The sequence below is a fragment of the Serratia sp. ASV30 genome, from assembly GCF_016428815.1.
Classification (GTDB): domain Bacteria; phylum Pseudomonadota; class Gammaproteobacteria; order Enterobacterales; family Enterobacteriaceae; genus Chania; species Chania fonticola_C.
This window is the reverse complement of sequence record NZ_JAELTL010000002.1, coordinates 1-57,671: the sequence shown is the minus strand read 5'-3', so window position 1 is coordinate 57,671 and position 57,671 is coordinate 1. Positions and strand designations below refer to the sequence as shown.

General features: G+C 54.9%; 51 protein-coding genes (1 of these 51 running past the window's edge). 27 read left to right on the top strand and 24 right to left on the bottom strand.

Annotation, left to right across the window (positions count from 1 at the left end; translation table 11 throughout):
* A protein-coding gene (gene proY / locus JHD74_RS01075; protein WP_024528662.1) for a proline-specific permease ProY crosses the window boundary here: on the top strand, nt 1–564 show its 3' end. Its footprint begins 834 nt before the window's first position; only the last 564 of its 1,398 coding nucleotides appear in the window; its start codon lies beyond the left edge, outside the window; it ends in the stop codon at nt 562–564.
* A 188-nt stretch (nt 565–752) separates the two neighbouring features.
* Here the strand turns inward: proY and JHD74_RS01070 are convergent, their stop codons facing one another.
* Nucleotides 753–1,028, bottom strand: a complete 276-nt coding sequence (locus JHD74_RS01070) for a hypothetical protein (RefSeq protein ID WP_024528661.1) — start codon at nt 1,026–1,028, stop codon at nt 753–755.
* Nucleotides 1,029–1,161: 133 nt separating this feature from the next.
* Complete coding sequence (locus tag JHD74_RS01065; RefSeq protein ID WP_199061325.1) at nt 1,162–2,427, bottom strand: mechanosensitive ion channel family protein; 1,266 nt, start codon at nt 2,425–2,427, stop codon at nt 1,162–1,164.
* A 238-nt stretch (nt 2,428–2,665) separates the two neighbouring features.
* Between JHD74_RS01065 and malZ the strand changes: the two genes are divergently transcribed.
* Entirely contained in the window at nt 2,666–4,489 is a 1,824-nt protein-coding gene (malZ, locus tag JHD74_RS01060; protein ID WP_199061323.1) for a maltodextrin glucosidase, read from the top strand.
* Between the two features lie 46 nt (nt 4,490–4,535).
* Here the strand turns inward: malZ and ggt are convergent, their stop codons facing one another.
* The 3 genes from ggt to JHD74_RS01045 form a co-directional block, all read right to left on the bottom strand.
* Entirely contained in the window at nt 4,536–6,299 is a 1,764-nt protein-coding gene (gene ggt, locus JHD74_RS01055) for a gamma-glutamyltransferase (protein WP_199061321.1), read from the bottom strand.
* Between the two features lie 227 nt (nt 6,300–6,526).
* Nucleotides 6,527–7,129, bottom strand: a complete 603-nt coding sequence (locus JHD74_RS01050; protein ID WP_024483916.1) for a peroxiredoxin C — start codon at nt 7,127–7,129, stop codon at nt 6,527–6,529.
* 230 nt (nt 7,130–7,359) lie between these two features.
* Entirely contained in the window at nt 7,360–7,941 is a 582-nt protein-coding gene (locus tag JHD74_RS01045; protein ID WP_024528658.1) for an ACP phosphodiesterase, read from the bottom strand.
* Between the two features lie 117 nt (nt 7,942–8,058).
* Between JHD74_RS01045 and queA the strand changes: the two genes are divergently transcribed.
* From queA to secF, 5 genes are all read left to right on the top strand, one after another.
* Nucleotides 8,059–9,129: a tRNA preQ1(34) S-adenosylmethionine ribosyltransferase-isomerase QueA gene (gene queA, locus JHD74_RS01040; RefSeq protein ID WP_199061319.1), complete on the top strand. Its 1,071-nt coding sequence runs from the start codon at nt 8,059–8,061 to the stop codon at nt 9,127–9,129.
* Nucleotides 9,130–9,201: 72 nt separating this feature from the next.
* Entirely contained in the window at nt 9,202–10,326 is a 1,125-nt protein-coding gene (gene tgt / locus JHD74_RS01035; protein ID WP_021805505.1) for a tRNA guanosine(34) transglycosylase Tgt, read from the top strand.
* A gap of 33 nt (nt 10,327–10,359) precedes the next feature.
* Nucleotides 10,360–10,692, top strand: coding sequence for a preprotein translocase subunit YajC (gene yajC, locus JHD74_RS01030; protein WP_021180200.1), 333 nt, complete (start codon nt 10,360–10,362; stop codon nt 10,690–10,692).
* Between the two features lie 25 nt (nt 10,693–10,717).
* Nucleotides 10,718–12,565, top strand: a complete 1,848-nt coding sequence (gene secD / locus JHD74_RS01025) for a protein translocase subunit SecD (protein WP_024528656.1) — start codon at nt 10,718–10,720, stop codon at nt 12,563–12,565.
* Nucleotides 12,566–12,575: 10 nt separating this feature from the next.
* Nucleotides 12,576–13,544 (top strand): protein translocase subunit SecF, encoded by a 969-nt coding sequence (gene secF / locus JHD74_RS01020; protein WP_024528655.1) that lies wholly within the window; start codon nt 12,576–12,578, stop codon nt 13,542–13,544.
* A gap of 56 nt (nt 13,545–13,600) precedes the next feature.
* Here the strand turns inward: secF and ttrR are convergent, their stop codons facing one another.
* Both ttrR and ttrS read right to left on the bottom strand, forming a co-directional pair.
* On the bottom strand, nt 13,601–14,215 hold the full coding sequence (ttrR, locus tag JHD74_RS01015) for a tetrathionate respiration response regulator TtrR (protein WP_074030761.1): 615 nt from the start codon (nt 14,213–14,215) through the stop codon (nt 13,601–13,603).
* Nucleotides 14,190–15,929 (bottom strand): tetrathionate respiration histidine kinase TtrS, encoded by a 1,740-nt coding sequence (ttrS, locus tag JHD74_RS01010; protein WP_233169402.1) that lies wholly within the window; start codon nt 15,927–15,929, stop codon nt 14,190–14,192. The genes ttrR and ttrS overlap by 26 nt, the downstream gene beginning before the upstream one ends.
* A 171-nt stretch (nt 15,930–16,100) precedes the next feature.
* On the opposite strand from ttrS, the gene ttrB reads away from it, so the two are divergent.
* From ttrB to ttrA, 3 genes are read left to right on the top strand one after another with little or no spacing between them, the layout of a single operon-like run.
* Nucleotides 16,101–16,835 carry a tetrathionate reductase subunit TtrB gene (gene ttrB, locus JHD74_RS01005; RefSeq protein WP_199061315.1) on the top strand — a complete coding sequence of 245 codons (735 nt, stop codon included), beginning with the start codon at nt 16,101–16,103 and terminating at the stop codon, nt 16,833–16,835.
* Complete coding sequence (gene ttrC / locus JHD74_RS01000) at nt 16,832–17,890, top strand: tetrathionate reductase subunit TtrC (RefSeq protein ID WP_199061313.1); 1,059 nt, start codon at nt 16,832–16,834, stop codon at nt 17,888–17,890. The genes ttrB and ttrC overlap by 4 nt, the downstream gene beginning before the upstream one ends.
* Nucleotides 17,883–20,966 carry a tetrathionate reductase subunit TtrA gene (gene ttrA / locus JHD74_RS00995; RefSeq protein ID WP_199061311.1) on the top strand — a complete coding sequence of 1,028 codons (3,084 nt, stop codon included), beginning with the start codon at nt 17,883–17,885 and terminating at the stop codon, nt 20,964–20,966. The genes ttrC and ttrA overlap by 8 nt, the downstream gene beginning before the upstream one ends.
* A gap of 124 nt (nt 20,967–21,090) precedes the next feature.
* Here the strand turns inward: ttrA and JHD74_RS00990 are convergent, their stop codons facing one another.
* Nucleotides 21,091–21,633, bottom strand: coding sequence for a DUF3251 domain-containing protein (locus JHD74_RS00990; RefSeq protein ID WP_024528649.1), 543 nt, complete (start codon nt 21,631–21,633; stop codon nt 21,091–21,093).
* A gap of 196 nt (nt 21,634–21,829) precedes the next feature.
* Here JHD74_RS00990 and nrdR point away from each other — a divergent pair, with 196 nt between their 5' ends.
* From nrdR to thiL, 5 genes are all read left to right on the top strand, one after another.
* Nucleotides 21,830–22,279 (top strand): transcriptional regulator NrdR, encoded by a 450-nt coding sequence (gene nrdR / locus JHD74_RS00985; protein WP_021180191.1) that lies wholly within the window; start codon nt 21,830–21,832, stop codon nt 22,277–22,279.
* A 10-nt stretch (nt 22,280–22,289) separates the two neighbouring features.
* Nucleotides 22,290–23,396 carry a bifunctional diaminohydroxyphosphoribosylaminopyrimidine deaminase/5-amino-6-(5-phosphoribosylamino)uracil reductase RibD gene (gene ribD / locus JHD74_RS00980; RefSeq protein WP_024528648.1) on the top strand — a complete coding sequence of 369 codons (1,107 nt, stop codon included), beginning with the start codon at nt 22,290–22,292 and terminating at the stop codon, nt 23,394–23,396.
* Between the two features lie 120 nt (nt 23,397–23,516).
* On the top strand, nt 23,517–23,987 hold the full coding sequence (gene ribE, locus JHD74_RS00975; RefSeq protein WP_021805495.1) for a 6,7-dimethyl-8-ribityllumazine synthase: 471 nt from the start codon (nt 23,517–23,519) through the stop codon (nt 23,985–23,987).
* A gap of 21 nt (nt 23,988–24,008) precedes the next feature.
* Nucleotides 24,009–24,425: a transcription antitermination factor NusB gene (gene nusB, locus JHD74_RS00970; RefSeq protein ID WP_021180188.1), complete on the top strand. Its 417-nt coding sequence runs from the start codon at nt 24,009–24,011 to the stop codon at nt 24,423–24,425.
* A 45-nt stretch (nt 24,426–24,470) separates the two neighbouring features.
* The gene (gene thiL, locus JHD74_RS00965; protein WP_024528647.1) at nt 24,471–25,451 is read left to right on the top strand and encodes a thiamine-phosphate kinase; all 981 of its coding nucleotides are present in this window, start codon (nt 24,471–24,473) and stop codon (nt 25,449–25,451) included.
* A 145-nt stretch (nt 25,452–25,596) separates the two neighbouring features.
* On the opposite strand, the gene JHD74_RS00960 is transcribed toward thiL, so the two are convergent.
* From JHD74_RS00960 to xseB, 4 genes are all read right to left on the bottom strand, one after another.
* Nucleotides 25,597–26,571, bottom strand: a complete 975-nt coding sequence (locus JHD74_RS00960; RefSeq protein ID WP_199061308.1) for an aldo/keto reductase — start codon at nt 26,569–26,571, stop codon at nt 25,597–25,599.
* Between the two features lie 118 nt (nt 26,572–26,689).
* Nucleotides 26,690–28,552 carry a 1-deoxy-D-xylulose-5-phosphate synthase gene (dxs, locus tag JHD74_RS00955; protein WP_024528645.1) on the bottom strand — a complete coding sequence of 621 codons (1,863 nt, stop codon included), beginning with the start codon at nt 28,550–28,552 and terminating at the stop codon, nt 26,690–26,692.
* Nucleotides 28,553–28,573: 21 nt separating this feature from the next.
* Nucleotides 28,574–29,476, bottom strand: coding sequence for a (2E,6E)-farnesyl diphosphate synthase (gene ispA / locus JHD74_RS00950; RefSeq protein ID WP_024528644.1), 903 nt, complete (start codon nt 29,474–29,476; stop codon nt 28,574–28,576).
* Between the two features lie 5 nt (nt 29,477–29,481).
* On the bottom strand, nt 29,482–29,745 hold the full coding sequence (xseB, locus tag JHD74_RS00945) for an exodeoxyribonuclease VII small subunit (protein WP_024528643.1): 264 nt from the start codon (nt 29,743–29,745) through the stop codon (nt 29,482–29,484).
* 284 nt (nt 29,746–30,029) lie between these two features.
* On the opposite strand from xseB, the gene thiI reads away from it, so the two are divergent.
* Together thiI and JHD74_RS00935 are read left to right on the top strand one after the other, a co-directional pair.
* The gene (gene thiI / locus JHD74_RS00940; protein ID WP_024528642.1) at nt 30,030–31,478 is read left to right on the top strand and encodes a tRNA uracil 4-sulfurtransferase ThiI; all 1,449 of its coding nucleotides are present in this window, start codon (nt 30,030–30,032) and stop codon (nt 31,476–31,478) included.
* Nucleotides 31,479–31,655: 177 nt separating this feature from the next.
* The gene (locus JHD74_RS00935) at nt 31,656–32,447 is read left to right on the top strand and encodes a DUF4198 domain-containing protein (RefSeq protein WP_024528641.1); all 792 of its coding nucleotides are present in this window, start codon (nt 31,656–31,658) and stop codon (nt 32,445–32,447) included.
* Nucleotides 32,448–32,487: 40 nt separating this feature from the next.
* Here the strand turns inward: JHD74_RS00935 and yajL are convergent, their stop codons facing one another.
* A complete protein-coding gene (gene yajL, locus JHD74_RS00930; protein ID WP_024483935.1) occupies nt 32,488–33,078 on the bottom strand; it encodes a protein deglycase YajL in 591 nt (196 codons plus the stop codon).
* Nucleotides 33,041–33,952, bottom strand: coding sequence for a 2-dehydropantoate 2-reductase (panE, locus tag JHD74_RS00925; RefSeq protein WP_024528640.1), 912 nt, complete (start codon nt 33,950–33,952; stop codon nt 33,041–33,043). The genes yajL and panE overlap by 38 nt, the downstream gene beginning before the upstream one ends.
* A 169-nt stretch (nt 33,953–34,121) precedes the next feature.
* Here panE and JHD74_RS00920 point away from each other — a divergent pair, with 169 nt between their 5' ends.
* Nucleotides 34,122–34,613, top strand: a complete 492-nt coding sequence (locus JHD74_RS00920) for a YajQ family cyclic di-GMP-binding protein (RefSeq protein ID WP_024483937.1) — start codon at nt 34,122–34,124, stop codon at nt 34,611–34,613.
* A gap of 240 nt (nt 34,614–34,853) precedes the next feature.
* On the opposite strand, the gene JHD74_RS00915 is transcribed toward JHD74_RS00920, so the two are convergent.
* From JHD74_RS00915 to JHD74_RS00880, 8 genes are all read right to left on the bottom strand, one after another.
* A complete protein-coding gene (locus JHD74_RS00915) occupies nt 34,854–36,218 on the bottom strand; it encodes an MFS transporter (RefSeq protein WP_024483938.1) in 1,365 nt (454 codons plus the stop codon).
* Nucleotides 36,219–36,545: 327 nt separating this feature from the next.
* A complete protein-coding gene (gene cyoE, locus JHD74_RS00910) occupies nt 36,546–37,436 on the bottom strand; it encodes a heme o synthase (RefSeq protein WP_074030765.1) in 891 nt (296 codons plus the stop codon).
* Nucleotides 37,437–37,453: 17 nt separating this feature from the next.
* A complete protein-coding gene (locus JHD74_RS00905; RefSeq protein WP_024483939.1) occupies nt 37,454–37,792 on the bottom strand; it encodes a cytochrome o ubiquinol oxidase subunit IV in 339 nt (112 codons plus the stop codon).
* Complete coding sequence (locus JHD74_RS00900; RefSeq protein ID WP_024528376.1) at nt 37,793–38,407, bottom strand: cytochrome o ubiquinol oxidase subunit III; 615 nt, start codon at nt 38,405–38,407, stop codon at nt 37,793–37,795.
* Nucleotides 38,397–40,388 carry a cytochrome o ubiquinol oxidase subunit I gene (gene cyoB, locus JHD74_RS00895; RefSeq protein ID WP_021180174.1) on the bottom strand — a complete coding sequence of 664 codons (1,992 nt, stop codon included), beginning with the start codon at nt 40,386–40,388 and terminating at the stop codon, nt 38,397–38,399. The genes JHD74_RS00900 and cyoB overlap by 11 nt, the downstream gene beginning before the upstream one ends.
* Nucleotides 40,389–40,392: 4 nt before the next feature.
* Complete coding sequence (gene cyoA / locus JHD74_RS00890; protein ID WP_065683925.1) at nt 40,393–41,349, bottom strand: cytochrome o ubiquinol oxidase subunit II; 957 nt, start codon at nt 41,347–41,349, stop codon at nt 40,393–40,395.
* A 445-nt stretch (nt 41,350–41,794) separates the two neighbouring features.
* Complete coding sequence (gene ampG, locus JHD74_RS00885) at nt 41,795–43,273, bottom strand: muropeptide MFS transporter AmpG (protein WP_024483942.1); 1,479 nt, start codon at nt 43,271–43,273, stop codon at nt 41,795–41,797.
* 53 nt (nt 43,274–43,326) lie between these two features.
* Nucleotides 43,327–43,905: a lipoprotein gene (locus JHD74_RS00880; protein ID WP_021180171.1), complete on the bottom strand. Its 579-nt coding sequence runs from the start codon at nt 43,903–43,905 to the stop codon at nt 43,327–43,329.
* A gap of 353 nt (nt 43,906–44,258) precedes the next feature.
* Here JHD74_RS00880 and bolA point away from each other — a divergent pair, with 353 nt between their 5' ends.
* From bolA to JHD74_RS00835, 9 genes are all read left to right on the top strand, one after another.
* Nucleotides 44,259–44,573 (top strand): transcriptional regulator BolA, encoded by a 315-nt coding sequence (gene bolA / locus JHD74_RS00875; protein ID WP_021805484.1) that lies wholly within the window; start codon nt 44,259–44,261, stop codon nt 44,571–44,573.
* A gap of 364 nt (nt 44,574–44,937) precedes the next feature.
* The gene (gene tig, locus JHD74_RS00870) at nt 44,938–46,242 is read left to right on the top strand and encodes a trigger factor (protein WP_024528379.1); all 1,305 of its coding nucleotides are present in this window, start codon (nt 44,938–44,940) and stop codon (nt 46,240–46,242) included.
* A gap of 421 nt (nt 46,243–46,663) precedes the next feature.
* Nucleotides 46,664–47,287, top strand: coding sequence for an ATP-dependent Clp endopeptidase proteolytic subunit ClpP (gene clpP / locus JHD74_RS00865; protein WP_021180167.1), 624 nt, complete (start codon nt 46,664–46,666; stop codon nt 47,285–47,287).
* 207 nt (nt 47,288–47,494) lie between these two features.
* On the top strand, nt 47,495–48,766 hold the full coding sequence (clpX, locus tag JHD74_RS00860) for an ATP-dependent protease ATP-binding subunit ClpX (protein WP_021180166.1): 1,272 nt from the start codon (nt 47,495–47,497) through the stop codon (nt 48,764–48,766).
* 193 nt (nt 48,767–48,959) lie between these two features.
* The gene (gene lon, locus JHD74_RS00855) at nt 48,960–51,314 is read left to right on the top strand and encodes an endopeptidase La (protein WP_021805482.1); all 2,355 of its coding nucleotides are present in this window, start codon (nt 48,960–48,962) and stop codon (nt 51,312–51,314) included.
* Between the two features lie 217 nt (nt 51,315–51,531).
* Nucleotides 51,532–51,804, top strand: a complete 273-nt coding sequence (hupB, locus tag JHD74_RS00850; RefSeq protein WP_004954599.1) for a nucleoid-associated protein HU-beta — start codon at nt 51,532–51,534, stop codon at nt 51,802–51,804.
* Between the two features lie 170 nt (nt 51,805–51,974).
* Entirely contained in the window at nt 51,975–53,855 is a 1,881-nt protein-coding gene (gene ppiD / locus JHD74_RS00845) for a peptidylprolyl isomerase (RefSeq protein WP_161739667.1), read from the top strand.
* Between the two features lie 269 nt (nt 53,856–54,124).
* Complete coding sequence (locus JHD74_RS00840) at nt 54,125–54,502, top strand: ComEA family DNA-binding protein (protein ID WP_199061306.1); 378 nt, start codon at nt 54,125–54,127, stop codon at nt 54,500–54,502.
* A gap of 197 nt (nt 54,503–54,699) precedes the next feature.
* Nucleotides 54,700–55,113, top strand: a complete 414-nt coding sequence (locus tag JHD74_RS00835; RefSeq protein WP_024528382.1) for a thioesterase family protein — start codon at nt 54,700–54,702, stop codon at nt 55,111–55,113.
* Between the two features lie 524 nt (nt 55,114–55,637).
* Here JHD74_RS00835 and queC read toward each other — a convergent pair.
* Nucleotides 55,638–56,336, bottom strand: coding sequence for a 7-cyano-7-deazaguanine synthase QueC (queC, locus tag JHD74_RS00830; protein WP_024528383.1), 699 nt, complete (start codon nt 56,334–56,336; stop codon nt 55,638–55,640).
* Nucleotides 56,337–56,500: 164 nt separating this feature from the next.
* Nucleotides 56,501–57,671, bottom strand: a 1,171-nt coding sequence (locus tag JHD74_RS00825) for an ABC transporter substrate-binding protein (protein WP_199061305.1), incomplete at its 5' end; no start/stop codon positions are given.

The following is a 57,671-nucleotide window of genomic DNA, read 5'->3' as shown; positions in this document are numbered from 1 at the left end:
CTGACCTTCCAGCATATGGGGATCACCATTGCGGCAGGTATCCTTAACTTTGTAGTGATCACCGCGTCATTGTCGGCGATTAACAGCGACGTGTTCGGCGTTGGCCGTATGATGCATGGCCTGGCAGAGCAGGGGCACGCCCCGCAGGTATTCAGCAAAATTTCCAAACGCGGTATTCCGTGGGTGACGGTGGTAGTGATGATGGCGGCCATGCTGATCGCCGTGTATCTCAACTACATCATGCCGGAAAGCGTGTTCCTGGTGATTGCTTCACTGGCGACCTTTGCCACCGTGTGGGTGTGGATCATGATCCTGTTCTCTCAGATCGCTTTCCGCCGCAGCTTGAGCAAGGATCAGGTCAGCAAGCTGGCGTTTCCACTGCGCGGTGGGGTATTCACTTCAGTGGTTGCCATCATCTTCCTGGTGTTTATCATCGGCCTGATCGGTTACTTCCCAACGACGCGTATTTCCCTGTATGCCGGGCTGGTGTGGGTCGCAGTGCTGTTACTGGGCTACTACATCAAGGTGAACCGCCAGAAAAAGCGAGCCGTATTGACGCAGTAAGATTGTCCCTCACCCCAACCCTCTCCCACAGGGAGAGGGAGCTGTCCTGAGCGCGTAGTTAGCCCGTGCGGTTTCGGAAAGCAGAGGGTAAGAACAAGAAAGGCAAGATATTACGCAAAGCAATCAACTAGCTCTATCGGTTCCATTGGGAGAGGGTGAGAGGAGTAGACTGAAGACAACGCTCCTCACTACCGTATTAATATGTTTTCCTCTTCCGTATCGCCATCACCGGCCGCTCTGGCCTCCATCACCAAACTGCTTTCGCATAACCGTTCTTCCCTCCCTTCTCCAGAGCAGCGTGCCAGTACTTCGCGAATATCCATCATACTGCTGCTCAAGGCGCTGAGCGCTGGTTGCAATGTGCGGCTCATCTGGCTTTCGTCCAGGGTGGCGCTGTGCAGGTAGCCAGCAAACATCAGCGTGGCCAATAAGGTGATCAGACGGTGTTTTGACGATGTTAACAAGATGCCTGCTCCGAACAGTAAAATGGCGTGTGCGTATTAATAGCCATTCGGCGGCAGAAAGAAAGTCAGAGGAGATATCTGTTGGCAATCGGTTGAAGATAATTACCAACAGAAATAATTTCGTCAGGTTACGTCAGGGGGTATTGGGCGCGGGTTGCAGGTTTGCCAGCATGCTGCGCATGTCGTTGCCGCTTGGCGTCTGGTGAATGCGCAAATCGAATTCGCCGATCACCGCCAGCAGATGATCGAAGATATCCGATTGAATCCCTTCGTATTCTGCCCACACCGTCGTGTTGGTAAAGGCGTAAATCTCCAGCGGTAACCCTTCCGGCGTTGGGGCCAGTTGGCGCACCATCAGCGTCATATTCTGGTGGATACCCGGGTGCGAACGTAAATAAGCCACCAGATAGGCGCGCAGGGTACCGACGTTGGTCAGGCGGCGGCCGTTAAGCGGCGAACTGAGGTCCACCTCGCTCTGCTGATTGTACTTACCCAGTTCCTGGGTTTTATCGTTCAGATAGCGTTGCAACAGGGGGTTGCGGTTGAGGCGTTCCCGCTCCTCTGACGTCAGGAAGTGCACGCTGGTGGTGTCGATATTGATGCTGCGCTTGATGCGGCGGCCACCGGATTCAGACATCGAACGCCAGTTCTTGAACGAATCAGAGATCAGTGCGTAGGTGGGAATGGTGGTGACGGTGTTGTCCCAGTTTCTAACCTTGACCGTGGTCAGGCCGATATCGGTGACCGCGCCGTCGGCACCGTATTTGGGCATCTCCAGCCAATCGCCGATTTTCAACATATCGTTGGCGGAAAGTTGGATCCCGGCGACCAGGCCAAGAATGGGATCTTTAAACACCAACATCAAGACGGCCGTCATGGCCCCTAAACCGCTGAGTAACAGTAGCGGTGAACGGCCCATCAGCAGTGAGATGATCATGATGCCGATAAAAATGGCGGCGACCAGTTTCACACCCTGAAAGATGCCACGCAGCGGGAGCTGATTGGCAAGCGGGCTTTGGCGCATCAGAGCCAACAGCGTGTCGAGCAGTGAGAACAACGTCAGCAGGGAGAATAACAGGATCCACACCTGCGCCGCAGTGACGATAATTGCCTGAGTCTGGCTGCCATTATGCAGCCACAGCACCGCCTGCACATTGATGATCACCCCTTGCAGCAGTAGGGCGGCACGCTGGAAGAGTTTATGTTGGGTGATGGCCTGCTGCCAGAGATGTTGTGAATGTTGGCCACGGCGCTGGATAGCGGTCAGCACCACGCGGTGCAGCACCAGATGGATCACCACGGAAATCAGTGCGATCAGCCCAAGCACCATCGCCAGCGACACCATGTCGGTGAATTCCAGCCCAATGCTTTCCAGCCATTGTCTTATTTGTTGTTGCATACCCGCTCCCTCCAAACTACGTAAAAAACATCCAATAAAGCTAAAACCCGTTAGCCTAAAGCTTATCGGGCATGATATGTGTCTGTTTACCCACTTTTACATTGTAAATCAGCATCTCCACCCCTCGGCTCATCCCCGAGTTTATGACTGAAAGAGGAGGGAGAAAGGTGCTCAACGTGGCATGGTGCGTGGCATTGCATTCGTCGTCGATTGGGTTTGCTACAACAGGAGAAAATTCATGCTAAATGCCTGGCATCAGCCGGTTCCACCCTTTGTGGTGAATAAGGGGCAGCGTCTGGAGATCGCTTTGTGGTTACAAAGTGATGAGTTGCCTGAACAGGTTTTTTTACGCGTCGAGCCAGACAATGAAGAGTGGTTGCTGATCATGAAGCCTAAGGCGGTAGAGGGGCTCTGGCGCTACCAGGCCAGCCTGACGCTGCACGAAGGGGAACCGGTACGGCGCTACTGTTTTAAACTGCTGTGGGCCGATCGTCAGCAGTGGTTTGGCCCGCAGGGCTGGTCGCTGACCCCTCCGGGGCAGCTGGCACAGTTTGCCGTAGATGAACCAGATAGCAGCCCAGGTTGGGTGGCCGATCAGGTGTTTTATCAGATTTTCCCCGATCGCTTTGCCAGCAGCGGCGGGGATCATGGCATCCAGAGTGGCAGTTATCACCATCATGCCGCCGGAAGTGATGTGATACGTCGTGACTGGCAACATCCGCTTGAGGATGAGCACGCTGCTTCGACTTTCTATGGTGGCGATCTGGATGGCATCAGCGAGAAGCTGCCCTACTTGCAGCGGCTTGGTGTCACCGCCCTGTATCTGAACCCGATTTTCACCTCACCCAGCGTCCATAAGTACGATACCGAAGATTACTATCAGGTCGACCCCTATTTTGGCGGTAATGACGCCTTGCTGCGTTTGCGAGTAAGCACTCACAAGGTGGGAATGAAACTGGTGCTGGACGGCGTATTTAACCACACCGGAGATTCCCATCCCTGGTTCGATCGTTATCAACAGGCAGAGGGGGGGGCGTGCCATCATCCCGATTCCCCGTATCGTGGCTGGTTCAACTTCTATCCGGACGGTAACGTGCTGAGCTGGAAGGGCAATACCAATCTGCCCAAGCTCAACTTTGCCGAACCGCAGGTGGTCGATACTATTTATCGGGCGGACAATAGCGTAGTACGTCATTGGTTACGCCCGCCGTACAGCATCGATGGCTGGCGGTTGGACGTGGTGCATATGCTGGGGGAAAACGGCGGTGCAGCGGGGAACCTACATCACCTGGCCGGAATGTATCAGGCAATCAAGCAAGAGAACCCAGATGCCTATGTGCTGGGCGAACATTTTGGCGACGCGCGCCGCTGGCTGCATGCCGGGGTTGAAGACGCCGCCATGAACTATATGGGCTTTGCCTTGCCGGTTAGGGCGTTTCTGGCCGGTGTCGACGTGGCTTATCATCCGGTGCTGCTGGATGCGGCAGACTGTGCGCAGTGGATGGACGGTTACCGGGCCGGATTGCCCCATAACCGCCAACTGATCCAGTTCAATCAGTTAGATAGCCACGACACGGCGCGTTTCTTGACCTTGCTGGATAACAATCCGCGCCGTATGCAGATGGCGGCGGTATGGCTGCTGGCGTGGATTGGCGTGCCTTGCCTGTATTACGGTGATGAAATTGGTCTGGATGGCGGCAACGATCCCTTCTGCCGTAAGACATTCCCTTGGGACGAAAGCCAATGGGATCGGCCACTGTTAGCCTTGTTCAGCCGCCTGACGGCACTGCGTAAGCAGAGTAAGGCGTTACGCCGTGGCGGCTGCCAGGTGCTGTATGCGCAAGGGGAGACGCTGGTGTTTGTGCGTACTTACCAGCGGGAGCAGGTACTGGTGGCGTTGCAGCGCAGCGATAGTGGAGAAGTTGAACTGCCTTATAGCCCGCTGTTGCGAGAGGGTAAATGGCAGCTAGTGGAAGGGGAAGGCGAACGGGTTGCGCAGGAAGGTGGCTTGCGGTTGCAGTTGGCAGCCGAGTCGGCCAGCGTGTGGCGGCTACGTAGCTGACGTTTGCTAAAGGTTTACCCGCCAATCGGCGGGTAAACCTGATTCGTCAGTATCCCACTGCAGATCCAGCCGGACGGCGTACGTCATTGGCTCCGTACAGGTAGCCTTCACGTACGCGTCCAGAAACGGCAGAATCATTACCCGAGTTGGCCGGGCTGACACCCGCGGCGCCTGGTAATCCCACCATAATCAGCTCTGCGGCGCCCCAAGGGGTTTGCTCAACCATCTTGTAGCCCATCTCCTTGAGGATTTTCAGCGTATCAGCAGAGACACCGCGTTGCTCGTAATAGACCTCATCCGGCAACCATTGATGATGGATCCTCGGGGCATCCACTGCTTCCTGCGGGGCCATGCCATGATCGATCACGTTCAGCGCAGTTTGTAGCGTGATGGTAATGATACGTGAACCGCCCGGCGAGCCGAGCACCATAAAGATTTTGTTGTCTTTGGTCACCAGCGTAGGGCTCATGGAGGATAGTGGGCGCTTACCGGGGGCGATGGCGTTGGCCGTTCCCTGTACCAGGCCATAGAGATTCTTCTCACCGACCTTGACGGTAAAATCATCCATCTCATCGTTGAGGAAGAAGCCGGTGCCCGGTGCGATCACCACGGCACCAAAACGGCCGTTGACGGTATAGGTGGTTGATACAGCATTCCCTTCATGATCGACAATCGAATAGTGGGTGGTTTCCGGCTTTTCGTGCGGCTCCATCCCCGGTTGTACATTGACGGAAGGCGTAGCCTGATTGGCGACGATTTTCTTACGGATCTCATCGGCGTAGCTTTTGCTCACCAGCCGATCGATCGGATTCTTGATAAACTCGGGGTCGCCGAGATAGGTATTGCGGTCCATATAAGCATGGCGCATCGCCTCGGTCATGGTGTGGATCGCCGCCGCTGAGTTAAAGCCCATGCTTTTCAGATCGTAACCCTCAACGATATTGAGGATCTCGCACAGTGTGACGCCGCCGGAGCTAGGCGGTGGCGCAGAGACGAATTTATAACCGCGATAGCTACAGGTTATCGGAGTAGCCTCGGTCACTTTGTAGTTGGCGAAGTCGGCGGCGGTGAGAATGCCTCCCCCCTGTTTGGCAGCAGCTTCAACCGCCTGCGGGATTTTTCCCTGATAGAACGCGGAGGGGCCTTCTTTGGCGATGGCTTCCAGCGTGTTAGCCAGGTCAGTTTGCACCAGGCGATCGCCCGGTTGCAGCGCAGAACCGTCTTTACGCAGGAAGATTTTGGCTGACTCCGGGTCTTGCTTGAAGCGTGCGACGGTGGTGTCGAGAATATCGGTATCGGCCCGCGTCAGGATAAAGCCCTCACGGGCCAGCCTGATGGCCGGTTCCATCACCTGTTCGCGGCTCAGCTTGCCGTACTTTTTACGTGCGGTCTCCATCCCCAGCACCGTTCCCGGTACGCCAGCGGCCAGATAACCGTACAGGCTGGCGTCTTTTTTCACCTTGCCTTGCGCATCAAGATACATGTCGGCACTGGCCGCCGCCGGAGCGGTTTCACGGAAGTTGATAAAGGTATCGGTGCCATCGGCCAGATGCAGAGTCATGAAGCCGCCGCCGCCGATATTGCCGCAGCAAGGGTTAACTACCGCCTGGGCATAGCCAACCGCGACCGCAGCATCCACCGCGTTGCCCCCCATCTTGAGAATATCTACGCCGACCTGTGAGGCCAGATGCTGCGAGGTGACCACCATGCCATTTTGCGCTTCCACCGCCGGGTTTGAGGCGGCATATAGCTGGCTGCTGACCAGCAAGGCTGCCAAGGTCAGCGGTTGACTCCATTTTTGCAAAAACATAACGACTCCTGTGTTGATCCCTGTGTTTTTATTTGTCCCGCCGGTGTTGCAAAGCGCAGGCCAACCTATGAAGAGTAGCCATGGATAGGGAATACGACGGTAGGAGAAGTGAAAAATGTGAAGCGAAACAGGGGAGTATTGCACTGGAGGGGAGCGGTTGCACCGATTTTGGGCATAAAAAAAACCGGCCAGCAGGGCTGACCGGCTCTGACACTTACAGACTGAAATTACAGCTTGGAAGCGTTCTCAGACAGGTATTTAGCTACGCCGTCTGGAGATGCGCCCATACCTGCTTTGCCTTTTTCCCACTGAGCTGGGCACACTTCGCCGTGCTCTTCGTGGAATTGCAGCGCGTCAACGGTACGGATCATTTCGTCGATGTTACGGCCGATTGGCAGGTCGTTGACGATCTGGGAACGAACAATGCCGTTCTTGTCGATCAGGAAAGAACCACGCAGGGCAACGCCCGCTTCTGGGTGTTCGATGCCGTAAGCTTTCTGAATTTCGCGCTTAACGTCAGCAACCATTGCGTATTTCACTTCACCGATGCCGCCTTTGTCGACAGGGGTTTTACGCCATGCGTTATGGACGAATTCTGAGTCGAAGGAAACGCCTACAACTTCAACGCCGCGCTTCTGGAACTCTTCATAGCGGTGATCGAAAGCGATCAGCTCAGAAGGACATACGAAGGTGAAGTCCATCGGCCAGAAGAACAGTACGGCTGGTTTGCCGTTCAGGTGCTTCTTCAGGTTGAAGTTTTCTACGATTTCGCCATTGCCTAAAACGGCTGCAGCGGTGAAGTCAGGGGCTTGACGAGTTACCAGGACCATAATTACTCCTGTAATAGTAGTTCAATGGGTTGATGTAAAAGCAGGGGCCAGTATAAGGGCCACCACTCGGTGAGGGAAGGGTGAAAGACCAATCAATGAGATAGCTTCCACCTATCAAACCGAGAGAATAAATTTAGCAGTCTTTCAAAATAACCTTTTCGTACAAAAGGGCAAGGACAAAAAGCCACATTCCGTTAACTGAATGAGTAATAGGGCTTTTTATCCAGCGATCACAATGACTTGTTTCTGGCCTGTTCCATCATTCGGGGATAAAACTGCCAGAACTGTGTTTCAAGCTGATGATACTGGTGCTCCACGTCGGCAAAGGAGCCAGCCAGTGCGGCCAGTCGTGGACGGCGGCTAGCCATGCCCTCTAATACATCGCCGATAAACGGTAGCTCGGCGTAACGCTCCAACCAGCGTTCGGGCCAAAGATAGCTGTTCAGGTTCTGGAAGCGCTGTGGCGTTTGCGGCAGATGCGGCACAATCAGGTTACGAGCTTGCTGGGTGAAGCTCTGCAAGCTGCACGTCGGTTCAAGCTGTTGCCAGTGGCGGGCCAGAAAGTGATCCCAAACCACGTCGAGCGTAATGGGGGCGACGCGGCGGAATTGCGGGCTGAAATAGTCGCGGCAGGCTTTGACTTCCGGTTGGATATCGGTCAAAACATCGACGCGCCGATGCATCATGATGCCAGCCACTACCGCTGGGTCGTAATCACCTGCGGGGTTGCCGCGCACGAAATCGGCGAGCAGGTTGCCAAGCAGCGAGCTTTCCGCAAGCTGGGCCAAATGGAGATGAGCGAGAAAATTCATCTGCCAACTATAACCCAAGTCATGCAATTCCTCCTTATTCCTTGCTGCTTGCCGCCCGCGGCTTTAGACTGTACCGCCTGTTTTTTCCCAATTAGCTAGCTGAAGAAGTGAATACCCATGCGCGTCGCCGATTTTTCTTTTGAGCTCCCCGAGTCTTTGATTGCCCGCTATCCACAGCCTGAGCGTAGCGGTTGCCGTTTGCTGCAGTTGGACGGGCCAAGCGGAGGCCTGACGCACGGCGTGTTCACCGATCTGCTGGATAACCTGGAAGCGGGTGATCTGCTGGTGTTTAACAATACCCGCGTGATCCCTGCGCGCCTGTTTGGCCGCAAGGTCAGCGGCGGTAAGATAGAAGTGCTGGTCGAGCGGGTGTTGGACGATCATCGGGTACTGGCCCATGTACGTGCCTCCAAATCACCCAAGCCGGGCACCGAACTGCTGCTGGGCGATGACGAAAGCATTGCCGCCACCATGGTCGCGCGCCATGACACGCTGTTCGAACTGCGGTTTAACGACGATCGTGACGTGTTCACTATCCTTAACGCGGTGGGCCATATGCCACTGCCACCGTATATCGATCGCCCGGATGAAGACGCCGACCGCGAACTGTATCAGACCGTCTACAGCGAAAAGCCGGGTGCCGTAGCGGCCCCGACGGCGGGCCTGCATTTTGATGAGCCGCTGTTGGCCGCGTTGCGCGCCAAGGGCATTGAGATGGCGTTTGTCACCTTGCATGTTGGCGCTGGCACTTTCCAGCCGGTGCGGGTGGAAACCATTGAAGAGCATGTGATGCATGCGGAGTATGCAGAAGTGCCGCAGGATGTGGTGGATGCGGTATTAGCCTGTAAGGCGCGCGGCAAAAGGGTGGTTGCCGTGGGCACCACTTCGGTGCGTTCGCTGGAAAGCGCGGCCAATGCTTGCCAGGATGCGCTGATCGCGCCCTTCTTCGGCGATACCAGCATCTTTATCTATCCGGGATATCACTATCAGGTGATCGATGCGCTGGTAACCAACTTCCACCTGCCGGAATCCACCCTGATCATGCTGGTCTCGGCGTTTGCCGGCTATAAAAACACCATGAACGCCTATCATCAGGCGGTGGCTGAGAAGTACCGGTTCTTCAGCTACGGCGATGCCATGTTTATCAGCCGTAATCCACTGGCGGAAAGCGAATCCGTCGGGAAATAAATTCCCGGGCTACGCACACTGCGTGGTCCTGTTTTAATGACGTCAGACTGTATCTCTGACGCTGGAGGTTTTGTGAAGTACGAATTACAGACAACCGATGGCCGTGCTCGTCGCGGCCGCCTGGTCTTTGAGCGTGGCGTAGTGGAAACCCCGGCCTTTATGCCAGTGGGGACCTATGGCACGGTCAAAGGCATGACGCCGGAAGAAGTGAAAGACACCGGTGCGCAGATCCTGTTGGGTAACACCTTCCACCTGTGGCTGCGCCCAGGGCAGGAGATCATGAAGCTGCACGGTGATCTGCATGACTTTATGCAGTGGCACGGGCCGATCCTGACCGACTCCGGTGGTTTCCAGGTGTTCAGCCTGGGGGCAATGCGCAAGATTAAAGAGGAAGGCGTTTATTTCCGTAACCCGATCAACGGCGATAAGGTGTTCCTCAGCCCGGAAAAATCGATGGAGATCCAGTACGATCTGGGATCAGACATCGTGATGATTTTCGACGAATGCACGCCTTACCCGGCGGATTGGGACTATGCCAAGCGTTCGATGGAAATGTCTCTGCGTTGGGCACAGCGCAGCCGCCAGCGTTTTGATGAACTGAATAACAACAATGCGTTATTCGGCATTATCCAAGGCGGTGTTTACGAAGATTTACGTGATGTATCGGTAAAAGGGCTGGTGGAGATCGGCTTTGATGGTTACGCTGTGGGCGGTTTGGCGGTAGGTGAGCCAAAAGAGGATATGCATCGCATTCTTGAACACGTTTGCCCACAAATTCCAGAAGATAAGCCACGCTATCTGATGGGGGTTGGCAAGCCGGAAGATCTGGTTGAAGGCGTGCGTCGCGGCATCGACATGTTTGACTGCGTGATGCCAACGCGTAATGCCCGTAACGGCCATTTGTTCGTGACGGACGGTGTGGTAAAAATCCGTAATGCCAAGCATAAGGATGATACTTCCACGCTGGACAGTGAGTGCGATTGCTATACTTGTCGCCATTATAGTCGTGCCTATTTGCATCATCTCGATCGCTGCAACGAAATTCTCGGTGCGCGATTGAACACCATCCATAACTTGCGCTATTACCAACGTTTGATGGCGGGTTTACGCCAGGCCATTGAAGAGGGTAAATTAGAGCTGTTTGTGGCGGATTTCTATGGTCGGATCGGCAAACCGATACCACCTTTAAACGCTTGAATTGATAATTGATAAATTAATGAGGGAATTTTAATGAGCTTTTTCATTTCCGATGCAGTGGCAGCAGCAGGGGCTCCATCTCAGGGTAGCCCGTACTCTCTGATCATTATGCTGGTGGTGTTTGGTCTGATTTTCTATTTCATGATCCTGCGCCCACAGCAGAAACGTGCTAAAGAGCACAAAAAACTGATGGACTCCATCGGCAAGGGTGATGAAGTGTTGACCACCGGTGGTCTGATTGGCCGTGTCACTAAAGTGGCAGATACCGGTATTATTGCCATCGCGCTGAATGACACCACGGAAGTGATGATCAAGCGTGACTTCGTGGCGGCCGTTCTGCCGAAAGGTACTATGAAGGCCCTGTAATTTTGTTTTCCCTAAGGGAACTGCCGTGCTAAACCGTTATCCTCTGTGGAAGTATCTGATGTTGATCGTGGTGATCCTCGTCGGACTGCTATATGCGCTTCCCAACATTTACGGAGAGGATCCGGCCGTACAGATCACTGGCGCGCGCGGAGTCGCCGCCAGTGAAACTACGCTGGACCAAGTCCGTACTGTATTAGAAAAAGACAATATTGCGAGCAAGTCGATTGCGCTGGAAAACGGTGCCATCCTGGCTCGCTTTAAAGATCCTGACGTTCAGCTGCGCGCCCGTGAAGCCTTGATGGCGGAACTGGGTGACAAATATGTCGTCGCATTGAACCTCGCCCCGGCAACGCCTGCCTGGCTGGCGATGCTCAACGCCGAGCCGATGAAGCTGGGTCTGGATTTACGTGGTGGCGTGCACTTCCTGATGGAAGTCGACATGGACACCGCGCTGAGCAAGTTGCAAGAACAAACTATGGATACCCTGCGCAGCGAATTGCGTGAAAAGGGCATTCCTTACGCTGCGATCCGCAAGTTGGACAACAACGGCGTGGAAGTCCGCTTCCGTGACGACGCCGCTCGCGACCAGGCCATCAGCTACATGACGCCACGTCAGCGCGATCTGGTGCTTTCTGCCAATGGCAGCAACACCCTGAAAGCAACGATGACCGACGCTCGCCTGAGCGAAGCGCGTGAGTATGCGGTGCAGCAGAACATTACCATCCTGCGTAATCGTGTTAACCAGCTCGGCGTTGCCGAACCGTTGGTACAGCGCCAGGGTGCCGATCGTATCGTTGTTGAGTTGCCGGGTATCCAGGATACGGCACGCGCCAAAGAAATTTTGGGTGCGACCGCTACGCTGGAATTCCGTCTGGTCAATACCAACGCGGATGCGACCGCTGCGGCCAATGGCCGTGTACCGGGTGACTCCGAGGTGAAATACACCCGTGAAGGCCAACCGGTTGTGCTGTACAAGCGCGTCATCCTGACCGGTGACCACATTACAGACTCCACCTCCAGCACCGATGAGTACAACCAGCCGCAGGTAAATATCTCGCTGGACAGCGCTGGCGGTACTGCCATGTCCAACTTCACCAAAGACAGCATTGGTAAACCAATGGCAACGCTGTTCGTGGAGTATAAAGACAGCGGCAAGAAGGATGCCAACGGCCGTTCCGTGCTGGTGAAGCAGGAAGAAGTGATCAACGTGGCGAACATTCAGTCACGTCTGGGTAACAGCTTCCGTATCACCGGTATCAGCAACCCGAACGAAGCACGTCAGCTGTCGCTGCTGCTGCGTGCCGGTGCGTTGATTGCGCCTATCCAGATCGTGGAAGAGCGGACCATTGGTCCAACCTTGGGGCAACAGAACATCACCCAGGGCCTGGAAGCTTGCCTATGGGGCCTGGTGGCTTCGATCGTCTTTATGGTGGTCTGGTACCGCAAGTTTGGCCTGATCGCCTCTACCGCGCTGATGGCTAACCTGGTGCTGATCGTTGGCGTGATGTCTCTGCTACCAGGGGCGACGCTGACCATGCCGGGGATTGCCGGGATCGTGCTGACGCTGGCGGTGGCGGTTGATGCCAACGTACTGATAAACGAACGTATCAAGGAGGAACTGAAGAATGGACGATCCATTCAGCAGGCCATCCATGAGGGCTATAAAGGCGCGTTCTCCAGTATCGTTGATGCCAACGTCACGACGTTGATCACCGCGATCATTCTGTACGCAGTCGGTACCGGTTCGATCAAGGGCTTTGCAATTACCACCGCAATCGGTGTGGCGACGTCCATGTTCACCGCGATTGTCGGTACCCGTGCCATCGTCAACCTGCTTTACGGCGGCAAGCGCATTAACAAGCTGTCTATCTGAGGAGTGCGTTGTGGCACAGGATTATACTGTTGAACAACTCAACTACGGCCGTAAAGTCTATGACTTTATGCGCTGGGATTACCTGGCCTTCGGCATCTCTTTGGTGCTGTTGGTAGCGTCGATCGCCACCATGTCCGTGCGTGGGTTTAACTGGGGTCTGGATTTCACCGGTGGTACGGTGATTGAAATTACCCTGGAGCAACCCGCGAATCTGGACCTGATGCGCGATACGTTGGAAAAAGCCGGGTTCCAGGACCCGATTATCCAGAACTTTGGCAGCAGCCGTGACGTGATGGTGCGTATGCCACCGGCGGTCGGTACCGCAGGCCAGGAACTGGGTAACAAAGTTATTGGCGTGATCAACGAATCCGTCGATAAGAATGCGTCCGTCAAGCGTATTGAATTCGTTGGCCCGAGCGTAGGGGCAGAACTGGCACAAACCGGCGGCATGGCGCTGCTGGTGGCGTTGATCTGTATCCTGATTTACGTGGGCTTCCGTTTTGAATGGCGCTTGGCCGCGGGGGCCGTTATCGCCCTGGCGCACGACGTGGTCATCACCATGGGCGTGCTGTCGCTGTTCCATATCGAGATTGACCTGACCATCGTGGCATCCTTGATGTCGGTGATCGGTTACTCGCTGAACGACAGTATCGTGGTTTCTGACCGTATTCGTGAGAACTTCCGCAAGATCCGTCGCGGTACGCCTTATGAAATCATGAACGTCTCGCTGACGCAGACGCTGAGCCGTACCATCATGACCTCCGCCACTACGCTGATGGTGGTTCTGATGCTGTACATCTTCGGCGGCGCGATGCTGCAGGGCTTCTCCCTGACCATGCTGATCGGTGTGTCTATCGGTACCATATCCTCTATCTACGTCGCCTCTGCGCTGGCGTTGAAACTGGGTATGAAACGCGAACACATGCTGCAGCAGAAAGTGGAGAAAGAGGGCGCCGATCAGCCTTCGATCCTGCCGTGATTGCCCGGTGTGTGGCTGAATAAGCCACGCACCGTCTGAACCAGATGCCGGTCAGTTTACTCTGCCCGGCATTTTTTTTGCTCCTGCGTCGCCAACAGGTTCAATGAGCTTACCAATTCCGCCAGGCTGGTGGCCTGCATCTTCTCCATCACTTTAGAGCGGTGTACCTCTACGGTGCGTACGGCGACGAAGTAACGATCGGCAATGGCCTTGTTGGTCATACCGGCGGCAACGGCGCTGGCGATATCACGCTCGCGTGAGGTCAGCGTACTGAAACGCTGTTGTAACTGGTAGCGCTCCACCTGACGTTGAGAATGGGCGATCCCCCGTTCCAGTGCGTCGATCAGCGGTGCGGTAGCAATCGGCTTTTGCAGGAAATCCAACGCTCCCAATTTCATCTCCGCTACGGCCATGGCGATATCGCCATGGCCGGTAACGATCACCACCGCCAGCGTACTTTCACGCTCACGTAGCCGCTGATGGATTTGCTGCCCATCGATCCCCGGCATGCGAATATCCAGCATTACGACGCCGCATTGGTAAGGGGCGACTTGGTCGATAAAGGTTTGGCTGTCGTTCCAGATCTTCACCCGATAGTCCAGCCCTTCGAGTAAAAAGCGGCTGGCATCGGTGACCGCCAGATCGTCATCGACCAGATGTATCAGCGCCATGGCATGTTTCCTTCTTGATCCCAGGGAAGTGCAGGGTAACGCGTAGCCCCTGCCGTTGTGGCGATATCGAATAATTTTCCAGCGTCAGCTCACCCTGTTGGCTCCTTAGCAGCCGCTGGCAGATCACCAGCCCCAGGCCAAGTCCTTCCGATTTAGTGCTGCGAAAAGGCACGAACGGCTGTGCTAACTGTTCGGCGCTGAGGCCGCCGCCATCGTCTTCCAGTATCAGCGTCTGCCGATCGCCATCGGTTTCCAGCCGCAGGGTGATCTGCTGGGAACCGGCCTGCAGGCTGTTGCTTAACAAGTTGGTGAGCACCTGCTCCAACAGCGTAGCCTGGCTATACAACTGGCTTTTCGGGGCGATGATGACGACCAAACGGCACTGAGGGTAATGCTGTTCGATGCGCATCAGCTTGATAACGTTTTCCACCAGAGGGCGTAGGGTTAGCCATTGTGCGCTTTCATGGTGTGGCGTTTTGCTGACCCATTGGCGCAGATTGACGATGGTTTCTGCCCCTCGCTGCGCCTGTTGGCCAATCTGTTCGAGGATCGGTAACAGCTCGTGCTGCGGATCGCTGCGCTCAAGGCGAATACGGCAGCCTTCGGCATAGTGGCGTATTGCCGCCAGAGGCTGGTTAAGTTCGTGAGCGAAACCGGAAGCCATCTCACCCAGGGTGCTGAGGCGTTGCGCACGGGTTAGCGCTGCTTCTCTGGCCCGCAGCGTCGTGTGCATTTGTTCTAGCTCGCGCCCACGCTGGCGTACCAGGTGGCCGATCCACAGATGATTAGCGCCAAGCAGTAGCATGCCCCCGGCGAGTGCGCCAAGCAGGAGCAGATGTTGCAATGCCCAACTGTGTATCTCTTGCCAGAGTGAACGCTGTGCTGGATGGCGATCCAGATCGCGCAGCAGAAGGTCCACCTGGCGGGATGAGGCGGGAGCGCCCCAGGCAGGGAGACCAGGGGTATCCATTTGCAACAGCTGGCGGGTTAGCTCATCGACCAGGGGATCGGGCACGTGGTTCAAGGCGGCAAATGACCAGTTGGGATAAAGCACGCTGCTGGTCAGGCAGGGCTGCGTGCTGGGTTTGGCCAGCAGGGCACGGTAATCACTGGCCTTTAGTAATCCCTCTTTCTCCATCTCTTCCAGCAGGCAAACCGGCACTATGGCCGCGTCCAGCGCCTTATCGCGCAGCAGATAAAGCAGGGCGTCCACGGGATAACCGCTGAAGTGCAGTTGCAGATCTTTTTCCGGATGTACGCCAGCGGCCAGTAGCTCCTTATAGCCCAGCAGATAGCCGCCAAAAGCGTCAGGGGAGACCGCGCCCACTTTTTTACCGGTGAGCTGAGTAGCCTTGGTTACGGTGCTATCGCGGCGTACCAATATCACGCTGCCTATCACGTTGTTTGAGGCATTCTGCTGATTTTTGCTGGAGCGTAAGGAGACCAACCAGCGTAACGGGTAACTATTGTCCAACTGAATATACTGCGCCGGGTTGGTGAGCAGAAAATCGACCTGGCCGTTGCTGACGGCTTCCCCCATATCGGCCAGGTTCAGCGGCAACAGTTGAAAGCTTTCGTCTGGGAACTGACGATTGAGATGGTTAATTAACGGCTGCCATTGGGCCAGGGCATGTGTATCGCCGCGTAATGCCAGCACGGCGATGGTCCATTGCCCTGCCCAGGCCGGGCTCAACCAGCTGCATAACAAGATCATCAGTACTGCTTTTTTCACATCATCTCCATTTTTATGATCTCGATCGCCCGCCAGAATTGTCCTGGATCAAGCCGCAGTAGGGAATGTGGTAAACCACAATATGGGCGGTCGTACGCCACTTTTACACTCCTTTGTATCAGCTCCCCGGTTGATACTTTTTGGGAGAAATCAATGGATAGTGGAAAACGACAATTTTTACAACGCCTCGGTGTCCTGACGGCGGGGGCCGCGTTGGTACCGCTGGCGCACTCCGGCTGGCAGCTGCAACCCGAGCGGCGTGAAGGCGACGGCAAAAAGCGTATGGCGATGTTGATCGATCTGCGCCGCTGTATTGGCTGCCAGGCCTGCACGGTTAGCTGTGCGGTAGAGAATCAGCTGCCACAGGGGCAGTTTCGCACCACTGTACTGCAGTATCAGGTCGTCACGGATAGCCAGCGCATCCCCACCAACGTGCTGCTACCGCGCCTATGCAATCACTGCGATAACCCGCCTTGCGTGCCGGTCTGCCCGGTTCAGGCGACCTTCCAGCGTCAGGACGGCATTGTGGTGATTGATAACACCCGCTGCGTCGGCTGCGCCTACTGTGTGCAAGCCTGCCCCTATGAGGCGCGCTTTATCAACCATGAAACCCAAACCGCGGATAAATGCACCTTCTGCGTCCACCGCCTGGATGTCGGGCTGTTGCCTGCCTGCGTTGAATCCTGTGTCGGCGGTGCGCGCATGATCGGCGATCTTAACGATGAACAAGGCACCCTGAGGCGCACGTTGGAACAGCATCGTGGGGAGCTAAAGGTGCTGAAACCCGAGCAGGGGACGCACCCACAGGTGTTTTATCTGGGGCTGGATGAGGCATTTGTCAGCCATGTCCGGGGACAACCGGCGCTGTGGCAGGAGGTACACTCATGATCCGCGAAGTGATGGCTCGCCCGCAGGAGATCGCCTGGTTGCCCTGGGCGGTTCAGTATTTCTTTTTCATCGGTCTGGCATGTAGCAGTGTTGCTATTGCGGCCTGGCTACGCTGGCGTTCAGCGTCTGAGGCATCTAGGCTGGAGCTGGCTGCCGTTTCGCTGGCGGTGGTGAGCGGCACCGTGGCCCCGTTGGCCCTGAGTGCGGATTTACATCAGCCCGCTCGAATCTGGCACTTCTATGCCCATTTCGCACCTTGGTCGTGGATGTCTCTTGGCTCGGTATTTTTACCGCTGTTTACCCTGCTGGTAGTGGCCTATTTCATTTTGCTGCTGCGTTGCCAACTGAGGGCAAAAGCCCTGCCGTTCTGGGCGCGATGGTTACAAATCTCGCCCGCATGGCAAGAGCAGAAATGGTTACGTTGGGTGGCATTGACCACGCTGCTTTCAGCCGTCAGCATCCTGCTCTATACCGGCCGCGAAGTGTCCGTGCTGCGTTCACAACCGCTGTGGTACAGCCTGTGGTTACCTTGGCTATTGCTGCTTACTGCTATGCAGGCCGTTCCGCCAATGCTGGCCTATTGGTTACGCCATGAACCTCACTGGCAGCCTCGTTTGGCGCGCTATCAAGGGCTTTCTCTATTGTTGCTTTGCCTCTCCAGCCTGGGCTGGTGGTTGGACGGTAGTGACTCCGCTGCTGCGCTGCGTCAGTTGCCTGTTCAGGGGAGCGCCTGGTCACTGGTTGGCAGCGCATTTGCCGTTTTGATCCTGCTGTTGATAGTTTCGGCTTGGCGATCGCGTCGTAGGGCGCTAGGGGCGACAGGTCTGTTAGCACAATGCTTGGCTGCGTTGCTGCTCTGTTGGGGCGTGCGCTGGATGCTGCTGATGCAAACCCAGACGCTGCCCAAGTTCACTATATTGCTCAACCCCTATGTGTTACCGCTCGGCAGCGAGGGGCTATTGGCCATTCTCGGCACTTTTGGGCTGTGGATGGCATTAATCATCGGGGTTCGTGAATTACAGCATGGGTTGATGGAGAAAAAAAACTATGGCTAAGTCAACGCGTCGTCAGTGGTTGAAAGGCGGGCTCGCTTTGGGTGGGCTGGCCGTGTTTGGTGCCAGCTACAGCGAAATGGTGCAGAAGGTGTTTACCGGCCTGCGTGACGGCAGCAGTGGAAAACTGACGCTGGATCGGATCAGTGCCAATGCGCTACCGCCAGAAGGCCGCCAACATCCCGAAGGCTGGCAGGCCAATCCGCAGCAGGCAGTTTCCATGACGCAATGTTTTGGCTGCTGGACGCTGTGCGGCCTGCGGGTGCGGGTCGATCGCGACAGCAATCAGATCCTGCGCGTGGCGGGTAACCCTTATCACCCGCTGTCGCACGATCACCATTTTCCTTATCGTTTACCAGTGAGTGATGCACTCAACCGGCTAGGTGGTGATGCCGGTTTGGAACAGCGCTCAACCGCCTGTGCTCGCGGTGCTACTCTGCTGGAAGGGCTGACCAGCCCGTACCGGGTGCTTGAACCGATGAAGCGGGTAGGGCCGCGCGGTGGCGGGCAGTGGCAGCGCATCAGTTTTGAACAACTGATCAAGGAAGTGGTTGAAGGCGGCGATCTGTTTGGTGAAGGGCCGGTGGAGGGATTACGGGCCATCCGCGATTTGCAAACGCCACTCGATCCGGCACAGCCAACGCTCGGGCCGAAGGCTAACCAGCTGCTGGTCACCAACGCAGGTGATGAGGGGCGGGATACCTTTATCAAACGTTTTGCGCAAAACGCCTTCGGCACGCGCAACTTTGGCCATCATGGCGCTTACTGTGGTCTAGCCTACCGGGCAGGTTCCGGGGCGCTGATGGGCGATCTGGACAAAAACGCCCATGTGAAACCCGACTGGGATCATCTGCGTTTTGCACTGTTTCTGGGGACGTCACCCGCACAGTCCGGTAATCCGTTCAAACGGCAGGGGCGTCAGTTAGCCAATGCCCGCCTGCGCGATGAGTTCCGCTACGTGGTGGTGGCCCCGGCATTGCCGTTAACCACTACGTTGGCTAACGATCACAACCGCTGGGTGCCGGTACTGCCGGGGACGGACTCCGCGCTGGCGATGGGCATGATCCGCTGGATTATCGACCAGGAGCGTTATAACGCCGATTATCTGGCATTACCTGGCGAGGCGGCCATGCAGGCGGCCGGTGAAAAAAGCTGGTCGAATGCCACCCATCTGGTGGTGACCGATGGCGATCATCCTCTGTGCGGGCAGTTCCTGCGTAAGTCACATCTGTTAGGTGGGGCTGGCGGTGATGAGGAAAGCCCTGCTTTGGTATGGGACGCACAGCGAGGCGAACCACTGCCCGCCACCGAGGCCATGCGTGGGCAACTGCTGGTTGAGCAGCAGGTTCAACTGGCGGATGGCTCATCGGTGCAGGTGCGCTCAAGCTTCCGTTGTCTGCAACTGGCGGCGCAACGCTTTACGCTGGCGGAATACAGCGCCCAGTGTGGCGTTAGTGCTGAAACCATTGCGGCGTTGGCCAAGGAGTTTACGTCCTACCAGCGGCAGGCGGCAGTGATCTCCCATGGCGGCATGATGAGTGGCAACGGTTTCTACAGTAGCTGGGCGGTGATGATGCTCAATGCGCTGATCGGTAACCTTAATCTCAAGGGTGGCGTCTCGGTTGGCGGCGGCAAGTTCAAGGAGTTTGCCGAAGGGCCACGCTACAATCTCGCCACTTTCCCTGACATGGTGAAGCCGAAAGGATTAGTGCTGTCGCGTAGTAAGCAGGCGTACGAAAAATCGGATGAGTATCGTCGCAAGGTGGAACAAGGCGTCAACCCTTATCCGGCGCGGGGGCCGTGGTATCCCTTTGTGGCAGGTCAGTTTACCGAGCAGTTGGCTCCGGCGCTGATGGGATACCCTTATCCGCTGAAAGCCTGGATCAATCACATGGGCAACCCGCTCTACGGTGTAGCGGGGTTGCGTGACGTGGTGGAGAGCAGGCTGAAGGATCCGCAGCATTTGCCGCTGTTTATTTCCGTTGACGCCTTTATTAACGAAACCAGCGCGTTGGCGGACTATATCGTGCCGGATACCCACAACTTTGAAAGCTGGGGATTTACCTCCCCCTGGTCTGGCGTAATGGTCAAGGCAAGTACCGCTCGTTGGCCAGTGGTGCCAGCGCGCACAGCCAAGACGGCGGATGGGCAGCCGATCGCGCTGGAGAGCTTTGTTATTGCGCTCTCGAAGGCCATGGGGTTGCCGGGCTTCGGCGACGGGGCGTTGCAGGATGCGCAAGGTAACCCTTGCGGGCTGCATTGTGCCGAAGATTACTACCTGCGCGCAGCAGCCAACGTGGCATTTGCCGGTGAGCCAGTGCCTGAGGCGACGGAGAGTGAGTTGCGCCTGACCGGTGTCGATCGTCTGCAACCGGCGCTGAATCAGGTATTAAAACCGGATGAGCGGCTGCGGGTGGGCTATATGCTGGCGCGTGGTGGTCGTTTCGCACCCCATGAGCAGGCTTGGCAAGGGGAGGCGACCGGTCCGCAGTGGAAGCAGGGGCTGAATATCTGGAACGAGGAGGTAGCACGCCACCGCCATGCTATGACCGGGGAGCGTTATAGCGGTTGCCCAACCTATTATCCACCGCGTTTTGCCGACGGTTCCGACGTGGCGCAGCACTATCCGAGCGAAGCGTGGCCGTTCCGGCTGATGTCGTTCAAGTCGCACCTGATGAGCAGCTCTACTGCCCCTATCGAGCGTTTGCGGGCCGTGAAGGCGGTTAATCTGGTCGCGCTCAACCCGATAGATGCCGAGCGCTATGGGCTACAACATGGCGACCGGGTCAGGTTGCAGACGCCAGGCGGTAGCGTGGAAGCGCAAATCAGCTTGCTCGATGGGGTCATGCCGGGCGTAATTGCCATTGAACACGGCTATGGGCATCGTGAAATGGGGGCTAGGGTTCATTCGCTGGATGGGCAGGCTTTGGCGGCGGATCCACGCATTGCCGCAGGGATCAACCTCAACGATCTGGGGCTGGCCGATCCGACTCGTGAAGTCGGCAATAGCTGGCTGGACTGGGTTAGCGGGGCGGCGGTAAGGCAGGGATTACCGGCGAAGCTGCAGCGTTTGGGATAGCTGAGATACTTTAAAACGGGCGCAGCATGCGGCGCCCTACGGTAGAATATGTGCGATCTCAAGTGGCTGGTTTGTCAGCAATCTGATTCCCCAATCTTGACACCGGGGGGGAGCATTCAGCGCATCAACGTTGAGCGATGGGCTCGACGCTATGCACACGGACATAGCCCAGTTGCGATGGCGTTACGCCACTCAGTCGCAGTTCAAAGATTTGCTCGGTTTTTGGCAGCAGCGAGCTGGCGCTCTGAATTTGTTGCGACTGCGCCTGCGCGGTCAGAGGCATACCGGTCGCGGCATCCAACTGGCCCCACTCCAACGTAGCGGTAAAGCCTGGCAGATATTGGCCTGAGAGCGTGCGCACATACAGTATTGCCTGGCTGCCGTTGGCCTCGCTCTTCACATAGTTGAGCGATAGGCTCAGCTCACCCACGCTGCTGTGTAATTTGGCGGCGTTATTGGCGGCTGGCAGCAGGTAGACACCGCTGGTAGAGCTTTGGTTAAGCCGATTTTGGCGCTCCAGGGCGGTAGCCTGCTCGGTCAACTCCCCCAGCACCTGTTTCAGCTCAACCACCTGGTTGGTGAGTTTCGGCACTTCGCGGTTCTGTGCGCAACCGGCCAATAGGATCATGGCGGTGAGCAGACAAACCTGACGATAACGGATTGTCATAACGGCAATTTCCTTTTCAATCACACTGGCTACCAGCTTAGCCCGATCGCTGGCCAAAGTCATGTCCAGTGCCTTTTATGGCTGCTTTATCACTCAATCATGGAGGCAATTCGCAACAAATGCCCGGCGGTCTTTGTTGTGGCGTTAGTTCGGGGTAAACTGTGCCCAACTATGTAAACGCTTATCAGGACGAGTTATGCATTGCCCTTTCTGCGCTGCCGTTGATACCAAAGTGATTGATTCCCGCCTGGTGGGTGATGGATCGCAGGTGCGCCGTCGTCGCCAATGTCTGGTCTGTAATGAACGTTTTACCACTTTTGAAGTGGCCGAGCTGGTGATGCCACGGGTGATCAAAAGTGATGAGGTTCGCGAACCGTTCAACGAAGATAAACTTCGCCGTGGCATGCTGAAAGCGTTGGAAAAACGCCCGGTCAGCTCCGACGATGTAGAAAACGCCATCAACCACATCAAGTCCCAGTTGCGCGCTACCGGTGAGCGTGAAGTGCCCACCAAAATGGTCGGCAATCTGGTGATGGATGCGTTAAAGAAGCTGGATAAGGTCGCGTATATCCGCTTCGCTTCGGTGTATCGCAGTTTTGAAGACATTCGCGAATTCGGCGAAGAGATCGCCAAACTGCAGGATTAACGGGATCCGCATGCAAAACGACGAATTCTATATGGCACGTGCCTTTGAGCTGGCACGTCTGGGGCGTTTTACCACCACACCGAACCCGAACGTGGGCTGCGTGATCGTGCGCGATGGTAGTATCGTGGGTGAAGGCTTTCATTTGCGGGCCGGTGAGCCTCATGCTGAAGTACACGCTTTGCGCATGGCAGGGGAAAAGGCGCGAGGGGCTACGGCCTATGTCACGCTGGAACCTTGTAGCCACCATGGCCGTACGCCACCTTGTGCAGATGCTTTGATTGCAGCGGGAGTCAGCCGCGTGGTGGCAGCCATGCAAGATCCCAATCCACAGGTTGCCGGGCGTGGACTATACAAGCTGCAACAGGCGGGCATCGAAGTGCGCCACGGCGTAATGCTGGCAGAGGCAGAAGCGGTCAATCTGGGGTTCCTCAAGCGTATGCGCACCGGGTTTCCCTATGTGCAGCTCAAGCTGGGCGCTTCACTGGATGGCCGTACGGCGATGGCCTCGGGGGAAAGCCAGTGGATCACCTCACCGCAGGCCCGGCGGGATGTACAGGAGTTGCGGGCGGCCAGTTCGGCGATCCTCAGCACCAGCGCAACCGTGTTGGCCGACGATCCTTCGCTAACGGTGCGCTGGGATGAACTGAGCAGTGAAACCCAGCAGATTTATCCGCGTGACAGCCTGCGCCAGCCGCTACGGATTATTCTGGACAGCCAGAACCGGGTCACGCCTCAGCACCGGGTCGTGCAGCAACCGGGTATGACTTGGTTGGCACGCCAGCAGCCAGACGATCGGGTTTGGCCAGCAGGGGTGGAGCAATTATCTTTCCCACTGCACGGCGGCGGTATCGATCTGGTGGTAATGATGATGCAACTGGCCAAGCGCCAGGTGAACAGCATCTGGGTCGAGGCTGGCGCACAGCTTGCCGGTGCGCTGCTGCAGGCTGGGCTGGTGGATGAGCTCGTCTTGTACATCGCGCCCAAACTATTGGGGGATAATGCCCGTGGGCTGTGCCAACTGCCGGGGCTGACGCACTTGGCCGATGCGCCTGAGTTTGTCTTTAGCGAGGTACGCCAGATTGGCCCCGATCTGCGCCTGCGGTTAACCGCCAAATAGAGAATGTAACCTTTGCCTGCCGGTGCAGCCGCGTTTTACAAAAGCGCCGCGCAGCCGGGCAAAGAATATGATAGAATCCGCCCCCCTGCGGGGTATTGAACCCATTTTTAAGGAAAGCCCATGAAAGTTATCGAAGGTGTTGTTGCTACTCCAAATGCCCGTGTGGCGATCGCAATTGCACGTTTTAACAATTTCATCAACGACAGCCTGCTGCAAGGTGCCATTGATGCACTGAAGCGTATCGGCCAGGTTGCTGATGACAACATCACCGTTGTTTGGGTCCCAGGCGCTTACGAGCTGCCATTAACCGCACGCGTGCTGGCTAACACCGGTAAATACGATGCGGTGATTGCTCTGGGTACGGTGATCCGTGGGGGCACCGCGCACTTCGAATATGTGGCGGGCGAAGCCAGCTCCGGTCTGGGCCAAGTCTCTATGAATACCGAGATCCCGGTTGCCTTTGGCGTGCTGACCACCGAAAGCATCGAACAAGCGATCGAGCGTGCTGGCACCAAAGCGGGCAACAAAGGCGCAGAAGCCGCCCTGACCGCACTTGAAATGATTAATGTAATCAAAGCTATTAAAGCCTGAATTTAGTTTAAGGGGAATTCCGTGAAACCTGCTGCTCGTCGTCGCGCTCGTGAGTGCGCTGTTCAAGCGATTTACTCTTGGCAGTTGTCTAAAAATGACATTGCCGATGTTGAACACCAGTTCCTGACGGAGCAGGATGTCAAAGATGTTGACGTCGCCTATTTTCGTGAGCTGCTGTCCGGTGTGGCAGTCAACGCAGGTATGCTGGATGGCCTGATGGCCCCCTTCCTGTCGCGCCAGCTCGAAGAATTGGGCCAGGTGGAAAGAGCCGTGCTGCGCATTGCGCTGTTCGAGCTGAAAATGCGTGAAGACGTCCCTTACAAAGTGGCCATCAACGAAGCGATCGAACTGGCGAAAACCTTCGGCGCAGAAGATAGCCACAAGTTTGTAAATGGCGTGCTGGATAAAGCAGCCCCCAGCATCCGTAGGAAAAAATAAAATATAAGGCCGGGAAACCGGCCTTACTTCTTTGGAAGACGAATTATGGCATGTGGCGAATTTGATCTCATTGCCCGCTATTTTGACCGGTTCAAAAGTGTGCGCCGCGACGTACAGCTCGGCATTGGCGATGACTGCGCACTGCTTACAGTGCCGGAAAAACAGCTTTTAGCCATCAGTACCGATACCCTGGTTTCGGGTATTCACTTCCTGGCGGATATCGATCCCGCCGATCTCGGTTATAAAGCCCTGGCGGTTAACCTGAGCGACCTGGCAGCAATGGGCGCCGATCCCGCGTGGCTTTCGCTGGCGTTGACGTTGCCGGAAGTGAACGAAGAGTGGCTCAAGGCGTTCAGCGATAGCCTGTTCGAACAGATGAATTACTACGGCATGCAGCTGATTGGCGGCGACACCACCCGTGGCCCGCTGAGCATGACGTTGACGATCCACGGCCATATCCCGGTCGGGCGGGCGTTAACCCGCAGCGGTGCACGCATTGGCGACTGGATTTACGTGACCGGTACGCTGGGGGACAGCGCCGCCGGGCTGGCAATCCTGCAGGATCGTTTGCAAGTGAGCGATCGGGCTGCTCAAGAATATCTATTGGCGCGCCATCTGCGTCCGCATCCGCGTGTGCTGCAAGGCCAAGCGCTGCGTGATTTGGCCAGCTCGGCGATCGATATCTCCGACGGTCTGATTTCCGATCTGAGACATGTGCTGAACGCCTCTGAGTGCGGTGCCCGTATTGAACTGGATGAGTTGCCGCTGTCGCAGACGCTGACCAGCAATACCGAGGCAGATCAGGCGCTGCGTTGGGCGCTGACCGGCGGCGAAGATTATGAACTGTGCTTCACCGTGCCAGAGATCAATCGGGGTGCGCTGGAAGTGGCATTAAGCCATTTAGGAGCGGATTACACCTGTATTGGCCAGATTGGCCCGCAGTCTGAAGGGATGAAGTTCTACCGCGATCAGCAAGAAGTTGAACTGCCTTGGAGTGGTTACGATCACTTCGGGAGCGCTCAATAGCCATCAGTATGGCGTTATGAGTCTCTTTGGGCTCAGACTGATCCTGTTAGTAAGAGATGGCTTTATTCCGGCCTGAGCTATTGGCCGAAACCTAAAAACCCGACCTCAGCAGTCGGGTTTTTGCATTTTTGACTACGCTTGGCTGCTATTCAAAGCCGACCACATGATGCGGCACATAGGCCGTTTCTAATTCTGCAATTTCCTGTGATGTAAGCTCCAGATCAATGGCGGCTACGGCATCGATCAAATGTTCGCTGCGTGAAGCACCAATAATCGGCGCGGTAACCACCGGTTTACTCAGCAGCCATGCGAGGGCGATTTGCGCTCGCGAAACGCCGCGCTCTTCAGTAATAGTGGCTACTCGCTCGGCAATCAGAGCATCAACCCCTTCGGTAGCGTCATACAAGGTTTTGCCATATTGGTCGCTGACCAGACGCGCTGTGGTTTCGCCCCAAGGGCGTGTCAGCCTGCCACGTGCCAGCGGGCTCCAGGGAAGTACCGCAATCCCTTCGGCGGCGCAGAGCGGGTGCATTTCGCGCTCTTCTTCCCGTTGGATCAGGTTGTACTGATCCTGCATGCTGGCAAAGCGTGTCCAGCCGTGCAGATCGGCGGTGTACAGCGCCTTGGCAAACTGCCAGGCGTACATCGAAGAAGCTCCGATATAGCGTGCCTTACCCGATTTTACTACGTCATGCAGGGCTTCCAGCGTCTCTTCGATCGGGGTTTCATAGTCCCAACGGTGGATTTGCAGTAAATCGACGTAGTCGGTACCCAAACGCCGCAGGCTGTCGTCGATCGACTGCATGATCTTGGGCCGTGACAGGCCACGTTCCAAGTTGCTCATGGCGTTATAGACTTTGGTGGCGATCACCACCTCGTCGCGGCGAGCATAGTCGCGCAGTGCCCGGCCAACGATCTCCTCGCTGCTGCCATCGGAATAGTTGTTGGAGGTATCAAAGAAGTTGATTCCCGCATCCAGCGCCTGCTTGATCAACAGACGGCTGCTTTCCTCCGGCAGCGTCCAGGCATGGTTGCCACGTGAGGGCTCGCCATAGGTCATGCAACCCAAACAGATGCGGGAAATGTTGAGATCGGTGTTACCTAGCTGTAGATATTTCATGCCTCTCTCCTGTGTACCGTTCAAAAAATAACTGTAGCGGAAAATGATGCAGAAATGATGGGCGTGGCGTTGAAGAGTGGGATTGATAAGGGCGCCCAGTGCGGCGCCCTTAGCTAGTTTATGCCAACCAGGTTTCGATCTGGCGTTGAATACCGGCCGCATCCAGGCCCAGATCGCTGCGGATCTCTTCCTGGCCGCCCTGTGGGATAAAGTAATCCGGCAGGCCAATGTTCAGTACGGGTACTACACGGCGTTTGGCCATCAGCAATTCGTTAACCCCACTGCCAGCGCCGCCCATAATGGCGTTTTCTTCCAGCGTCACCAACACTTCGTGGCTGGCGGCCATTTCCAGCACCAGTTGTTCGTCCAGTGGTTTGACGAAGCGCATGTCCACCAGCGTAGCGTTCATCGCTTCGGCGACCTGAGCGGCTTCCGCCAACAGGGTACCAAAGTTGAGGATGGCAATCTTTTCCCCTTCGCGGCGCACGATGCCCTTACCGAGCGGCAGTGCGGCCAGAGGTTCCAGCGTTGCCCCCGTACCGTTGCCCCGTGGGTAGCGTACCGCACTTGGGCCAGCGTTGTGGTGATAACCGGTGTACAGCATCTGGCGACATTCGTTTTCGTCGCTCGGCGTCATGATCACCATATTCGGGATGCAGCGCAGGAACGAAATATCAAAGGCGCCCTGGTGGGTCTGGCCGTCGGCACCGACAATGCCGCCGCGATCGATGGCAAACATCACCGGCAGCTCCTGGATCGCCACGTCGTGGATCACCTGATCGTAGGCGCGCTGCAGGAAGGTGGAGTAGATCGCCACCACCGGCTTGTAACCGCCGATCGCCAACCCGGCGGCGAAAGTCACCGCATGCTGCTCGGCGATCGCCACGTCGAAATACTGCTGCGGATAGTCGCGAGAGAACTGCACCATGCCGGAACCTTCGCGCATGGCTGGCGTGATCGCCATCAGTTGGCTGTCTTTGGCCGCCGTTTCACACAGCCATTCGCCAAAGATCTTGGAATAGGTTGGCAGGCCGCCAGCACTTTTTGGCAGGGTGCCGCTCGCCGGATCGAATTTCGGCACCGCGTGGAAGCTGATCGGATCCTTTTCTGCCGGAGCATAGCCACGGCCTTTTTTGGTCATGATATGCAGTAACTGTGGGCCTTTCAGGTCACGCATGTTTTTTAGCGTAGCGGCCAATCCCTGCACGTCGTGCCCGTCTACCGGGCCAATGTAGTTAAAGCCCAGCTCTTCAAACAGCGTGCCTGGGACTACCATACCTTTGAGGTGTTCTTCGGTACGCTTGAGCAGTTCTTTGATCGGCGGCAGACCGGAAAGCACCTTCTTGCCGCCTTCGCGCAGCGTGGAGTAGAGCTTGCCAGACAGCAGTTGCGCCAGATGATTATTCAACGCCCCGACGTTTTCTGAGATCGACATTTCATTGTCGTTCAGCACCACCAGCATATCCGGGGTGATGTCGCCCGCATGGTTCATGGCTTCGAACGCCATGCCTGCGGTGATGGCACCGTCGCCAATCACGCAGACGGTGCGGCGGTTTTTGCCCTCACGCGCGGCGGCCACGGCCATACCAAGACCCGCGCTGATCGAGGTTGAAGAGTGGCCAACGGACAACACGTCATATTCACTTTCGGCGCGCCACGGGAATGGGTGCAGGCCGTTTTTCTGGCGAATGGTCGAGATGCGGTCACGCCGACCGGTCAGGATTTTGTGTGGGTAAGCCTGATGGCCAACGTCCCAAACCAGGTGATCGAAAGGGGTGTTGTAGACGTAATGCAGTGCCACCGTCAGCTCGACGGTACCCAGCCCAGACGCAAAGTGGCCACTGGAACGGCTGACGCTGTCCAGCAGGTATTGCCGCAGTTCATCACACAACTTCGGCAGGCTTTCTTTTGGCAACGAGCGGAGTTCTTCAGGATTTTCCGCTAAGGCCAAGGTCGGGTATTTGGCTATATCAAGACTCATTCAGTACTCATATCAGAGGAGTTAATTGTCGCGTTCAATAATGAAGTTGGCCAATGCACGTAATGGTGCGGTGTTATAAGATTGTGTGGCCAACGAGTCTAATGCGGCCAAGGCTTCCTGATAGAGATCCCACGCTTTTAACTTGGCACTGTCAAGCCCAAGTAGGGCCGGGTAGGTACTCTTGCCAAGCTGTTGGTCGGAGCCTTGGCGTTTACCGATTTTTTCGGTTTCGCCCACGACGTCAAGAATATCGTCCTGCACCTGAAACGCCAGGCCAATGGCGGCCGCGTAACGGTCAAGTTCAGGGAGTGCAGCACGGCCCGGTTCACCGGCGGCCAATGCCCCCAAGCGAACCGCAGCACGGATCAGCGCGCCGGTTTTATGGCGATGGATTTGTTCTAGTGCCTGTAGATCGATCTGCTTGCCTTCGGCTTCCAGATCCAGCGACTGGCCACCGCACATACCGGCAACGCCGCTGGCTTTGGCCAGTTCGGAAATCATCGCCAGCCGATCGCGCAGTGCCACATCGGGCATGTCGGCGTCAGCCAGGATCGAGAAAGCCAGCGTTTGCAGGGCATCGCCCGCCAGAATCGCGTTAGCTTCGCCAAATTTGATATGACAGGTTGGCTGGCCACGGCGCAGATCGTCGTCATCCATTGCTGGCAGGTCGTCATGGATCAGCGAATAGGCATGGATGCACTCCACCGCCGCCGCTGGGGCATCCAGATTCTCCAGGCTCAGGCCAAACATTTGCCCGGTGGCGTAAACCAGGAAAGGCCGTAGCCGTTTACCGCCCAGCAAGGCGCCGTGACGCATCGCCTCAACCATTTTGCCCTCATTGAACGGCAGCGGAGCGATATAACCAAGCAGTGCGCGATCGCTGCGCTGATGGAAGGCCTGTAACTGATCGTGGAACTCAGACATCGTAATTACTCAGCGTCCGGGGTAAAAGGGGTCAGTGCAGCATCGTCGTTATGGTCGTTGAGCAGGATCTGTACGCGCTGCTCAGCCTGTTGCAGCTTTTGTTGGCCCTGGCGAGCCAATTGGACGCCACGTTCAAACTCATTGAGCGCATCTTCCAGCGGCAACTCGCCGGATTCCAACCGGGTTACGATACTTTCGAGTTCGCTCAGAGAATTCTCAAAGCTGATGCCTTGCTCTTTACTGTCTGATTGTGCAGGTTTTTTCGCCATAGTTTTCTTTTTACATCATCATGTGAACAGTGGGGCCCGAGCCTATCCTAGCGGATCTTGATTAGCAAATCATGGCACGTCTATGTGGTTTTGTGCACGGCGCGCGTGCAGATAGTGATATACTTCGCGCCCAGATAAGATTGATAAAAGCTCGGCCAGCCCGCGATTTTATCAATCTTATCGCCATTGTATACCTAATAGCCTTGCAGTGGCAGCTAACCGCCGCCGCTGAACCCCGTAGGGCAGAGGTATTGCCTAATTTTCATCAGACTATAAAGACCGCCATGAAGTTTATCATTAAATTGTTCCCGGAAATCACCATCAAGAGTCAATCTGTGCGCTTGCGCTTTATTAAGATCCTGACTACCAACATCCGTAACGTCCTGAAGCAGTATGATGAAACTCTGGCGGTTGTCCGTCACTGGGATTTTATCGAGGTGCGTGCCAAAGATGAAGATCAGCGCCCGGTGATTGCCGATGCCCTGACGCGTATTCCCGGCATTCACCATATCCTGGAGGTGGAAGATCGCGCCTATACCGATGTCCACCACATCTTTGAGCAGACGCTGGAAACCTACCGCGAGCAACTGGAAGGCAAGACCTTCTGCGTACGGGTGAAACGCCGTGGCAAGCATGAGTTCAGCTCGCAGGATGTTGAGCGTTACGTCGGTGGCGGTTTGAACCAGCATATTGAAAGCGCACGCGTCAAACTTTCTCGCCCTCAGGTCACGGTGAACCTGGAGATCGATGACGACAAGCTGATGTTGGTCAAGGCGCGCCGCGAAGGCATTGGCGGCTACCCGATCGGCACCCAGGAAGATGTGCTGTCACTGATTTCCGGCGGTTTTGACTCCGGTGTTTCCAGCTATATGCTGATGCGCCGTGGCTGTCGCGTACATTATTGCTTCTTTAATCTGGGTGGCGCGGCGCATGAAATTGGCGTCAAGCAGGTTGCCTACTATCTGTGGAACCGCTTCGGCAGCTCACACAAGGTGCGCTTTGTGGCGATCGATTTCGAACCGGTGGTCGGTGAGATCCTGGAAAAGGTCGATGACGGCCAGATGGGCGTGGTGCTCAAGCGTATGATGGTGCGTGCCGCTTCCCAGGTTGCTGAGCGTTATGGCGTACAGGCTTTGGTGACCGGCGAAGCGCTGGGCCAGGTTTCCAGCCAGACCCTGACCAACCTGCGCCTGATCGATAACGCCTCCGATACCCTGATCCTGCGCCCGCTGATCTCGCATGATAAAGAGCACATCATCAACGTGGCGCGTGAAATCGGCACTGAAGACTTCGCCAAGACCATGCCGGAGTATTGTGGTGTGATCTCAAAAAGCCCGACGGTCAAGGCAATCAAAACCAGGATTGAAGAGGAAGAAGGGCACTTTGACTTCGAGATCCTCGATCGCGTGGTGCGCGAAGCGCGTAACGTCGATATCCGCACTATCGCAGAAGAAACCAGTCAGCAGGTCGCCGAAGTAGAAACCGTGGCTGAATTCAGCGCTGACGAAGTGATCCTGGATATCCGCTCGGCGGACGAGCAGGAAGAGAAGCCGCTGCAACTGGCGCAGGTGGAAGTCAAACTGCTGCCGTTCTACAAGTTAGGCACGCAGTTTGCCGATCTCGATCAGAGCAAAACCTATCTGCTGTACTGTGAGCGCGGCGTGATGAGCCGTTTGCAAGCGCTGTACCTGCTGGAGCAGGGCTACGCTAACGTTAAAGTCTACCGCCCGTAATCTGCGTTGCAGGGTAGCAATGCCGTTTCTCTGGTGTTGCTACCCATAACCACTTCCCCTGTTTGATCCTCCTTTTTTCTCTTTCCCCTCGAATAACTTTGACAGAGTGGCTTACTTTGGTTTATTTATTGTTACGTTATAACATATCTTTTTATTGATTGGGAAAGGAGCAGGTTAATGCAGTTAAAACAGTTGGTGGTGATACTGCCTTTTTGGTTTGTCAGCTATTCTCAGGCCCATTCTTTATGGGTTAATGCGCTACCCGCTGCGGGTGGGCAGAGCACGATAGAGCTCGGTTATGGAGATGAGTTCCCTACCGCAGAAGCGATCCCTGAAGATCGCCTGCACATTTTCGCACCGGCACAGCTGATCGGAAAAAATGGGGATCTGTTGCTGAAGCCTGGTAAAGAGAATTACCAGTTCGTGACGGAAAAACCGTTAGCCAAGGGCAGCTATGCCGCTATCGCTCTCTATAAACCCACCTATTGGTCGAAAAATAAAGCGGGATGGCAACAGCAGAGCAGGACGGAAATGCCGGATGCGCTGTACTGCGAGCGGGCCTCCATGTTCGGTAAGACCATTGTGAACATCGATGGTGCGACAGAGACCGCCGTCATCAGCCAGCCGCAGGGATTGCAGTTGGAAATTATCCCGTTAGCCAACCCGGCTACTATCAAGCCAGGGCAGCCGTTGCCAATACAGGTATTGTATGACGGGAAACCGCTAAAGAATGCCGATGTGACGGCGACGTTTGCCGGTTTTGGCGACCAACATGAGCACCACGGGCATACTCATAGTCATGCCAAAGCCTTTTTGAATCAGACCGACGGCAAGGGCAAAGTCAATGTTTACCCGCTGAAGGCAGGATATTGGGTTGTCGAAACCGAACATAAACTGCCTTATGTGGATAAGGCGAAATGTGATGAATCCGTGTTGCTTTCAACGCTGACCTTTACCATCAGCGAATAAGTCATTGGCTTGGCAGGCCAACCGGCCTGCCGATATTGATTCAATCGCGGAAGTCGTACATGCCAGGGATCAGTACCAGCTGTGCCGCTATCTCTGCCGCTTTGGCCTTACCCAACAGCAAATCGATCAGTTTCAGGGCAAACTCCATCGAGGTGCCTGGCCCTTGACTGGTGAGCAGGTTGACGCGCGGGTCGAACACAACGCGTCTTTCCATCCACTGCCCTTCTGGGATCTGCTCTTTCAGGCCGGGGAAGCCGGTCATATTGCCGATCGGGAACAGTTGGTGATGCTGCAATACCAAGGCCGGTGCCGCACAGATGGCGGCGACAATATTGCCTTGCAGATGCATCTGGCGGACTTTTTCCACCAGCAACGGGCTATCGCGAAAACATTCCGCACCCTTGATGCCGCCAGGTAAGACGATGGCGTCAAAGTGGTCATCAACAATCGCCACCAAGGGAGCGTCTGCCAGCAGCTTCACGCCGCGTGAGCAGACGATGGTCAGGCCACCGTCACTGGCAACGCTGGCGGTCGTTACTTTGACTCCGGCACGAACCAGCAGGTCGATGGTGGTTACGGCTTCGGTTTCTTCACTACCAGGTGCCAGGCAGACCAATACCGATGCGCTCATAGCTATTTTCCTTGCGTTTAATGATTTCAAACAGGCGGGTATTTTCTGGCAGAGGAATGCCGTGGCTGCGTCCGCGACGCAGCAAATAACCGGTAATGTAGTCGATCTCTGTGTGCCGCTGAGAACGGATATCCTGCAGCATCGAGGAGATGTTGTCCGCCGTTGACTGGATCACCTGCATCACATAGAACACCAGGCTTTCGCATGAGGTGTGGTGGCCTTCCATCTCCATCACGCTAGCCACTTCACGGCAGATAAGCTCTATCTGCTCAGGATAGCGTTGCAGATCGCCATTACGGCAGTCATACAGTACGGTTAGCGGGTTGATGACGCAGTTGACCGCCAGCTTGCGCCAACTGGCCGAAGTAATATTGTTATGCCAGGCAACGTCTGGCAGGGCTTGATGCAGTATCTCTGCCAGATGGCTGAGATGGGTGGCTTGCCGTGTCGTTGGGCCGATATGGGTGGTGCCGTTGGCGACGTGCACAATAGTGTTACCATCATGGCGTGCGGCATGCGTGGTGATGCCCTGTAACACCGGCTGGCTGTGCGGTGGCAACTCCTCTTGAGTCCCTATGCCGTTATGCAGTAGCAAAATGGCACAGCGAGGGTTTAGTTTGGGCAGCAATGCCGTCACCGCGCTGGAAACCTGCCAGGCTTTCAGTGTAACCAGCAGTAACTCACTTTGCCGCAGGTGTTCGGGATCGTTGGTGGGCAAATTACGGTTAAACGATGTGCCGTCGGGGTCAATGACGTTGACCGCACAAAATGGCTGGGGCACCCGTAACCATCCCTGTACATCGTGGCCCTGCTGATATAGCTTGGCAAGCCACAGTTGTCCGAGTGCACCGCAACCAAGAATGGTTATTTTCATTAAATCTCCTTGGTGTCCGGTAAGACCACTGGTGGATCCTTTTGATTATAGGCTTATCTGTTATTGAACGTCTTGTTCAAGCGCATATCCGAATTTTGCCTGAAACCGCAAAGCGGGTATCATGCACGGCAACGAAATCATAGAGCACCCATTCAGGAGGAAGAGAAGTATGCCATCTTTCGACATCGTTTCCGAAATTGATATGCAGGAAGTTCGCAACGCCGTTGATAACGCTACCCGCGATCTCAGCACCCGTTGGGATTTCCGTAACGTACCGGCCAGCTTTGAGCTGAACGAGAAAGACGAAAGCATTAAGGTCGCCAGCGAGTCTGACTTCCAGGTGCAGCAACTGCTGGATATCCTGCGCGAAAAACTGATGAAACGCAGCATTGAAGGCGGCGCGCTGGAGATCCCGGAAGAGTTGACCCACAGTGGCAAAACCTACAGCGTGGATGCCAAGCTCAAGCAGGGGATCGAAAGCTCAATGGCGAAGAAGATCGTCAAGCTGATCAAAGACAGCAAGCTGAAGGTACAGGCGCAGATCCAGGGTGATGAAATCCGCGTTACCGGTAAGGCGCGTGACGATCTGCAAAGCGTGATGGCGCTGATCCGTGGTGCCGATCTGGGGCAGCCGTTCCAGTTTAAAAACTTCCGCGATTAAGTAGTGCCGATCTGGGGGTAGCCCCTCACCCTAACCCTCTCCCACAGGGAGAGGGGACCGATCGTGCCACAACTTTACGTCTGTTCCAGTCTGTAACCCCGGGTCAAATATTCATCTGAACATGCCACAGACAGAGTGTTGTGCCTGACTATAATGCCGTACCCGCTCCCTCTCCTTTTTGGGGAGAGGGTTGGGGTGAGGGGGAACAACAGACGATCAAGCCAAAGTAGATGGGCATCCTTAAAGCGCTGCGATCAGGGCTTCCAACTGGCCGCGATTGGTCTGTTTGGTATCTACCTTCACGTAAGCGCTGCGCTCCTCGGGAACCACAACTGCTTCCGCTACGCCCGGCTGAGCCAGCAAGCGGCTTTGTAACGCCGAATCTTTTACCGCCAGTTCAGACAACGTGATACGCAGGCTGCTGACGTAAGGTGGCTCTTTCATGGTGCTGCTGACCACAAACCAGACGGCGGCAAGTACCGCACCGGCGATAAAGACCAATCCTGCTCCCTGAAAACCATATAACCAGCCGCCCACGCTGCCGCCGATGGCCACGCCAATAAACTGGCTGGTGGAGTAAACGCCCATCGCCGTGCCTTTATAACCCGCAGGGGACTCTTTGCTGATCAGCGAAGGCAGGATGGCTTCCATGACGTTAAACGCCATAAAGAACAACTGCACCCCGGCAATGATGCCCCATAGATGCTGGCCAGAAAACCACAGCACCACCTCGGCACAAAACAGAACCGCTACGCAGCCCATAAAGACCTGCTTCATGCGGCGATACTTTTCTGCATAGATGATAAATGGCACTACGGCAATGAAAGAAACCAACATGGTGACCAGATAGACTTTCCAGTGATCCGCCGCGGCCAGCCCGGCTTTTTCCATTGCCAACGGTAGGGCGACGAAGCTGGACATCAGCAGGATATGCAGGCACAGGATGCCAAAGTTGAGTTTCAACAGCCGCGAATTATTCAGCACCTTGCTGAAACTGCCCCGTACGATGCTCGACTCCCGGTTCAGTACGTGTTCGTCAGCAGAAGGGACGACCAGCAAGGTAATAGCGATACCGGCGAGCGACAGCACGGCTATCATCCAGAACAGCGCATGCAAACCGAAAGCATGGGTCACTATCGGGCCCACCACCATGGCGATAGCAAAGGTGATACCGAAGCTGATGCCGATAAACGCCATCGCCTTGGTACGATTCTGTTCGCGGGTTAAATCCGACAGCAGCGCCATCACCGCAGCAGCTATTGCCCCGGAACCCTGCAATGCACGGCCAAGAATGATCCCCCAGATAGAGTCGCTTAAGGCTGCGATCACGCTGCCAAGGGCGAAGATCAACAGCCCGCCGACGATCAGCGGCTTACGGCCAACGCGGTCGGAAATCAGGCCGAAGGGGATCTGAAATACCGCCTGCGCCAGACCATAAATACCGATAGCCAGGCCGATCAGTGCCTCGCTGGCACCGTGCAGCGCCATCCCATAGGTGGTCAGGACCGGTAACACCATAAACATGCCGAGCATGCGTAGGGAAAAGACGGTACCCAAGCCCCAGGTTGCGCGGCGTTCTTGGGGCGTCATAATATTGTCGTTCATGTAAACCTCAGTTAACCCGTCGCCTTTCAAGTTGCAGCGTTGTTAGCTGCACTTGCTCACCCCAGTCACTTACAAAAGTAAGCTCCTGGGGATGAGCAAGCTTGTCGCCTAGCTGCAACTTGAAATTCATAGGGTATCGAACCTATTCCAACAGGTTAAGCGGGGGACTTAGCCAGTTGGAATAGCCTCGGCAAAGTTGCGTCATTCTAGTGCGTAGGGCAGGGGGGGTAAATCGAATGTTGTTTAACAGATATTACAGTTGGTGTGCTTTTCTCCGAAACAAATAAAATGGGCCGCTAAGCGGCCCATTCGCAGATAACCGCTGTTTTACCAAGCGTAGGTCAACAAGGTTTCCGGTGTCGCACTGGCACTGAAATCGATCGACATCATTACGCTGAGTGAGGTAATGGCCACGATTGAGAACACAAACAGTTTGCGCGCCCAGACGCTGTCATTTTCCGCTTTGTAGCCGCGTAACGCCATGCCTAGCCACCATACGCTCACCGCCGCTGCGACGATCAGGTATTTGTAGCCAGCATAACCGCCAAGGGTCAGCATCAGCGTGGCGATCATAAACGCCAGGATGTAGAGCGTGATGTGGTTTTTGGCAACGGAGATGCCTTTCACCACCGGCAGTACCGGGATGTTGGCTGCCTGGTAATCTTTAAAGCGGAAGATGGCAATCGCATAGGAATGCGGCATCTGCCACAGGCTGAAGATGGCCAGCAGGATCAATGCACCAGCGTCAAACTCGTTGGTGACCGCGCAGTAGCCAATCACCGGCGGCGCGGCTCCAGACAGGCTGCCGATCAGCGTGCCGTATACCGAGTGGCGTTTCATGTACAGGCTGTAAACGCCGACATAAACCACAAAGCCCATCACCGCCAGCCACATGGCCAACGGGTTGGCTGCGATATACAGCAGTGCAAAACCAGCAATACCCAGCAAGGTAGCGTAAACCAGGCTCACACTCGGCGTGATCAGGCCTTTTACCAGCACCCGGTTCTTCGTTCTCTCCATTTTCTTGTCGATGTCGCGGTCAATGTAGTTGTTAAATACACAGCCCGAGGCAACCACCAACGAGACCCCTAACAGGGTGGCGAGAAACAGGGGATAGTCGATGCTCCCTTTGGAAGCGAGCAGGAATCCCCCGACGACAGAAATTAAATTACCGAAAATAATTCCTGGTTTAGTTACTTGCAGGTATTGCTTAATCATCACGTCCAGCTCTGCTCTTAATCGACCATCATGTTGATGTTGAGGTTGTACATAATCCAGAGTGAACCCACAACAACGATACCGATGATCATAGCGGTGAACAGCAATGCCACCAGGTTCCAGCGCTCTTCCGATGAGGTGTTCATATGCAGGAAGTAAACCAGGTGAACGATCACCTGGATAACCGCCATGCCGACCACAACCGCCAGGATGGTGGAGTGAGAGGCGCTGCCGCTCATCACCATCGCAAATGGAATTACCGTCAGAATGACCGACAGGATAAAGCCGGTCAGATATGACTTCACGCTACCGTGGCTTGCGCCGCCGTGAGAGGTATCATGGGATGAATGGCTCATTTACATTACCCCCAGCAGGTAGACAACGGTAAATACGCAGATCCAGACCACGTCCAGGAAGTGCCAGAACAGGCTCAGGCACATCAGACGGGTTTTATTGGTTGGGTTCAGGCCACGCTTGCTCACCTGAATCATCATGATGATGATCCAGATCAGGCCGGTGGTCACGTGCAGACCGTGAGTACCCACCAGCGCAAAGAAGCTGGAGAGGAACGCACTGCGATCTGGGCCGTAACCTTCGGCGATCAGGTGATGGAATTCATAGATCTCCATCGCCACGAAGCCGACGCCAAACAGGAAGGTCAGGAACAGCCAGGTGTTAACGCTGCTTACCTTGCCCTTGTTCATGCCGATCATCGCCATACCGTAGGTGATGGAGCTGAACAGCAGGAGGAAAGTTTCAACCAGTACAAAATTCAGGTCGAAGATATCTTTCCCAGTGGGACCGCCCGCGGTCCCGTTCACCAGTACTGCATAGGTTGCGAACAAGCTCGCAAACAAAATACAGTCGCTCATCAGGTAGATCCAGAATCCGAAGACCTTGGTTTCTCCTGCGTCGTGGTGCCCATGCTCGGCATGGGCTGCGCTATGGTTGGTCAGAGTATCAGTTGACATGTTTCACGCCTGCTTTGCTGATTTGTTCATAGTGTTGGTTCTCAATGCGCTCGATCTCATCAACCGGCACATAGTAATCAACATCTTCATCGAAGCTCTTGACGATCCAGGTCACGATCATGCCGACGAAGCCAGCAATCGCCATCCACCAGATATCCCAGATCATCGCGAAACCAAATACCAGGCTGAAGCCAGCAATAATCACACCGGCGCCGGTATTCTTCGGCATATGAATCGGCTCGTACTTCGCGGGTTTCTTATAGGCTTCGCCTTTTTCTTTCATGTCCCAGAACGCATCACGATCGTGAATTTCTGGCACTACGGCGAAGTTATAGAACGGAGGTGGTGAAGATGTTGACCACTCCAGCGTACGTGCACCCCACGGGTCACCGGTCAGATCGCGGTTCTGCTCGCGGTCACGGATACTGACGTAAACCTGGATCACTTGGCACAGGATACCGCAGGCAATCAGCGCTGCACCGCCAGCCGCAACCAGCAGCAGAGGGTGGAACTCAGGATTGATATTCTGGCTGATACGGCGGGTCATCCCCATGAAGCCCAGTGCGTACAGCGGCATAAAGGCAACGAAGAAACCGATGATCCAGAACCAGAATGCGCGGATACCCCAGGTCTCATTCAGACGGAAGCCGAAGGATTTAGGGAACCAGTAGGTCAGGCCAGCGAAGCAACCGAACACCACACCACCGATAATCACGTTATGGAAGTGGGCAATCAGGAACAGGCTGTTGTGCAGCACGAAGTTGGCACCCGGTACCGCCAGCAGCACGCCGGTCATCCCACCGATGGAGAAGGTGATGATGAAGCCCACGGTCCACAGCATCGCGGAGTTAAGCTGAATACGGCCTTGGTACATGGTGAACAGCCAGTTGAAGATTTTCACCCCGGTCGGGATGGAAATGATCATCGTGGCAATCCCGAAGAAGGCGTTAACGTTGGCGCCTGACCCCATGGTAAAGAAGTGGTGCAGCCAAACGATAAACGACAGGACGGTGATCGCGATGGTTGCCCATACCAGTGAGGTATAGCCGAACAGACGTTTCTTCGAGAAGGTGGCGGTAACTTCAGAGAAGACACCGAACACTGGCAGAACCAGGATATACACCTCTGGGTGACCCCAGGCCCAAATCAGGTTGATGTACATCATCATGTTGCCGCCCATATCATTGGTAAAGAAATGGGTGCCCAGATAGCGATCCAGGGTCAGCAACGCGACGGTGACGGTCAGGATTGGGAAGGAGACGATGATCAGCACGTTGGTACACAGTGCTGCCCAGGTGAATACCGGCATCTTCATCATCGGCATGCCAGGGGCACGCATCTTCAGGATGGTGGCGAAGAAGTTCACACCGGTCAACAGGGTACCCAGACCGGAAATCTGCAGACTCCAGATCCAGTAATCGACCCCGACGCCAGGGCTGTATTCCTTACCCGACAACGGTGGATAGGCCAACCAGCCGGTCTGTGCGAATTCACCGACACCCAGCGAGATGTTGATCAAGACCACGCCGACCACGAAGAACCAGAAGCTCAGGGAGTTCAGGAACGGGAAGGCAACGTCGCGCGCACCGATTTGCAACGGAACCACCACGTTCATCAGACCCACCACGAAAGGCATTGCCATGAAGAAGATCATGATGACGCCGTGCGCGGTAAAGATCTGGTCGTAGTGGTGCGGCGGCAGGAATCCGGCCTCACCGGCAGACGCGAGCGCCTGCTGGCTACGCATCATGATGGCATCAGCAAAACCACGCAGCAGCATGACCATGGCCACGATGATGTACATGATACCGATTTTTTTATGGTCGACCGAGGTCAGCCATTCGCTCCACAGCCACTTCCATTTGCCGAAATACGTGATCAGCGCCAGCAGGGCCAGCCCACCAACGATGATTGCAGCAACGGTGACCATGATGATCGGTTCATGCAACGGAACCGCATCAAGTGTTAATTTTCCCAACATCAGATTATTCCTCGGCTCCGGCGTGAGCATGTTCACTCATGTCCATACCCTGGCTCATGTCCATGCCCTGGTGCGCGGAAGAAGCTTCTGCGCCTTTGTGCATGTGCATATCACCCATGAATTTGCCAATAGTCTCTTTGAACAAATTCGGTTTGACACTGGAGAAGTACTCAACCGGGTTGTTTTCACTCGGCTCTGCCAGTTTGTTAAAATCGCTGGTGGCGTTAAGGGTATTAGACGATTCTTTCACCTTGGCTACCCACTGATCGAAGTCGCCTTCGGTCGGGGTGACAATGGCGGTGAATTTCATGCCGGAGAACCCGCGGCCACTGAAGCTGCTGGAAATACCATCGTATTTGCCCGCTTCGTTGCCGATCAGGTGCAGTTTGGTCTGCATCCCGGCCATCGCATAAATCTGCCCACCTAACTGAGGAATAAAGAACGAGTTCATTACCGAGTTAGAGGTGACTTTGAATTCGACTGGAACATCTTTCGGGAAAGCCAACTCATTAACGGTCGCGATACCCTGCTCTGGGTAGATGAACAGCCATTTCCAGTCTAACGACACCACTTCGATGGTCATTGGCTTTTTGTCGGCGACAATCGGCTTGAATGGATCCAGCGCGTGGGTTGTTTTCCAGGTTATGGTGCCAAGGATGGCGATGATAATGATTGGAATGGTCCAGACGACCGCTTCAATCTTGTTGGAGTGTGACCAATTCGGACTGTACTTGGCGCTCTTGTTGGAAGCACGATACTTCCAGGCAAAGGCAAATGCCATGAAGATCACTGGCACCACAACGATCAGCATCAAGCCGATTGCCGTGAGGATCAGTCTCCGTTGCTCAACACCTATTGCTCCTTTGGGATCCATCAACACCATATCGCAACCGCTTAGCATAACGGTGGCGACAATTAAGGATAACATCCCAATACTTTTATTGTATTTCTTAAGTCTCATCTAACGACCCCAATTACCAAGGCTCTATATTGTCGTTTCATGTGTGCGGGCATTTTACGGGAAGGTTGCAGTACTGTAAACATACTTAAGAGAGTGTCAGCGGCTTGTTGACACTTTCTGTTAAGGGGGTCACACATGTAACGTTAGGTGACAATTTACTAATGGCAACAATGTGTTGGCGAGCTGAATCGTTCCGGGGGGATGCTATGTCATGGAAAACCAAGGGTATGTCAGGATATCGCGTCAGCGGTGGCGATGTTTGAATAGGCGCAAAAAGGTTTATTTAATGTAAAATTTTTGTTTTGTTGAGGTGAATTAAAATCTATTTCCGAGCGTTTTACTCGGGTAAAAAAATAGCTTTGGTAAAAATATTAAATTTTTAACGAAATAAATTCGTTTTTCTGATGCTTTTTTGTTGGCCGAATTTTATCGGCCAACAAAAAAATCACGCTAATTGCGTTCGGCGCAACGCCAGGTAGTCCAACAGGCTACCCATGATAATCCCCACCAGGCTCAGCATGGCACCGGTTTGCAGCAGCTGCACGGCGAGGTTGGGCCAATCGGTCCAATCCAGCGCGTTGGCGATCAGCAGCAGCAACCATACGCCTAGCAGCGAGCAACCGGCGCCCAGCAGGCGTAGTGCCCAGCGATAGGCGGCACGAAACTCAGTGCGTGGCATAAAGTTGTCGGTGCGTTGCGTGTACTCCAACGTCTGGCGGCAGATTAACAGCAGCAGCAGGCCTGGAACCGCCGCCGCGATGGAGAACAGGTAAAACAGTGGCCAGCCATGAGCGGTCACGAACCAACCGGCAATTGGCCCGACGTAAACACGGCCAACGGCGGAGAGCGCCGAGAGCAGGGCAAACTGGGTGGCGGAGAAGGATTTGTTGCACAGGGTCATCAGCAGGGCGACAAAGGCTGCGGTGCCCATGCCGCCACACAGGTTTTCCAGGAAAATGGCGCTGCCCATCGTCAGGATGTTTTTAGCGGTGATTGCCAACAGCCAGTAACCGATGTTGGATACCGCCTGCAAAATGCCGAACAGCATCAGCGCCCGGAACAGGCTGAGACGCTGCATCAAGACGCCGCCGAACAGGGCCCCGACGATGGTGGCAAACAGACCGAGGGTTTTATTCACCAGGCCGACCTCGCCGGCATCGAAGCCGACGCCGCGGATCAGAAAGGTGGTGCTTAAACTCCCGGCAAAAGCGTCACCCATCTTATACATCACGATCAGCAACAGGATCAGCCAGGCATTGTTACGGGCGAAGAAGTCACGCAGTGGAGCGACTACCGCCATCTCGAGGGTGCGCGGCGCAGGAATGCTGTCGTCCGGTTCCGGTGCCATCAGCGTAGCGGCTACGCCAATTAGCATCAGCCCGGCCATTAGCCAGTAAGTCGCCTGCCAACCGAAATAGCGATCGGCCAGCCACAGGGCCAGCCCGCCGGAGACCAGCATTGCCAGGCGATAACCCAGTACCGACACTGCGGCCCCGGCCCCGCGTTCTTCGGCCGCCAGCAGATCGGTTTTGTAGGCGTCAAAAACAATATCCTGTGAGGCAGAACAGAATGCCACCACCACCGCCAGCGTGGCCAGCCACCACAGATGCTGTGACGGATTCATAAACCCCATCGCCACGATGGCCACTACCAGCAGCAACTGGCTGATCAACAACCAGCCACGTCGCCGCCCAAGGAACGGGGGAGTGTAGCGATCCATAAACGGAGACCAGAGGAACTTGAACACGTAGGCCTGACCCACCAGAGAGAAGATACCAATGGTTTTCAGATCGAGGCCTTCGACGGTCATCCAGGCTTGCAGTGTGCCGGAGGTTAATGCCAACGGCAGCCCCGAGGCAAAGCCCAACACCAACAGGATGACGGAATTACGCTGGGTAAAAATATTCAGATACTGTTTCGACATGAGATCCCGATCTGCGCTGCCCTGTAAACCGAGCAGCGCGAGGCATTGCCTGATTAACGTGCGTTTTGCTTGATAAAGTCGTTGACGCTGGTGTCTTGAGCCATATCGGCGATGACGTCACCCAGCACGGTGTTGACCGCATCGGTGATTTTTTCATTGCTGGCGGTGAAGGCACCCTGCACGTTATAGGTAGAACGGTAGTTCTTCACCTGCTTGTTGCCGTTTTTGGCCTGCGCGATGATTGAAATATCCGCTTTGGTGGTGATGTTGTAGCGCAGGTTGCCTTGGGAAACGTCGGCAAACAGCGTATTCACTACGATCTGCAAATCAACCGCACCTGATGGCCCAATCATATAACCACGCGCGCCCATTTGCTTTTCCAGCACTTCTTGTAGCAGGAAGCGCAGATCGCGCGATGGGGTCAGGGTGATCAGTTGGCCGTCACGGTTCACTTTGGCTAGCGCCTGATCGGGGCGTTGGTCTGCACCGTTAATGCTGATAGTGATCCCTTGCAGGGTTGGGTCCTGCTGTGGCAACACGATCTTCGGGGTTACGTTCAGCGTATTGGTGCTGGTCGCACAGCCAGCTAACAGCAGTGCAGCCAGCAGAGGAAGACAAAGTTTTTTTAACATTATGACTGTCTCATCAATCGTGGTTTTATACCCGGTGCTGTTCAAGCCCGCGGGCAGGGTTGTGGGTGCTTGATAATCAAAGCGCTAGAGTCAACGATAAATTGCCGCCATCATAGCATTGCCAACAACGGGTGGAAGTGTTGAAGGTGGCCGTAGCGTAAATTTTTCCTCAACCAGGATAAAAACAGGCTTTTTCGAGTGGCTCAATCGGATAAACCTCAACTGAGCCACTTTTATTGATGAATTTTTCGGCATTGTGTCGTGGGATTTACGATAGCCATGTTCTGGCGGGGGCAAAACCGACTAATATTAAAGTAGAACCTGGTAGCCTGCCGGTGTTGTAAGGAGATCCTATGATCCGCGAGCAAATAGAAGCAAAGTTAAGGGCGGCGTTTGAACCCGCGTATCTGGAAGTGACTGATGAGAGCTATCGGCATAACGTTCCTGCTGGATCCGAAAGTCATTTCAAGGTGGTGTTGGTGAGCGACCGCTTTGTCGGCGAACGGTTCCTGACCCGGCATCGCTCCATTTATGGCGTGTTGGCGGAAGAACTGGAAAACGGCGTACACGCGCTGGCACTGCATACCTATACCCTGAAAGAGTGGGAAGGACTGCAGGATACGGTGCCGGCTTCGCCACCTTGCCGTGGGGCGGGCACATTAGCTTAATACCTAAAATTTACGGTATCAGTGGAACTTTTACCCGTATTTAAGGTATTACTACTGACGAATTTTGCAACGGCCTGCGGGCCGTTGCTGTTTTTGACGACGACAAAGCCGAAGGTGTTTGCAGCTCTGATGGCCATGGCATCAAGGTATTTGGGCGAAAAATCGGCAAAAGTGTGATTTTTAACGCGCCAGTGCTGCCTTGCCATCCTCGACTAGCTACGCTTGCGCCGCTATAATGTCGCGTCTATTTTTTCCGGAATGGTTTCGGAACGCTCTCGACATCAGGGAACTCGGTTTTTAATGTAGCCGTCCTGGTTCTTGGAACGGAGTTGACCGAGCACTGTGATTTTTTTGAGGTAACAAGATGCAAGTTTCAGTAGAAACCACTCAAGGCCTTGGGCGCCGTCTCTCTATTACTGTACCCGCTGATGTTATCAATCAGGCAGTAAAGAAAGAGCTGATCAACGCAGCTAAAAGCGTACGTATCGACGGTTTCCGTAAAGGCAAAGTGCCGATGAACATCGTCGAACAGCGTTATGGCGCCTCTGTCCGTCAGGACGTGCTGGGCGATTTGATGCAGCGCAACTTTGTTGACGCGATCATCAAAGAGAAAATCAACCCGGCCGGTGCACCAAACTACGTACCGGGCGAGTATAAAGAAGGCGAAGATTTCGCTTTCACCGTGGAATTCGAAGTCTATCCAGAAGTTGAGCTGAAAGGCCTGGAAAGCATCGAGGTTGAAAAACCTGTGGTTGAAGTTAACGACGCCGATGTGGATACCATGCTGGAAACCCTGCGTAAGCAGCAGGCGACCTGGAAAGACACCGACGGCGCAGCCACTGCTGAAGACCGCGTGACCGTTGACTTCACCGGCTCTATCGACGGTGAAGAGTTTGAAGGCGGTAAAGCCGCTGATTTCGTTCTGGCTATGGGCCAGGGCCGCATGATCCCAGGCTTCGAAGAAGGTCTGGTGGGTCATAAAGCCGGTGAAGAGTTCACCATCGACGTCAACTTCCCAGAAGATTACCACGCAGAAAACCTGAAAGGGAAAGCGGCCAAGTTCGCTATCGTGCTGAAGAAAGTTGAACAGCGCGAGCTGCCAGAACTGACCGAAGAGTTCATCAAGCGTTTCGGCGTGGCTGATGGTTCTCTCGCCGGTCTGCGTACCGAAGTGCGTAAAAACATGGAGCGCGAACTGAAAGGCGCCGTGCGTAACCGCATCAAGACTCAGGCTATCGACGGTCTGGTCAACGCTAACGAAATCGACGTGCCAGCGGCACTGATCGACGGCGAAGTCGACGTTCTGCGTCGTCAGGCTGCACAGCGTTTTGGTGGCAACGAGAAGCAAGCGTTGGAACTGCCACGCGAACTGTTCGAAGAGCAAGCCAAACGTCGCGTTGTGGTCGGTCTGCTGTTGGGCGAAGTGATCAGCACCAACGATCTGAAAGCCGATGAAGATCGCGTTAAGACCCTGATCGAAGAAATGGCTTCCGCCTACGAAGATCCGAGCGAAGTTGTTGAGTTCTACAGCAAAAACAAAGAGCTGATGAACAACATGCGTAATGTTGCTCTGGAAGAACAAGCGGTAGAAGCCCTGCTGGCTAAAGCGAAAGTGACTGAAAAAGCCACTACCTTCAGCGAGCTGATGAACCAGACTCAACAAGCGTAATGCTGGTTGATGCCAGGAGCGACCTGATGGCAGGTCCACTGCCGTAGCTGGGAGTTCCTTACAAGGCCCGTAACTTTGGTTACGGGCTTTTCTTTTGCCACGTGACTGATTAATCTCGGCTTAACTGTGGCAATATGCACTATATTTATTGGGTCGAGGACGAATGGCGGCGGCGGAAGGCCAGTGGTTGTGACCTTGCCTGCCACACAGGGATGTTGGTGAAATTGTTCACCGGGCTTGAAATGCGCTCTGTGACCCCCCAATTCCTACAACAGTATGGGCCGCTTTATCCGCCTGGCGGAATGATAGCGCCGTCAAATCAGTGTGGAGCCTGTCGATGGCTTGAACGTAGTCATGATGGCCGTTCTCAAGTAGAATCGACAGACAATGGCGCCAAGGCAATTTCTATTAGGAGACGGTAATGTCATACAGTGGCGAACGAGACCAATTTGCACCTAACATGGCACTGGTGCCGATGGTGGTAGAGCAGACTTCGCGCGGGGAGCGTTCTTACGATATTTATTCCCGCCTGCTGAAAGAGCGCATTATCTTCCTGACCGGCCAGGTTGAAGATCATATGGCTAATCTGATCGTGGCACAGATGTTGTTCCTCGAGGCAGAAAGCCCAGAAAAAGACATTTTCCTGTATATCAACTCGCCGGGTGGCGTGATCACGGCTGGTATGTCAATCTATGACACCATGCAGTTTATCAAGCCGGACGTCAGCACCATCTGTATGGGGCAGGCGTGTTCCATGGGGTCGTTCCTGCTGACGGCAGGCACCAAGGGCAAGCGTTTCTGCCTGCCAAACTCCAGAGTGATGATCCACCAGCCGCTGGGCGGCTACCAGGGCCAGGCAACGGATATTGAAATCCATGCGCGTGAGATCCTGAAGGTGAAGGCTCGCATGAATGAGTTGATGGCACAACATACCGGCCAATCGCTGGAACAGATCGAACGTGATACCGAACGTGACCGCTTCATGACGGCGGAAGAATCGGTAGAATACGGTCTGGTCGACAGCATTCTGACGCACCGCAGCTAAAACTATACCCGAAGGGTCGCAAGCTGTAGTGCATACCTGTTGCCTGAAAGGTTATGGGTAGCGCGCGGCTTGCGGGCCGATAGGCTATAGTATTCAGAGCGGGCCTGGCTCGCTTTAAACAGCGTTATCGGCGTTCCCGGTATAAAGTTTGGGCGCATTGTCGCCGCGTAATGGTGCGGGACAAAGACAAAAGAAGAGGTTTGACTCATGACAGATAAGCGCAAAGACGGTTCAGGAAAGCTGCTGTACTGCTCTTTCTGCGGCAAAAGCCAGCATGAAGTGCGTAAGCTGATTGCCGGTCCGTCAGTGTATATCTGCGATGAATGTGTTGATCTGTGTAACGACATTATTCGCGAAGAGATTAAAGAAGTTGCGCCGCATCGCGAGCGTAATTCATTGCCGACACCGCACGAAATTCGTCACCACCTGGACGATTATGTTATCGGTCAGGAACAGGCGAAAAAAGTGCTGGCGGTGGCGGTCTATAACCACTACAAACGCCTGCGTAATGGCGATACCAGCAATGGCATCGAACTGGGTAAAAGCAATATTTTGCTGATCGGCCCAACCGGTAGCGGCAAGACCTTGCTGGCAGAAACGCTGGCACGTTTCCTGGATGTGCCTTTCACCATGGCCGATGCCACAACGTTGACCGAAGCCGGTTACGTGGGTGAGGACGTGGAAAACATCATCCAGAAACTGTTGCAGAAATGCGACTACGACGTGCAAAAAGCCCAGCGTGGCATCGTCTATATCGATGAAATTGATAAAATTTCACGTAAGTCAGACAACCCGTCCATCACCCGTGACGTTTCGGGCGAAGGCGTGCAGCAGGCGTTGCTGAAGCTGATCGAAGGCACGATTGCGGCGGTTCCACCACAGGGTGGGCGTAAACATCCGCAGCAGGAATTCCTGCAGGTGGACACCTCCAAGATCCTGTTTATCTGTGGCGGTGCGTTTGCCGGCCTGGATAAGGTGATTGGCCAGCGCGTTAACACCGGTTCCGGTATCGGTTTTGGTGCCACGGTGAAGGGTGAATCTGAAAAAGCCACCGAAGGCGAACTGCTGTTGCAGGCAGAGCCGGAAGACTTGATCAAATTTGGTCTGATCCCGGAGTTCATCGGTCGTCTGCCGGTGGTTGCCACCCTCAGCGAACTGAGTGAAGAAGCACTGATCCAGATCCTGAAAGAGCCGAAAAACGCCCTGACCAAGCAGTATCAGGCGTTGTTCAATCTGGAAGGGGTAGATCTGGAATTCCGTGAGGAAGCGCTGAACGCCATCGCCAAGAAGGCCATGACGCGTAAGACCGGTGCCCGTGGCCTGCGTTCGATTGTAGAAGGCGCGCTGCTGGACACCATGTACGATCTGCCGTCGCTTGAAAGCGTAGATAAAGTGGTGATCGACGAATCGGTGATCGCTGGCCAATCCAAGCCGTTATTGATTTACGGCAAACCGGAAGCGCAGGCTTCTGGCGAATAATTAGCCAGTCAAACCAGAAAGTTAATCGTAAAAGGGGGATTTTATCCCCCTTTTCTTTTTCTCGACATTGTTACCGTTGAATGTCAGAGATTCATCCCCATATACTCATAATCCAGATTTTGTGAAACGTTTGATGCTTGCGTCTCATGAGATCCCCCTAATCCTGGCGGAAATTAAACTAAGAGAGAGCTCTATGAACCCTGAGCGTTCCGAACGCATTGAAATCCCCGTGTTGCCATTGCGCGACGTGGTGGTTTATCCGCACATGGTGATCCCGTTGTTTGTTGGCCGGGAAAAATCGATTCGGTGCCTCGAAGCCGCAATGGATCACGATAAAAAGATCATGCTGGTGGCGCAGAAAGAGGCCTCGACGGATGAACCTGGCATTAACGATCTGTTCTCGGTAGGTACCGTTGCATCGATTTTACAGATGCTGAAACTGCCGGACGGCACGGTCAAGGTGCTGGTCGAAGGTTTACAGCGTGCGCGTATTACCACGCTTTCCGACAGCGGTGAACACTTCGCTGCCCAGGCTGAATATCTTGAATCACCGGCTATCGACGAGCGTGAGCAGGAAGTCCTGGTGCGCACGGCGATCAATCAGTTTGAAGGTTACATCAAACTGAACAAAAAAATTCCACCGGAGGTGCTGACTTCATTGAACAGCATCGACGACGCTGCACGCCTGGCGGATACCATCGCCGCGCATATGCCGCTGAAACTCAGCGACAAGCAGTCGGTGCTGGAGATGTTCGATATCACCGAGCGTCTTGAGTACCTGATGGCGATGATGGAGTCGGAGATCGACCTGCTGCAGGTTGAGAAGCGCATCCGTAACCGCGTCAAGAAACAGATGGAAAAGAGCCAGCGCGAGTACTATCTGAATGAGCAGATGAAGGCGATTCAGAAAGAACTGGGCGAGATGGACGACACGCCGGATGAACACGAGGCGTTGAAGCGCAAGATCGAAGCGGCCAAAATGCCGAAAGAAGCGCGTGAGAAAACCGAAGCGGAACTGCAAAAGCTGAAAATGATGTCGCCGATGTCTGCGGAAGCGACCGTAGTGCGTGGCTATATCGACTGGATGATCCAGGTGCCGTGGAATGCGCGCAGCAAGGTGAAAAAAGACCTGCTCAAGGCGCAGGAAGTGCTCGATACCGATCACTACGGCCTGGAACGCGTCAAAGACCGCATCCTTGAGTATCTTGCAGTGCAGAGCCGCGTCAGCAAAATCAAGGGCCCAATCCTGTGCCTGGTAGGGCCTCCTGGCGTAGGTAAAACCTCGCTGGGGCAGTCGATCGCTCGTGCGACCGGCCGCCAATATGTCCGTATGGCGCTGGGCGGCGTACGTGACGAAGCGGAGATTCGCGGTCACCGCCGGACTTACATCGGCTCCATGCCGGGTAAACTGATCCAGAAAATGGCCAAGGTTGGGGTGAAAAACCCGCTGTTCCTGCTCGATGAGATCGACAAGATGTCATCCGACATGCGTGGCGATCCGGCTTCAGCCCTGCTGGAAGTGTTGGATCCGGAACAGAACGTGGCGTTTAACGATCACTATCTGGAAGTGGATTACGATCTGTCCGACGTGATGTTCGTGGCGACCTCGAACTCGATGAACATTCCGGCACCGTTGCTGGACCGTATGGAAGTGATCCGTCTTTCCGGCTATACCGAAGACGAAAAGCTGAACATTGCCAAACAGCACCTGTTGCCAAAGCAGCTTGAACGCAACGCGTTGAAGAAAGGTGAGTTGACAGTGGATGACAGTGCCATTATCGGCATTATCCGTTATTACACCCGTGAAGCCGGGGTGCGTAGCCTGGAGCGTGAAATTTCCAAGCTGTGCCGTAAAGCGGTCAAGTCGCTGCTGATGGACAAGAAGCTCAAGCACATCGAGATCAACGGCGAAAACCTCAAGGACTATCTGGGCGTTCAGCGTGTTGACTACGGCCGTGCGGACACCGAAAACCGCGTAGGCCAGGTAACCGGGCTGGCGTGGACGGAAGTGGGCGGCGATCTGCTGACCATTGAAACCGCCTGCGTACCGGGCAAAGGCAAGCTGACCTACACCGGTTCTTTGGGTGAAGTGATGCAGGAGTCTATCCAGGCTGCATTGACCGTGGTACGTGCACGTGCAGAGAAGTTGGGCATCAACGCCGACTTCTATGAAAAACGTGATATCCACGTCCACGTGCCGGAAGGGGCGACGCCGAAAGACGGCCCAAGCGCCGGTATTGCCATGTGTACCGCGCTGGTTTCCTGCCTGACAGGCAACCCGGTGCGTGCCGATGTGGCAATGACCGGTGAGATCACCTTGCGTGGTCATGTGTTGCCGATTGGTGGCCTGAAAGAGAAGCTGCTGGCGGCACACCGTGGCGGTATCAAAACCGTGCTGATCCCTTACGAGAACAAGCGCGATTTGGAAGAGATCCCGGACAACGTCATTGCCGATCTGGAGATCCACCCGGTACAGCGAATCGATGAAGTTTTGAACATCGCACTGGTCAATCCGGCCTTCGGCGCACAGCCGGTAGCGGTAAAATAGTGACGTATAGCAAAAACCATTGATAAAACTCATGCTGGCAAGCCAATTCGGACTTGCCAGTATTTTTTTGTGCCGCTAAGTTAGATCCCTGTCGGCTCGCGTTTCGTCGCCGTTTGGTGGCTTGCCAAGGCACGACGGGATTGATATAACAGCAGCGCTGTCGTAACCGTAGGGATTTTTTCGGTGCGACGTTTTGAATTCTAGAGGGGATGATAGAGTGAATAAGTCACAACTGATCGACAAAATTGCCGCGGGTGCTGATATTTCTAAAGCGGCAGCAGGGCGTGCTTTGGACGCAATTATTGCTTCCGTTACCGATTCCTTGAAAGAAGGGGATGACGTGGCTCTGGTTGGTTTCGGTTCTTTCACCGTGCGTGAGCGTTCAGCTCGTACCGGCCGTAACCCGCAAACGGGTAAAGAGATCAAAATCGCGGCAGCCAAAGTTCCGGCTTTCCGTGCAGGGAAAGCCCTGAAAGACGCAGTAAACTGATTACGGCGTTTCATCGCATCGCGTCGCCGGTAAACAATCACCTGACGCAGCGGTATTGGTAAGGTAAGATATAAGGCGCATCAGGTTGATGCGCTTTTTTTATTTTTGTCGCAGGGAACGCGCCTGCACAAGGGTTGTTAATCCACATCACAGCGGAGTGTTGTCACACTATGATGGACAATTTACGCGCGGCTGCTAACCACGTCGTGCTAAAAATCATCCTGGGGCTGATTATCTTGTCATTTCTTTTGACTGGAGTAGTCAGCTATCAGGGAAGTGCCGGCGATTACGCTGCGAAAGTAAATGGCCAGGTGATCGAACGCGCCCAGCTGGAACAGGCTTTCCAGAGTGAACGTAGCCGTATGCAGCAGGAACTGGGTGACCGTTTCTCTGCCATGGCTGGCAACGAAGGTTACATGCAGCAGATGCGCCAGCAGGTGCTGTCTCAACTGATCGACAAGTCGCTGCTGGACCAGTACGCGAAGACGCTGGGCCTGAGCGCCAGTGACGATCAGGTGAAAGAGGCTATCCGTCAAGAAGCCTATTTCCAGACGGACGGTAAGTTCGACAACGCCAAATATCTCGACCTGATTACCCGTTCGGGCTTTAGCGCAGATCAATATGCGCAATACACGCGCCAGCGGTTAATCAACCAGCAGATGATCCAGGGCTTCGGCGGCTCCGACATCGTCCCACCAAGCGAAGCAGAGTCTATGGTTGCCCTGGTTCTGCAAGAGCGCGATGTGCGCCTGGCGACGATCGATCTCAATGCCATGATGGCCAAGCAAACCGTCACCGACGAAGAGCTGAAGGCCTTCTTCGAGCAGAACAAAAACAGCTTCATCGCACCCGAGAAGGTGAAAGTGAGCTTTATCCCGCTGGATGCCGCGGCATTGCAGGATAAAGTGACCGTTACCGAAGCGGATATCAGCGCCTATTACGATGGGCATCAAAGCAGCTTTGGCCAGCCGGAACGCAAAAAATTCAGCGTGATCCAGCTGAAAACCGAAGCGGATGCCAAGGCAGTATTGGAAGAGCTGAAAAACGGTGGTGATTTCGCTGCGTTGGCGAAAGAGAAATCTACCGACATCATCTCGCGCCGTACCGGTGGCGAAATGGACTGGATGGAGCCAGATACCACGGCAGACGAACTGAAACAGGCTAACCTGACCGAGAAAGGCCAACTTTCTGGCGTAGTGAAGTCTTCAGTGGGTTACCTGATCGTGCGCCTGGACGATATCAAGCCTGCGCTGGTGAAGCCATTGAGCGAAGTGCATGATGCTATCGCCAAGCAGATCAAGCAGGAAAAAGCGGTAGATGCCTACTATGCGCTGCAGCAGAAAGTCAGCGAAGCGGCGACCAGCGATAACGAGTCTCTGGCCTCAGCGGAAGAAGCTGCGGGTATCAAGGCGGCTAACACCGAATGGTTTACCCGTGACTCTGTTCCTGCTGCGTTGAACTTCAAGCCGGTTGTGCAGGCCATCTTCGATGGTTCGCTGATTGGCGAGAACGGCGCACCAGGCAGCAACTCTGACGTCATCACCGTTGACGGTGACCGCGCGTTCGTGATCCGCGTTGTGGCCCATCAGCCGGAAGGGATTGAACCTTTCGACAAGGTGAAAGATCGCGTAACCGCGATGGTCAAACACAACAAGGCACTGCAAGAAGCCAAACTGCAGGGTGAAAAACTGCTGGTTGAGTTGAAGCAGGGCAAAGGCGATGAGGCGATGAAAGCCGCAGGTCTGAGCTTCGGCAGCGTACAGAAAATGGCACGCGCCCCGGAAGACAGCCAACTGGTGGAAGCCGTATTCGCACTGCCGCATCCGGAAGCCGGTAAAGTGGTTTACGGTATGTCACAGGATGCTCAAGGGAACGTGGTGTTGATCGCCCTGGATAGCGTTAAGCCAGGTACGTTGCCAGCAGACGAAATGAAAACCTTCGTCAGCAACATGGAGAAAGGAAGCGCTAGCGTGACCTTCGATGCCTTGCTGACTAATCTGCGCAAAGAAGCCAAGATCAAAATGGGTGCCGCTGAGCAACAACAGCCGTAACTTGTCCCCTATGGATTTCAAGTTGCAGCTAGGCGACAAGCTTGTTTATCCCCAGAAACTTACTTTTCGTCAGTGACTGGGGTGAGCAAGTGCAGGTAACAACGCTGCAGCTTGGAAGACGACGGGGATTCGCACCGCATTTTTTTGCAACAGCTTGAAAGACTCAAAGGCCGCTTTCGCGGCCTTTTCCACATTTAAACTCTGCCAATTGCCGATCTTCCGCCGCTGCGGCAAGGTAACCTTGCTGTCAAACACAAGGAGGATACAGCATGCAACTTAGCGAAAATAAAGCCATTACCCGTTTTACCGTTATCCGCCAGCTACTCCTGGCGGCGGCGCTGTTTGGCCTGATAGGGAACTCAGCCATTGCCACAGAGAAACCCTCTCTGGGGCAACCACAGGCCGCTGCGGTATCGCCTAAGGTCAGCCTTGAAGCGCAAAGCGAGGGGGAAGCCAAGGTCAGCATTAACCAGGCAGATGCAGAGGCGTTAGCCAGCATGTTGAACGGCGTAGGGCTGAAAAAGGCGGAGGCCATAGTGCGCTACCGCGAACAGAACGGGCCGTTTAGTGAAATAGACCAGCTACAAGAGGTGCCGGGGATCGGTCCCTCCTTGGTGGAAAGAAATCGTGATCGACTGAAAATGTGATCCCGCTCGCGGCTGCGTGGCAAAGTGGCCTCGCAGCCGCGCTGCTCTGCTACATTTTACAGGTCATACCAGTCATCCATCGCAAACTCTTTGCCCAAGCCCTGCGGTACAAGCATGCGGCCTGCAAGGAGGGATATCACTGAACGGGTATGCCGGTATTAACTCGCTATCACCAGAGCAGGAGCGGTTGTTTCACTATGCAGACTTATATCAAAGTTCGTGGCTATCATCTTGATGTCTATCAACACGTTAATAATGCCCGGTATCTGGAATTCCTGGAAGAAGCGCGCTGGGAGTGGCTGGAGGATCTGGATGCTTTCCACTGGATGACGCAAAACAACATCGCGTTTATCGTGGTGAACATCAATATCAATTATCGTAAGCCCGCCGTATTGGGGGATAAGCTGCGCATCGATAGCCAGATGCTGCAACTCAATGGCAAGAGCGGCGTGCTGAGCCAGCAGGTATTGCTGGAGCCTGAGGGGACCGTGGTCGCCGACGCGACGCTGACCTTTGTCTGTATTGATTTGAAAACCCAGCGGGCACTGCCGATTGAAGGCGCATTGCGTGAACACCTGGTGGCACTACAGCAGAAAGATGCTGAGGGCTGATGAAGCATCGTGCTCGTCATGCCCCCTCACCCTAGCCCTCTCCCACAAGGAGAGGGGACCGAACGTGCCAGTGGTTATTTCTCTCACAACCTGACCATCGGTAAATGAAAGGGGCGGTGCTACAGGAGTATCTCAGTACCTGATGGCAACACCGTATCAACTCATGGAAGGGATGACTCTTGCTTGGATGGCAACACGGTATCAACTCATGGAAGGGGGGACTCTTTCCTGGATGACAACACCATATCAACTCATGGAAGGGATGACTCTTTCCTGGATGGCAACACCGTATCAACTCATGGAAGGGGGGACTCTTGCCTAGATGGCAACACCGTATCAACTCATGGAAGGGGTGACTCTTTCCTGGATGACAACACCGTATCAACTCATGGAAGGGGTGGCTCTTGCCTGAATGACAACGGTGTACCAGCTCCCTCTCCCTGTGGGAGAGGGTTGGGGTGAGGGGACCCAACGATGGCTTAATCTGACTTATTGAGCGGCATTGCCGCCGCCCATGAAGTGGCTTAAACCAACCCGGTTTTCCGCTTCAGGCTGGCCATCACGCCGACCTTGTCCTGCTGATACTGCTGCAATCCGTTGGCGCGCAGGTGGCAGGCCGCACATTCACCGCAGCCGTCGCCTTGAACGCCGTTATAACAGGTGAGCGTCTCATGGCGGATGCGTTCCAACTGCTGGTAATAATCCGCCAGCGCCCAGGTTTCAGCCTTGTTGAGCCACATCAGCGGGGTTTCAAAGCGAATATCACGGGCAATCCCCAGTACAATGGCCTGATTCAAGGCCTTGACAAACTCGTCGCGGCAATCCGGATAGCCCGAGAAATCGGTCTCGCATACCCCGGTGATCACGGCTTCGGCTTCCACCTGGTAAGCATAAATTGCCGCCAGGGTGAGGAACAGGATGTTGCGCCCCGGCACAAAAGTGCTTGGCAAGGCATCGGTCTGTGAGCTGTCGTAGGTGGGAACCGGGATGTTATCGCGAGTCAAACTGCTGATGGCCAGCTCATTGAGCAACCCAACGTCCAAAACCTTGTGCGCCTTGGCTCCCAGAGTTTGGCATAAGGCCTGGGCCACCTCGATTTCGGCGCGATGACGCTGGCCGTAATCGAACGTGATGCAGTGAACTTCATCATACTGTTGCAATGCCTGGATCAAGCAGGTCGTGGAGTCTTGTCCACCGCTAAAAACGACGACTGCGCGTTTCATAAATCTACCTTCTGGCTAGGGCCATTCCCGATGCACATTCGGGCGGCCGGTTTATGCCCTTTGCTGCCAGGCTACAGCTTGACTGGCCATAGCCTGGCGCTATTGGGCTTCATAACACACATGCGGGGATGCTATCAGAAATGTTCGCCACAGCGTAGGGTAACCTAATCATCCAGCGGCGGTGGCAGCCAAGCCTGGCAAAAATCAAACCAGCCGTAGGCGGTGAGCATCACACCATGTATGCGGGGAGGGGCACTGACCTGATACTGATAGTTGAATAGGGGAGTGAGGATTGCGGCTCCCATCAACTGTTGATAATACGCTTTTAGCTGGCTGAAGCGCTGCTGCGGTGCTGGGCATTGCTGGATCTGTTGCAGGGTCCGCTGTTGGTGCTGCCAATCCTCTTCTCGCAAAATTCCTTGCCACAGCAAATCGCGACGTAGCCAGCTTTCCAACGTCGCTTCCGGAGCTTCACCAATCAGGTTATCGGCCAGCAACAGATCGGCTTGGGCTATCTGCTCGGTACTTTGCCAACGTTTGCCGGAATAATAGCGGATCTCTAATTGGCAGCCATGGTCCGCCAGCAATTGTTGCAAAGCCTGAGTTACGCTCTCTAGTTCGATCGGTGGATGGTACAACAGCGTCAACTGAGGTGGCAGTTCAACGTCCTGCAGGACGTCATGCTCAGGGATCGCCCAGCCCGGCAGCATTTCATGACTTGGTATAATCACGCCCTGCTGGATGGGCAAGCTGGCCAGCAGGCCGGATCGCTGGATCAGCATCAGCAGCTTTTGCCCTTGGGCTTCACTCAGTACGCCACGGCGCTGGTTAATCGCCAGGTAGCACCACCCTTGGCTCATACTGCGTTGTACCGGCCGTGCCAGTGCCAGTTCTTCCTGTTGGCCGATAGTGATGCGTACCGGGTGCAGGCAACTGGTATCGGTACTGTGGGTTGGTAACTCTGGCGTGATCCAGTATTCGATGCTTTCCAAATAGGGATGTTGCAGATGGTAGTAAGGATGTTGTTCCAGCCGCACCATATGCGGCTCGTTTAGTGCCAGCTTAAAGGGACCTGCACCGAGGGTCGGTAACTCTGGATGTGTCATCAGGCAGGGCAGTTCTGCCAGCCGGTGCGCCAGCCAATAATCGGGCATTTGCAGCTCGAACTGGATGCATAGTGCATGTGGCAGGCTGATTGTTGCCACGCTGCTCAATAATGGCTGACTTCGCGGATGGTGTTGCAGGGCGTTGAGGGTTTGCAATAGCTGTTGGCCGGTCAAGGCCTCGCCGTTATGCCAGCGCAGTTGACTGCGTAGAAAGAACTGCCAACGCAGG

What these genes read in the sequence shown, in the direction of transcription:
- JHD74_RS01065 (WP_199061325.1), bottom strand. Translation starts at nt 2,427, where the DNA reads ATGCAACAACAAATAAGACAATGGCTGGAAAGCATTGGGCTGGAATTC.
- malZ (WP_199061323.1), top strand. Translation starts at nt 2,666, where the DNA reads ATGCTAAATGCCTGGCATCAGCCGGTTCCACCCTTTGTGGTGAATAAG.
- ggt (WP_199061321.1), bottom strand. Translation starts at nt 6,299, where the DNA reads ATGTTTTTGCAAAAATGGAGTCAACCGCTGACCTTGGCAGCCTTGCTG.
- JHD74_RS01050 (WP_024483916.1), bottom strand. Translation starts at nt 7,129, where the DNA reads ATGGTCCTGGTAACTCGTCAAGCCCCTGACTTCACCGCTGCAGCCGTT.
- JHD74_RS01045 (WP_024528658.1), bottom strand. Translation starts at nt 7,941, where the DNA reads ATGAATTTTCTCGCTCATCTCCATTTGGCCCAGCTTGCGGAAAGCTCG.
- queA (WP_199061319.1), top strand. Translation starts at nt 8,059, where the DNA reads ATGCGCGTCGCCGATTTTTCTTTTGAGCTCCCCGAGTCTTTGATTGCC.
- yajC (WP_021180200.1), top strand. Translation starts at nt 10,360, where the DNA reads ATGAGCTTTTTCATTTCCGATGCAGTGGCAGCAGCAGGGGCTCCATCT.
- ttrR (WP_074030761.1), bottom strand. Translation starts at nt 14,215, where the DNA reads ATGGCGCTGATACATCTGGTCGATGACGATCTGGCGGTCACCGATGCC.
- ttrS (WP_233169402.1), bottom strand. Translation starts at nt 15,929, where the DNA reads ATGATCTTGTTATGCAGCTGGTTGAGCCCGGCCTGGGCAGGGCAATGG.
- ttrB (WP_199061315.1), top strand. Translation starts at nt 16,101, where the DNA reads ATGGATAGTGGAAAACGACAATTTTTACAACGCCTCGGTGTCCTGACG.
- ttrC (WP_199061313.1), top strand. Translation starts at nt 16,832, where the DNA reads ATGATCCGCGAAGTGATGGCTCGCCCGCAGGAGATCGCCTGGTTGCCC.
- ttrA (WP_199061311.1), top strand. Translation starts at nt 17,883, where the DNA reads ATGGCTAAGTCAACGCGTCGTCAGTGGTTGAAAGGCGGGCTCGCTTTG.
- JHD74_RS00990 (WP_024528649.1), bottom strand. Translation starts at nt 21,633, where the DNA reads ATGACAATCCGTTATCGTCAGGTTTGTCTGCTCACCGCCATGATCCTA.
- nrdR (WP_021180191.1), top strand. Translation starts at nt 21,830, where the DNA reads ATGCATTGCCCTTTCTGCGCTGCCGTTGATACCAAAGTGATTGATTCC.
- ribD (WP_024528648.1), top strand. Translation starts at nt 22,290, where the DNA reads ATGCAAAACGACGAATTCTATATGGCACGTGCCTTTGAGCTGGCACGT.
- ribE (WP_021805495.1), top strand. Translation starts at nt 23,517, where the DNA reads ATGAAAGTTATCGAAGGTGTTGTTGCTACTCCAAATGCCCGTGTGGCG.
- thiL (WP_024528647.1), top strand. Translation starts at nt 24,471, where the DNA reads ATGGCATGTGGCGAATTTGATCTCATTGCCCGCTATTTTGACCGGTTC.
- JHD74_RS00960 (WP_199061308.1), bottom strand. Translation starts at nt 26,571, where the DNA reads ATGAAATATCTACAGCTAGGTAACACCGATCTCAACATTTCCCGCATC.
- dxs (WP_024528645.1), bottom strand. Translation starts at nt 28,552, where the DNA reads ATGAGTCTTGATATAGCCAAATACCCGACCTTGGCCTTAGCGGAAAAT.
- ispA (WP_024528644.1), bottom strand. Translation starts at nt 29,476, where the DNA reads ATGTCTGAGTTCCACGATCAGTTACAGGCCTTCCATCAGCGCAGCGAT.
- xseB (WP_024528643.1), bottom strand. Translation starts at nt 29,745, where the DNA reads ATGGCGAAAAAACCTGCACAATCAGACAGTAAAGAGCAAGGCATCAGC.
- thiI (WP_024528642.1), top strand. Translation starts at nt 30,030, where the DNA reads ATGAAGTTTATCATTAAATTGTTCCCGGAAATCACCATCAAGAGTCAA.
- JHD74_RS00935 (WP_024528641.1), top strand. Translation starts at nt 31,656, where the DNA reads ATGCAGTTAAAACAGTTGGTGGTGATACTGCCTTTTTGGTTTGTCAGC.
- yajL (WP_024483935.1), bottom strand. Translation starts at nt 33,078, where the DNA reads ATGAGCGCATCGGTATTGGTCTGCCTGGCACCTGGTAGTGAAGAAACC.
- panE (WP_024528640.1), bottom strand. Translation starts at nt 33,952, where the DNA reads ATGAAAATAACCATTCTTGGTTGCGGTGCACTCGGACAACTGTGGCTT.
- JHD74_RS00920 (WP_024483937.1), top strand. Translation starts at nt 34,122, where the DNA reads ATGCCATCTTTCGACATCGTTTCCGAAATTGATATGCAGGAAGTTCGC.
- JHD74_RS00915 (WP_024483938.1), bottom strand. Translation starts at nt 36,218, where the DNA reads ATGAACGACAATATTATGACGCCCCAAGAACGCCGCGCAACCTGGGGC.
- cyoE (WP_074030765.1), bottom strand. Translation starts at nt 37,436, where the DNA reads ATGATTAAGCAATACCTGCAAGTAACTAAACCAGGAATTATTTTCGGT.
- JHD74_RS00905 (WP_024483939.1), bottom strand. Translation starts at nt 37,792, where the DNA reads ATGAGCCATTCATCCCATGATACCTCTCACGGCGGCGCAAGCCACGGT.
- JHD74_RS00900 (WP_024528376.1), bottom strand. Translation starts at nt 38,407, where the DNA reads ATGTCAACTGATACTCTGACCAACCATAGCGCAGCCCATGCCGAGCAT.
- cyoB (WP_021180174.1), bottom strand. Translation starts at nt 40,388, where the DNA reads ATGTTGGGAAAATTAACACTTGATGCGGTTCCGTTGCATGAACCGATC.
- cyoA (WP_065683925.1), bottom strand. Translation starts at nt 41,349, where the DNA reads ATGAGACTTAAGAAATACAATAAAAGTATTGGGATGTTATCCTTAATT.
- ampG (WP_024483942.1), bottom strand. Translation starts at nt 43,273, where the DNA reads ATGTCGAAACAGTATCTGAATATTTTTACCCAGCGTAATTCCGTCATC.
- JHD74_RS00880 (WP_021180171.1), bottom strand. Translation starts at nt 43,905, where the DNA reads ATGTTAAAAAAACTTTGTCTTCCTCTGCTGGCTGCACTGCTGTTAGCT.
- bolA (WP_021805484.1), top strand. Translation starts at nt 44,259, where the DNA reads ATGATCCGCGAGCAAATAGAAGCAAAGTTAAGGGCGGCGTTTGAACCC.
- tig (WP_024528379.1), top strand. Translation starts at nt 44,938, where the DNA reads ATGCAAGTTTCAGTAGAAACCACTCAAGGCCTTGGGCGCCGTCTCTCT.
- clpP (WP_021180167.1), top strand. Translation starts at nt 46,664, where the DNA reads ATGTCATACAGTGGCGAACGAGACCAATTTGCACCTAACATGGCACTG.
- clpX (WP_021180166.1), top strand. Translation starts at nt 47,495, where the DNA reads ATGACAGATAAGCGCAAAGACGGTTCAGGAAAGCTGCTGTACTGCTCT.
- lon (WP_021805482.1), top strand. Translation starts at nt 48,960, where the DNA reads ATGAACCCTGAGCGTTCCGAACGCATTGAAATCCCCGTGTTGCCATTG.
- ppiD (WP_161739667.1), top strand. Translation starts at nt 51,975, where the DNA reads ATGATGGACAATTTACGCGCGGCTGCTAACCACGTCGTGCTAAAAATC.
- JHD74_RS00840 (WP_199061306.1), top strand. Translation starts at nt 54,125, where the DNA reads ATGCAACTTAGCGAAAATAAAGCCATTACCCGTTTTACCGTTATCCGC.
- JHD74_RS00835 (WP_024528382.1), top strand. Translation starts at nt 54,700, where the DNA reads ATGCAGACTTATATCAAAGTTCGTGGCTATCATCTTGATGTCTATCAA.
- queC (WP_024528383.1), bottom strand. Translation starts at nt 56,336, where the DNA reads ATGAAACGCGCAGTCGTCGTTTTTAGCGGTGGACAAGACTCCACGACC.